The 57671-nt window shown below is 43.5% G+C and carries 52 protein-coding genes, 5 pseudogenes and 1 other annotated feature (1 of these 58 running past the window's edge); of the genes and pseudogenes, 30 read left to right on the forward strand and 27 right to left on the reverse strand.

The window, feature by feature from the left end; genetic code table 11:
* Positions 1-153: 153 nt before the first annotated feature.
* Positions 154-616: pseudogene (locus NXS07_RS06340) on the forward strand (transposase family protein); the annotation flags it as partial.
* A gap of 160 nt (positions 617-776) precedes the next feature.
* On the opposite strand, the gene NXS07_RS06345 reads toward NXS07_RS06340, so the two are convergent.
* From NXS07_RS06345 to NXS07_RS06355, 3 genes are all read right to left on the reverse strand, one after another.
* Positions 777-941 carry a GrpB family protein gene (locus tag NXS07_RS06345; protein WP_080717828.1) on the reverse strand — a complete coding sequence of 55 codons (165 nt, stop codon included), beginning with the start codon at positions 939-941 and terminating at the stop codon, positions 777-779.
* Positions 942-1200: 259 nt separating this feature from the next.
* Entirely contained in the window at positions 1201-2040 is an 840-nt protein-coding gene (locus tag NXS07_RS06350) for an SMP-30/gluconolactonase/LRE family protein (RefSeq protein ID WP_038224808.1), read from the reverse strand.
* A gap of 273 nt (positions 2041-2313) precedes the next feature.
* Complete coding sequence (locus NXS07_RS06355; RefSeq protein WP_051863127.1) at positions 2314-3090, reverse strand: APH(3') family aminoglycoside O-phosphotransferase; 777 nt, start codon at positions 3088-3090, stop codon at positions 2314-2316.
* A 197-nt stretch (positions 3091-3287) separates the two neighbouring features.
* Between NXS07_RS06355 and ydfG the strand changes: the two genes are divergently transcribed.
* The 3 genes from ydfG to NXS07_RS06370 all read left to right on the forward strand — a co-directional run bounded on the left by ydfG (position 3288) and on the right by NXS07_RS06370 (position 4857).
* On the forward strand, positions 3288-4037 hold the full coding sequence (gene ydfG / locus NXS07_RS06360; RefSeq protein WP_038202704.1) for a bifunctional NADP-dependent 3-hydroxy acid dehydrogenase/3-hydroxypropionate dehydrogenase YdfG: 750 nt from the start codon (positions 3288-3290) through the stop codon (positions 4035-4037).
* Positions 4038-4159: 122 nt separating this feature from the next.
* Positions 4160-4522 carry a DUF1283 family protein gene (locus NXS07_RS06365; protein ID WP_038202705.1) on the forward strand — a complete coding sequence of 121 codons (363 nt, stop codon included), beginning with the start codon at positions 4160-4162 and terminating at the stop codon, positions 4520-4522.
* 35 nt (positions 4523-4557) lie between these two features.
* Positions 4558-4857 (forward strand): DUF1161 domain-containing protein, encoded by a 300-nt coding sequence (locus tag NXS07_RS06370; RefSeq protein WP_196243613.1) that lies wholly within the window; start codon positions 4558-4560, stop codon positions 4855-4857.
* A gap of 52 nt (positions 4858-4909) precedes the next feature.
* Here NXS07_RS06370 and bioD read toward each other — a convergent pair whose 3' ends face one another.
* From bioD to NXS07_RS06385, 3 genes and pseudogenes are all read right to left on the reverse strand, one after another.
* Positions 4910-5578, reverse strand: a complete 669-nt coding sequence (gene bioD, locus NXS07_RS06375) for a dethiobiotin synthase (RefSeq protein WP_038196485.1) — start codon at positions 5576-5578, stop codon at positions 4910-4912.
* 119 nt (positions 5579-5697) lie between these two features.
* Positions 5698-6897 (reverse strand): sugar metabolism global transcriptional regulator Mlc, encoded by a 1200-nt coding sequence (gene mlc / locus NXS07_RS06380; RefSeq protein ID WP_258086390.1) that lies wholly within the window; start codon positions 6895-6897, stop codon positions 5698-5700.
* Between the two features lie 131 nt (positions 6898-7028).
* Positions 7029-7694 (reverse strand): annotated as a pseudogene (locus NXS07_RS06385) (LysR family substrate-binding domain-containing protein); the annotation flags it as partial.
* A gap of 82 nt (positions 7695-7776) precedes the next feature.
* Between NXS07_RS06385 and NXS07_RS06390 the strand changes: the two are divergent.
* A complete protein-coding gene (locus NXS07_RS06390) occupies positions 7777-9045 on the forward strand; it encodes an MFS transporter (protein WP_438818378.1) in 1269 nt (422 codons plus the stop codon).
* Between the two features lie 95 nt (positions 9046-9140).
* Here the strand turns inward: NXS07_RS06390 and NXS07_RS06395 are convergent, their stop codons facing one another.
* A complete protein-coding gene (locus NXS07_RS06395; protein WP_258086391.1) occupies positions 9141-9773 on the reverse strand; it encodes a helix-turn-helix domain-containing protein in 633 nt (210 codons plus the stop codon).
* A gap of 294 nt (positions 9774-10067) precedes the next feature.
* Here NXS07_RS06395 and tus point away from each other — a divergent pair, with 294 nt between their 5' ends.
* Positions 10068-10994 carry a DNA replication terminus site-binding protein gene (tus, locus tag NXS07_RS06400; protein ID WP_046336680.1) on the forward strand — a complete coding sequence of 309 codons (927 nt, stop codon included), beginning with the start codon at positions 10068-10070 and terminating at the stop codon, positions 10992-10994.
* A 72-nt stretch (positions 10995-11066) separates the two neighbouring features.
* On the opposite strand, the gene fumC is transcribed toward tus, so the two are convergent.
* Entirely contained in the window at positions 11067-12461 is a 1395-nt protein-coding gene (fumC, locus tag NXS07_RS06405) for a class II fumarate hydratase (RefSeq protein WP_038202717.1), read from the reverse strand.
* Positions 12462-12635: 174 nt separating this feature from the next.
* On the opposite strand from fumC, the gene manA reads away from it, so the two are divergent.
* The 3 genes from manA to add all read left to right on the forward strand — a co-directional run bounded on the left by manA (position 12636) and on the right by add (position 16653).
* A complete protein-coding gene (gene manA, locus NXS07_RS06410; protein WP_046336679.1) occupies positions 12636-13814 on the forward strand; it encodes a mannose-6-phosphate isomerase in 1179 nt (392 codons plus the stop codon).
* Positions 13815-13986: 172 nt separating this feature from the next.
* Positions 13987-15438 carry a YdgA family protein gene (locus NXS07_RS06415; protein WP_038202721.1) on the forward strand — a complete coding sequence of 484 codons (1452 nt, stop codon included), beginning with the start codon at positions 13987-13989 and terminating at the stop codon, positions 15436-15438.
* Positions 15439-15651: 213 nt separating this feature from the next.
* Positions 15652-16653 (forward strand): adenosine deaminase, encoded by a 1002-nt coding sequence (gene add / locus NXS07_RS06420; protein WP_258086392.1) that lies wholly within the window; start codon positions 15652-15654, stop codon positions 16651-16653.
* Between the two features lie 40 nt (positions 16654-16693).
* Here the strand turns inward: add and NXS07_RS06425 are convergent, their stop codons facing one another.
* Both NXS07_RS06425 and NXS07_RS06430 read right to left on the reverse strand, forming a co-directional pair.
* Positions 16694-17677 (reverse strand): bile acid:sodium symporter family protein, encoded by a 984-nt coding sequence (locus NXS07_RS06425; RefSeq protein WP_038224819.1) that lies wholly within the window; start codon positions 17675-17677, stop codon positions 16694-16696.
* A 22-nt stretch (positions 17678-17699) separates the two neighbouring features.
* On the reverse strand, positions 17700-18746 hold the full coding sequence (locus NXS07_RS06430; protein ID WP_038224822.1) for an oxidoreductase: 1047 nt from the start codon (positions 18744-18746) through the stop codon (positions 17700-17702).
* A gap of 150 nt (positions 18747-18896) precedes the next feature.
* Between NXS07_RS06430 and NXS07_RS06435 the strand changes: the two genes are divergently transcribed.
* The 10 genes and pseudogenes from NXS07_RS06435 (at position 18897) to NXS07_RS06480 (ending at position 27674) form a co-directional block, all read left to right on the forward strand.
* Positions 18897-19337, forward strand: a complete 441-nt coding sequence (locus NXS07_RS06435; RefSeq protein WP_038218407.1) for a DUF2569 domain-containing protein — start codon at positions 18897-18899, stop codon at positions 19335-19337.
* 124 nt (positions 19338-19461) lie between these two features.
* Positions 19462-20043, forward strand: coding sequence for an electron transport complex subunit RsxA (rsxA, locus tag NXS07_RS06440; protein WP_038202736.1), 582 nt, complete (start codon positions 19462-19464; stop codon positions 20041-20043).
* A complete protein-coding gene (gene rsxB, locus NXS07_RS06445) occupies positions 20043-20660 on the forward strand; it encodes an electron transport complex subunit RsxB (RefSeq protein ID WP_038202739.1) in 618 nt (205 codons plus the stop codon). The genes rsxA and rsxB overlap by 1 nt, the downstream gene beginning before the upstream one ends.
* Positions 20653-22659 carry an electron transport complex subunit RsxC gene (rsxC, locus tag NXS07_RS06450; RefSeq protein WP_258086393.1) on the forward strand — a complete coding sequence of 669 codons (2007 nt, stop codon included), beginning with the start codon at positions 20653-20655 and terminating at the stop codon, positions 22657-22659. The genes rsxB and rsxC overlap by 8 nt, the downstream gene beginning before the upstream one ends.
* A gap of 12 nt (positions 22660-22671) precedes the next feature.
* Positions 22672-23751 (forward strand): electron transport complex subunit RsxD, encoded by a 1080-nt coding sequence (gene rsxD / locus NXS07_RS06455; RefSeq protein ID WP_258086394.1) that lies wholly within the window; start codon positions 22672-22674, stop codon positions 23749-23751.
* Between the two features lie 9 nt (positions 23752-23760).
* Positions 23761-24387 (forward strand): electron transport complex subunit RsxG, encoded by a 627-nt coding sequence (rsxG, locus tag NXS07_RS06460; RefSeq protein ID WP_258086395.1) that lies wholly within the window; start codon positions 23761-23763, stop codon positions 24385-24387.
* On the forward strand, positions 24387-25094 hold the full coding sequence (locus NXS07_RS06465) for an electron transport complex subunit E (protein WP_238126447.1): 708 nt from the start codon (positions 24387-24389) through the stop codon (positions 25092-25094). The genes rsxG and NXS07_RS06465 overlap by 1 nt, the downstream gene beginning before the upstream one ends.
* A 14-nt stretch (positions 25095-25108) precedes the next feature.
* Entirely contained in the window at positions 25109-25741 is a 633-nt protein-coding gene (gene nth, locus NXS07_RS06470; protein WP_258086396.1) for an endonuclease III, read from the forward strand.
* A gap of 348 nt (positions 25742-26089) precedes the next feature.
* Positions 26090-27090: pseudogene (locus tag NXS07_RS06475) on the forward strand (RNB domain-containing ribonuclease).
* Between the two features lie 137 nt (positions 27091-27227).
* Positions 27228-27674, forward strand: a complete 447-nt coding sequence (locus NXS07_RS06480; RefSeq protein WP_498063294.1) for a serine hydrolase — start codon at positions 27228-27230, stop codon at positions 27672-27674.
* Here NXS07_RS06480 and NXS07_RS06485 read toward each other — a convergent pair.
* Positions 27604-30588, reverse strand: a pseudogene (locus NXS07_RS06485) (Tn3 family transposase). The gene NXS07_RS06480 and the pseudogene NXS07_RS06485 sit on opposite strands and share 71 nt — an antisense overlap.
* Before the next feature lie 159 nt (positions 30589-30747).
* On the opposite strand from NXS07_RS06485, the gene NXS07_RS06490 reads away from it, so the two are divergent.
* A complete protein-coding gene (locus NXS07_RS06490; RefSeq protein WP_258086397.1) occupies positions 30748-31329 on the forward strand; it encodes a recombinase family protein in 582 nt (193 codons plus the stop codon).
* Positions 31330-31346: 17 nt separating this feature from the next.
* Here NXS07_RS06490 and arsC read toward each other — a convergent pair whose 3' ends face one another.
* The 3 genes from arsC to NXS07_RS06505 are packed head-to-tail and all read right to left on the reverse strand — an operon-like array spanning position 31347 to position 33441.
* Positions 31347-31772 carry a glutaredoxin-dependent arsenate reductase gene (gene arsC, locus NXS07_RS06495; protein ID WP_258086398.1) on the reverse strand — a complete coding sequence of 142 codons (426 nt, stop codon included), beginning with the start codon at positions 31770-31772 and terminating at the stop codon, positions 31347-31349.
* 12 nt (positions 31773-31784) lie between these two features.
* On the reverse strand, positions 31785-33074 hold the full coding sequence (locus NXS07_RS06500) for an arsenic transporter (RefSeq protein ID WP_258086399.1): 1290 nt from the start codon (positions 33072-33074) through the stop codon (positions 31785-31787).
* 46 nt (positions 33075-33120) lie between these two features.
* Positions 33121-33441, reverse strand: coding sequence for a metalloregulator ArsR/SmtB family transcription factor (locus NXS07_RS06505; RefSeq protein WP_258086400.1), 321 nt, complete (start codon positions 33439-33441; stop codon positions 33121-33123).
* Positions 33442-33514: 73 nt separating this feature from the next.
* Between NXS07_RS06505 and arsH the strand changes: the two genes are divergently transcribed.
* Both arsH and bla read left to right on the forward strand, forming a co-directional pair.
* Positions 33515-34216, forward strand: a complete 702-nt coding sequence (gene arsH / locus NXS07_RS06510) for an arsenical resistance protein ArsH (protein WP_258086401.1) — start codon at positions 33515-33517, stop codon at positions 34214-34216.
* Positions 34217-34332: 116 nt separating this feature from the next.
* Positions 34333-34887: pseudogene (bla, locus tag NXS07_RS06515) on the forward strand (class A beta-lactamase); the annotation flags it as partial.
* Between the two features lie 85 nt (positions 34888-34972).
* On the opposite strand, the gene yciH reads toward bla, so the two are convergent.
* From yciH to NXS07_RS06535, 4 genes are all read right to left on the reverse strand, one after another.
* Positions 34973-35296, reverse strand: a complete 324-nt coding sequence (gene yciH / locus NXS07_RS06520; protein WP_038208572.1) for a stress response translation initiation inhibitor YciH — start codon at positions 35294-35296, stop codon at positions 34973-34975.
* Complete coding sequence (gene pyrF / locus NXS07_RS06525; RefSeq protein WP_258086402.1) at positions 35289-36029, reverse strand: orotidine-5'-phosphate decarboxylase; 741 nt, start codon at positions 36027-36029, stop codon at positions 35289-35291. The genes yciH and pyrF overlap by 8 nt, the downstream gene beginning before the upstream one ends.
* A 99-nt stretch (positions 36030-36128) precedes the next feature.
* Positions 36129-37298, reverse strand: coding sequence for a lipopolysaccharide assembly protein LapB (lapB, locus tag NXS07_RS06530; protein ID WP_258086403.1), 1170 nt, complete (start codon positions 37296-37298; stop codon positions 36129-36131).
* A 6-nt stretch (positions 37299-37304) separates the two neighbouring features.
* Entirely contained in the window at positions 37305-37619 is a 315-nt protein-coding gene (locus NXS07_RS06535) for a LapA family protein (RefSeq protein WP_038183236.1), read from the reverse strand.
* Between the two features lie 417 nt (positions 37620-38036).
* Here NXS07_RS06535 and ribA point away from each other — a divergent pair, with 417 nt between their 5' ends.
* Positions 38037-38645 (forward strand): GTP cyclohydrolase II, encoded by a 609-nt coding sequence (gene ribA, locus NXS07_RS06540; protein WP_038192090.1) that lies wholly within the window; start codon positions 38037-38039, stop codon positions 38643-38645.
* A gap of 102 nt (positions 38646-38747) precedes the next feature.
* Here ribA and acnA read toward each other — a convergent pair whose 3' ends face one another.
* Entirely contained in the window at positions 38748-41423 is a 2676-nt protein-coding gene (gene acnA / locus NXS07_RS06545) for an aconitate hydratase AcnA (RefSeq protein WP_258086404.1), read from the reverse strand.
* A 215-nt stretch (positions 41424-41638) separates the two neighbouring features.
* Between acnA and NXS07_RS06550 the strand changes: the two genes are divergently transcribed.
* Positions 41639-42460: an Evf family palmitoylated virulence factor gene (locus tag NXS07_RS06550; RefSeq protein WP_258086405.1), complete on the forward strand. Its 822-nt coding sequence runs from the start codon at positions 41639-41641 to the stop codon at positions 42458-42460.
* Between the two features lie 349 nt (positions 42461-42809).
* Here the strand turns inward: NXS07_RS06550 and cysB are convergent, their stop codons facing one another.
* Entirely contained in the window at positions 42810-43784 is a 975-nt protein-coding gene (gene cysB / locus NXS07_RS06555) for an HTH-type transcriptional regulator CysB (RefSeq protein ID WP_038197566.1), read from the reverse strand.
* A 340-nt stretch (positions 43785-44124) separates the two neighbouring features.
* Positions 44125-46716, reverse strand: coding sequence for a type I DNA topoisomerase (gene topA / locus NXS07_RS06560; protein ID WP_258086406.1), 2592 nt, complete (start codon positions 46714-46716; stop codon positions 44125-44127).
* Between the two features lie 306 nt (positions 46717-47022).
* Here topA and NXS07_RS06565 point away from each other — a divergent pair, with 306 nt between their 5' ends.
* Positions 47023-47274, forward strand: coding sequence for a YciN family protein (locus NXS07_RS06565; protein ID WP_038197568.1), 252 nt, complete (start codon positions 47023-47025; stop codon positions 47272-47274).
* 127 nt (positions 47275-47401) lie between these two features.
* Here NXS07_RS06565 and sohB read toward each other — a convergent pair whose 3' ends face one another.
* A complete protein-coding gene (gene sohB, locus NXS07_RS06570) occupies positions 47402-48448 on the reverse strand; it encodes a protease SohB (protein ID WP_038224848.1) in 1047 nt (348 codons plus the stop codon).
* A gap of 258 nt (positions 48449-48706) precedes the next feature.
* Between sohB and NXS07_RS06575 the strand changes: the two genes are divergently transcribed.
* Together NXS07_RS06575 and cobO are read left to right on the forward strand one after the other, a co-directional pair.
* Positions 48707-49471, forward strand: coding sequence for a YciK family oxidoreductase (locus NXS07_RS06575; protein ID WP_038224850.1), 765 nt, complete (start codon positions 48707-48709; stop codon positions 49469-49471).
* Positions 49471-50067 carry a cob(I)yrinic acid a,c-diamide adenosyltransferase gene (gene cobO, locus NXS07_RS06580; protein ID WP_038197571.1) on the forward strand — a complete coding sequence of 199 codons (597 nt, stop codon included), beginning with the start codon at positions 49471-49473 and terminating at the stop codon, positions 50065-50067. Before NXS07_RS06575 ends, cobO begins: the two co-directional genes overlap by 1 nt.
* A 73-nt stretch (positions 50068-50140) precedes the next feature.
* Here the strand turns inward: cobO and rluB are convergent, their stop codons facing one another.
* From rluB to NXS07_RS06605, 5 genes are all read right to left on the reverse strand, one after another.
* Positions 50141-51085, reverse strand: coding sequence for a 23S rRNA pseudouridine(2605) synthase RluB (rluB, locus tag NXS07_RS06585; protein WP_046336663.1), 945 nt, complete (start codon positions 51083-51085; stop codon positions 50141-50143).
* A 65-nt stretch (positions 51086-51150) separates the two neighbouring features.
* The gene (locus NXS07_RS06590) at positions 51151-51771 is read right to left on the reverse strand and encodes an L-threonylcarbamoyladenylate synthase (protein WP_038197573.1); all 621 of its coding nucleotides are present in this window, start codon (positions 51769-51771) and stop codon (positions 51151-51153) included.
* A gap of 28 nt (positions 51772-51799) precedes the next feature.
* A complete protein-coding gene (gene rnm / locus NXS07_RS06595; RefSeq protein ID WP_258086407.1) occupies positions 51800-52660 on the reverse strand; it encodes an RNase RNM in 861 nt (286 codons plus the stop codon).
* A gap of 167 nt (positions 52661-52827) precedes the next feature.
* The gene (locus NXS07_RS06600; protein WP_258086408.1) at positions 52828-53634 is read right to left on the reverse strand and encodes a hypothetical protein; all 807 of its coding nucleotides are present in this window, start codon (positions 53632-53634) and stop codon (positions 52828-52830) included.
* 722 nt (positions 53635-54356) lie between these two features.
* Positions 54357-54551, reverse strand: a complete 195-nt coding sequence (locus NXS07_RS06605) for a hypothetical protein (protein ID WP_038224857.1) — start codon at positions 54549-54551, stop codon at positions 54357-54359.
* A 605-nt stretch (positions 54552-55156) separates the two neighbouring features.
* Positions 55157-55256: a sequence feature (Trp leader region), on the forward strand.
* Positions 55257-55294: 38 nt separating this feature from the next.
* On the opposite strand from NXS07_RS06605, the gene NXS07_RS06610 reads away from it, so the two are divergent.
* The 3 genes in view from NXS07_RS06610 to trpD are tightly spaced (at most 14 nt apart) and all read left to right on the forward strand, a layout consistent with a single transcriptional unit that may run on beyond the window.
* Positions 55295-56854, forward strand: a complete 1560-nt coding sequence (locus tag NXS07_RS06610) for an anthranilate synthase component 1 (RefSeq protein WP_038225124.1) — start codon at positions 55295-55297, stop codon at positions 56852-56854.
* The gene (locus tag NXS07_RS06615; RefSeq protein WP_258086409.1) at positions 56854-57432 is read left to right on the forward strand and encodes a glutamine amidotransferase-related protein; all 579 of its coding nucleotides are present in this window, start codon (positions 56854-56856) and stop codon (positions 57430-57432) included. Before NXS07_RS06610 ends, NXS07_RS06615 begins: the two co-directional genes overlap by 1 nt.
* Positions 57433-57446: 14 nt before the next feature.
* Positions 57447-57671, forward strand: partial view of an anthranilate phosphoribosyltransferase gene (trpD, locus tag NXS07_RS06620; RefSeq protein ID WP_258086410.1) — the 5' end (the start) only. It continues 774 nt past the right edge of the window; the window shows 225 of its 999 coding nt (coding positions 1-225); the start codon lies at positions 57447-57449; the stop codon falls past the right edge of the window.

Below are 57671 nucleotides of genomic sequence, written 5' to 3' on the forward strand. Positions count from 1 at the left end.
GATTTTCGCCATTGATCAGATCGTAAAAATCGGACTGAGTTCCCTCAAGTGATCTACTATTTTGAATTCTTATTTAGCAGCCTAGCAATTAAACATAACGCGGTTCGAGATTGTGCGAACTAAGGTTGTAATGTCCGCTCTGGGCTAAGTTAAGATGACGCAACTAGTCGCTTAATGCAATTACGGTTTGTCAAATCGGAATAGACGTTTACCTACTTTGAAGCGACACGAGGATATTTGGAAAAATACGGTATCATGTTGAGGAACTTTGGCAAAACGGCGGTTGTAATCATCCATAAAATCTTCAGCAAAAGCATTGGCATCAAACCACTTTCTTTGTATAGTGATAAAGCCAGTGTTTTTCAGGTCAACAATAAAAATGCGACTAAAGGTGATGGTTACACTCAATTTGGGCGAGCCATGTATGAATTAAACATTCAAACAATATGCGCAGAGACCAGTTCAGCTAAAGGTCGTGTAGAACGCGCTCACTTAACACTTCTTAATTGAAGATAGTGAAATCAGTCGTAAAGCAATCGGAAAATACATTGATGTTTGGCACTATCCTGATGGTCGAAAAGAACTCCGATTAAACGGTGTTATTCTTCCCTACTCTAATTAACCACACTTCAAGCTCGCTCAGAAGAAATATTTGGCTGTGGATCTTAAGGATAATGTGGCACTTTCATTGATTCTCATTGGGGGATAGTTCCTTTAAAGCCAGCTTTTCATGTAAGAGAATGAATTCGCTTTTTAGCTGACAATAGATTTCTGAGCTATTCCCAAATTGGCTTGGCTGCTAGCCCAGGTACTGAGGTACTTCCAATATGATGCACAAATAATATCTCCTCCGGAAAAGCATCTTTAAGATTAACCATTTCATCATTATATGCATTCACCCAATGTGAATTATATGGCTCAATAGTAATTACTCTTGACATTATTACTCCTTATCAACCTGCATTAAGAGAAAGCGTTAAATAATCCACGACATCCTAAATATATAAAGGATGTTTGTGGACATTTCAACTTTGCTGAGAGGCGGACATCTCTACTTAGCCTTGACAGTGTAGTTAGGGGATCCTAATTCACTTAACGAAGAAAAACATGATGAGCGACAGCAGAAAATTTACGGCGAAGCTGATCTGGTAAAAATCGGTTAGTCGTACAAGTATTAAGTTTACTTGGTTATCTTGGTTATTACCAACGAAACGAGGCTCGATATAATGATGTTGTTGCCGTAATATACAACTGGTCACCATTAATGCCGCCAAAAGTACAATTGGATGTTCGTTCAGGCACTGCAATTTTATGTATTTTCTTGCCAAATTTATTAAAAATTAAAATTCCATCTAAACAACTGCAATAGATATTGCCGAATTTATCAACACAAAAGCCATCTGGAAATCTAGGAGATACAGTAACAAAATGTTTGCCTGCTCCTAAGGTTTTACCTTGTACTGGATAGATACGAAGCTCATGTCTTCCATGCAAAGGGAAATCAGCAATAGACATGTCTGCAACGTATAACCATTTTTCATCTGGAGAAAATGCCAGCCCATTTGGGCGTTGAACATCACTGGTTGCAATGGAGATTTTGTTATCATTTGGAGCGTAACAATATACATAGCATCCAATAATCTGGCTTTCTGATTTATACCCCTCCTCATCACTAATAATTCCATAAGGGGGATCGGTAAACCAAATCGTTCCGTCAGAACGCACAACGACATCATTGGGGGAATTGAATCTTTTGCCATCTATTTTGTCAACCAGCATGATGACGCTGCCATCTTTTTCTGTCCGAGAAATTCCCCGCCTACCATGCTCGCAACTAACCACCCTTTCTTCATTGTCCAGCGCATTCCCATTGACATAGTTAGAATTTTGCCGCCATAAACTGACATTATCTCCTTCTGACCAGCGGAACATCTGATTTCCTTTCACGTCACTGAAAATAATGGCATTTTCACTTGGGAGCCAAACAGGGTCTTCTGCCCAGATGGCTGGAGAACAAAGTTTTTCTAAATTTATTTTCATCGTCAGTGATACCTTCCACTATTTTCTGGAATCATAGTAATCAATTATGAACTTATATTCATTTTCATTTTTTATTCGTTGCTACTAAATATTCCATCAGTTTTGTATAATTCGCCCTTCTCTTTTTTAGCCCATACGAAGTTTCTTTTATCGTAAGAGATACTTACGATGACAGTTTACTAGCTAGCTTCTACCCGTTTTATTAACGAAGCTAATTGACTAAAAATCATTCAGGGTATATTAAATAGATTATCTGAAGGTCTGACGGTTTAATTAGAACAGTTCATCTAACAGTTCGTAATACTCCCGTTTAGTGGGATTATCAGGTTGTTTTAGTGAAGTAATAAAATCAGTTGCCACTGTGTCCGAAACTTCTTCACGTAAGTTACGGTGGATGAAAGCAATATCCATCCAGCGATCAGCGAATCCTCCACGACCAAAATCAATGAAATATAGCTCATCGTGACTATCGACAAATATATTACTATCACCAAGATCACCGTGAGTGAATACGAGTTCTTCAGTAGGTTTGGTCGTATGTAAGTGCTCTAACACATCTTCCGGCAAGATTAATTTTGGCCATCGTTTTAGATCATAATCATCTGCAGTCAAATTGTTTACTAACAGATACTCTAGCTCCTGTAAACGAAAGGAAATACTTGCATCAAAAGGACACTCGCTGATGGGAACCGTCTGCACTTGCCGTAACGCCTCACTGAATAACTCGGTCACCGACCGTTGTGCATCAATTAAAGCGTATAATGGTTTTCCTGGAATACAACGCGTTATCATGCATTCACAATCTTCGTTTTGCGCAACCACCACTACTTCAGGAACATTTAATCGTTCATCCAGCCATTTCAGAATTCGAGCCTCTCGTAACACACTGAAAGTTGTGGGAGCATAGATTGCAGGAGAAACTTTGACAAAAAAACGATCGTTTCCCCGATTAAAAGAATAGACCTCACAGGGGGATTCACCGATATCGTCACGGATCAGTAGAGAGCCATCAATAAAACGGGTAACAACTGGCGGTAGTTTCAATGGCATGATAGGGATTCCTCTATAGTTGCAGAGTTTCAGGATTTTTGTCATTGTTAATCTGACACTTATATTAATGAGTAAAAAATAACACTTAAAAAACACAATGTTAATAGTGGATAAAGAATTCATTCTTGACTAATGATAAAGAACTTTTTCTACTGATATGAAATTAATGATAACAATTGGTAACGAAGAGGATGACTATGATTGTTTTTGTGACAGGGGCAACTTCCGGTTTTGGTGAAGCTATTGTGCGGAAATTCATTAAACATGGTTCCGTAGTCATTGCTACGGGGCGCAGGAAGGAACGATTGGACAGGTTAAAAGCCGAATTAGGCGAAAGCTTTCACCCCATTCAACTTGATGTGAGAGATCGTAACGCAATAGAGAAAGTTGTACAGGAACTGCCTGATGCACTTCTAAATGTTGATGTGTTAGTTAATAATGCTGGGTTAGCATTAGGGCTAGAACCTGCCCATCAAGCAAACCCAGATGATTGGGAAACAATGATTGATACCAATACGAAAGGGTTGGTGAACATGACACGCGCCCTGCTGCCTAATATGGTACAAATCAATCATGGGCACGTTATCAATATTGGTTCCACGGCAGCAAACTGGCCATATGCCGGCGGTAATGTATACGGTGCGACTAAAGCATTTGTTAAGCAGTTCAGCTTAGGATTACGGGCTGATTTACAAGGCAAGAATATTAGAGTGACAGATATTGAACCTGGGCTTGTTGGCGGAACAGAGTTTTCTCAAGTACGCTTTAAAGGTAATGATGAAAAAGTCAACAAAACTTACGACGGTGCTGAGGCTCTCACTCCTGATGATATCGCAGAGGCCGTGTTTTGGGTTGCGACCCTGCCTTCTCGCGTCAATATCAATACATTGGAAATGATGCCAGTTTGCCAGTCATTTGCAGGCTTAAGTGTGCATAGAAATCCGTAATTGTCTTTTGATGAACTGTTAACTTTATAAGTGTTATTTTTACCCCAAATACAAATTGTGTTCAAAATACACTATTATTCTGGGGTAACTTCAATTGATAGTTTTGTGAAAGAGGTTTAAATATGAATGTCCATAATTCTTTGATAGCTAAGACTGTTTCTACGATTGTTCTGTTGTTGCCATTATTGTGGCAAACTCCAGCATTTTCTGCGCCTTGTACATCGAGTAGTACTTGCGTAACCATCAATGGGGGTGGTGAGAATTCGATGAGCAAAGAAATGGCTCGTCAACAAAAAGAAGAATGGAATGAACAGGGAAGCCTTCGCAAAAAAATTAACAAACGTGAAGAAAAACAGTTTGATAAGTATGAGGTGGACGTTGATAATCGAGATGCCTGTTTGAAAAGCACCAACGTGAATGCTTATTGGGAACCCAATACAAAACGTTGTCTGGATCTCAATACAGGTCTTCCGATCAAACCCTGATAGACCAAACACCGACATCAATAAATAAGGAGATGATGGTGAAAAAGATCCTACTGACTGGTGCCTTGTTTTTTGCGCTTGCTCCCTTTGCAGTACAAGCCTCACAAAAGACAACATGTGAAAGCCTGAAAGAAATAATTTCTCAAAAGATCATTGATAATCATGTCTCTAAAGAAGATTTCAGGCTTGAAGTTGTCCCTAATGATCAAGTTGTAGAAGGCACTGGGAAAGTTGTCGGTAGCTGTGATTATGGAAAACAGAAAATTGTCTATATCCGTCTTTCCCACACTACAGGTTCTCACGCTACTAGCGATGCAAAAGAAGCTCAAAAATGAGAACTTATTAAAATTAAACTGGGGAGCACGTTTAGCTCCCCTTTTCTAATGATTAGTTATCAAACTTGGATATTGCTGAAATATCCAAATAGCAAGATAAATCTCTTTCTTCTGGCCTTAAAAGATAAGGAATTTCGCCAAGTTGTGGTGCCGGTATATGATACCGTAACCTATCCAGCGTTTTGGCATAGTGCGCCAGCCCAGGGTTAATGCGGTTAGCTATCCAGCCAATCAGTGGTACACCATCATTGATAATGGATTGAGCGGTCAGGATGGCATGACTGACGCATCCCGCCTGAATCCCTACCACTAAAATAACAGGCAGCTTTTCTTGCACCACCCAGTCTGAGTAGAATGAGTCATCTTGTAGCAAGATACGCCAGCCACCATTACCTTCGATAATCACACGATCGGCTTTTTGGCTTAAATTTTTCAGGCTTTTTGTCATTTGAACAAAGTTAATCTGGTTCCCTTCTTCATAATTGCTTTCCCAAATAATAGGATTAATCTCTTCATAAGTGACTTGAACCGGTGAAGATTTATGTATGACTAAGGCATCATGATTACGTATTCCCTCCGGTGTTTCTCGTTTCTCTGTCGCGATGGGTTTATATCCCACTGCGGTTGTTCCTTCACGATTAAAGATTTGCAGTAATGCACGGGTAACAACTGTTTTACCGATGTTGGTATCCGTGCCTGTAACAAATAAGCGCGTTAACATAAATTCATTTTTCCATAATGACAGATAGACTGGTTACTCTTTATAGCGAGCAGGCTTAAAGTTTAGGGGATGTGTTTGAGATAGGGATTGCGTTAGCGCAATGTTTTGCCTGATGTGCTCTATCCTTGCATGAGTTCGATCAGCAACTCACCACTATATAGAGATTGTTTAATCAATGATGCCGCTGGCAGTGTCCCGGTATTGTCAAATCGGGTGGCAACAATATTAACCTGTTGGCTATAGCCAGGGAGAGAAAGTTGGGCTATCTGCTGTTGAATGGCAGGATAGAGAATGTTCTGTGCGCCGTTCAGTGGGGAACCGATCAAGATTTTCTCTGGGTTAAATATATTAACCATAATTGCCATGATGCGCCCGATTCGTTCTCCGACATCATGGATGATGTTTGTTGCCAGAAGATCGCCTTGATTCGCAGCCTGACAAAGTGAATCAATTGTCAGTGGTGATATTGAATAAAGTAGCGAGTCAGGATGGCTTTCTGCCAGGCGATGAGCTTTCACCAAGATGTTTTTTATTCCGACAACGGTTTCCAGACAACCTGTATTACCACAATAACAATGTTCACCATCAGGATCGACTTGAGTATGTCCTATTTCCACAACGCTATGGTTTCCAGCATGAAGCATCTGTCCCGCTGTCATAACCCCTGCTCCTACATTATCGTCAATGACGATCTGGATAAGGTTCTGACAGTTTTCCCCCGCGCCATATAAAGATTCCGCGATTGTCCATGCTGTGATGCCGTGTTGCAGAAACGTCGGTAACCCAGTACGCTGATGCAAGAATGTGCCAAGTGGGATATCTTGAATATCATAATACGGCGAACTGTGAATAATCGCATTGGTGGTAATACTAATGGCCGTCAGGCGTTCAAGACAAGATTGATGCCGAAAGAAGAAATCATCAATTTCATCAACGATACAATCCAGAAAAGATTGATTAAGGGAAAATGAGAACGGTAGCTCTTCTTCAACCCTCAAGTTATTGCTTAAATCACGAAGACCAAAGACAACACTTTCTTTGTTAATGCGTATGCATAGGAATTGCCACCCTTTACTATCGATTTTCAACCCTACAGCGGGACGCCCTCGAAAACTCAGATCGGGAAATTCGGCTTCTTTCACCAGATGAGCATCAATCAGTTCCCGTGTAATCTTTGTAATACTTGCGGGAGCCAGTTGAGATTTTTTGGAAAGTGCGATACGTGAGATTGGACCATATTGATCAATTAACCGATAAACCAGACCGATATTGGTCTGTTTAATCTGGTCAACGTGACTTGGCTGAATATCAACACTCACTTCGCCTCCCGTTATTTAATTTGTGCCTCTAAATAATGAGTAACGATTATGTCCTTGTTTAAATTAGAAGATATCCGTTTACAGTAGAAATGTGATCGTTCACACGAACTTCTCGTGATTATTACGTGTAATTAACAACTTTCATCAACAATATTTGAAATTAAGAGATTGGTTAATCGGTCTACTGCCGCGATATTCTGTCGATTCTTGTGATTGACTAACCAGACTTCGGAGCAGGCAGGAGCATTTGCTAAATGGAGATATTGAACACCATCGATTTTCATCCGAGTAAATGATTCCGTTATTATACTGATCCCTAACCCCGCAGCGACTAATCCAAGTATTGTCATCGCTTCCCCCGCTTCCTGTGAAATCATAGGGGTGACTCCTGCATTAGCCAGCAGAGAGATAATTTCATCATACAAGGCTGTTCCTACATCACGCTCAAAAAATACGAGTGGATAGCCAGATAACATTTCCAAGCTGATACCTTCGTTAGCATAATTCAGCAGGGGATGCCCATCATATACCGCTAGCATAAAGCGTTCGCGGAAAAGTAATCGATGCTCTAAGTTATCAGGCAATAACGTATTACGCATGACCCCGATATCAATTCTACCTGTCTGCAAAGGTGCTATTTGCTGCTTGGTGTTCATTTGATGCATATGAATGGCCACGTCAGGATAACGTTCACGGAATTGACGTAAACTGAGAGTGACCTTACGCATGAAAGGTGTGGTGGATGTAAAACCGATGGATATCTCTCCCAGTTCACCCTGCTGCATTCTGGCGGCTTTAATTAGACAAAATATTCATGAGTTCCTATTCTTGATCAAAATCAAGTCGCTAGCATTTTTTTACATAAATTAAGGAAGTAACGTGAATACAGCCCCAAGCGTCGGTGAAGAATCAGCAGTTCCTGACGTTGAAAGTGATGTTGAAATCAATCGACGACATGAAAATGAACAGCGCTATATTCAACGAGATGATGCCGTATATCTTCGAGTTACCCTATCTTTCTTTGCTGTAGGATTAGCAACTTTTGCGTTACTTTACTTTGTTCAGCCTATATTACCCATCTTATCAGAGGAATTTAATGTCTCCCCAGCAAGCAGCAGCTTGGCACTATCTCTATCCACCGGTATGTTATCTCTTGGTTTATTGATAACAGGTCCTTTATCAGATGCTCTTGGTCGTAAAAATGTCATGGTAATATCACTGGCTGCTGCTGCCATTTTTACACTCTTAAGTACAATAGTAACGAGCTGGAACGGGCTTTTGGTTGTCCGCGCACTGATTGGGTTGTCATTAAGTGGTGTTGCCGCTGTTGCAATGACCTATTTAAGCGAAGAAATCCATCCCAGTTATGTTGCGTTGTCTATCGGGCTTTACGTCAGTGGAAATTCATTGGGAGGAATGAGTGGGCGTTTGATTACAGGTATGATTGCGGATCATTTTCCTTGGCGGTTTGCTGTCATTTTACTGGGTTCATTTGCACTAATTGCAGCTATCGCATTTTGGAAAATGTTACCACCCTCTAAAAATTTTAGATCAAGTTCATTAAAACCCAATACCTTGTTTATCAACCTGAAACTGCATTTTCGTGACCAAGGCCTACCTTTATTGTTTGCTGAAGCCTTCTTATTAATGGGCTGTTTTGTCACTATGTTTAACTATATTGGTTATCGGCTATTGGGTGCACCTTACCATTTCAACCAAACTATTATTGGATTATTGTCGATAGTCTACTTAACTGGAACTTACAGTGCGACAAAAGCCGGTGCTTTGACAAATAAACATGGGCATGGAAAGGTGCTGCTGGTTGCGATCAGCATGATGTTGATTGGCGGTTTCATTACAATATGTTCTTCCATCTGGGCAATTATGCTTGGCATGATGGTACTAACTACGGGATTTTTCGCTGCTCATTCGGTTGCTAGTGGATGGGTCGGATGTCGAGCTAAACGAGCCAAAGCGCAAGCCTCATCCCTTTATTTATTCTGCTATTACGCAGGCTCTAGCGTTGCTGGAACATTAGGTGGCATATTTTGGCTGAATTTTCAATGGAATGGTGTAGCCATATTTATGTCATTATTAACAATAATCGCACTGTATTTAGGTTTAAAACTCAACAAATTTGAAAAATGATAAAATAAAACCGCCGGTATCCATAAATATATTCCGGCAATTTTTACCAGATAAAGTTTAATATCATTAAATTGTTTGTTTTTCACCCTTTCACTTTAATAATAAGAATGAATCGGCAATGAATTAATTTTTACTAAATGCCCATCAATCATTTCAATATAATTTTCTCTTTTCAACGACGATAATACACGTTGTATACAGCTGCGTGAAAGCGTACATCTTTGTTCTATATATTTGATAACAGATGTGTTTTCATGAAATTCAGCAGGTAGAGTTATAAGTCGGGATAATAGACTGCACACAACTTCTTTGGCTCCAGGACGAAAAATACTGACATCTCTTGCATATAAAAAAGCCATCTTGTATGAAATTATCCTCATCCATTCTCTATAAAGATCATGTTTTTTTATAGCATTCAAAGCATTAATACGAGGGAGTTGATATAGTCTGCAATGAGGGCCAAGTTCAATGGAATAATAGACATCAGAGCCAGAATAGAAAGATAATCCTATAATATAAGGTGAAAAAACCGTTGCAATGATTAAACCGTCATCTATTCTTCGTATATTTACATACCCTTGCTGCAATAAAAAAAATTTAGCGAATTCATTTTCAACTTTAAGCAATTTACCTTGTGTCGATAAATCAGAAGCAATTAATTCAGAATACGGTAATAATGTATCAACCACCTTTTCAAAGGAATTCACTGGCTTGACTAATTTTTTCATCTTAAACAACCTTGGTGCTGTGTTTGGCCCCACTCTATCAACGATATAAAGTGAACAATTTTTCTTATACTTATTACATAAATACTTATTGAAACTTGTTAGATAATCAGTAATTCCTTTTTTGATTTTTATCACAATAGTGAAATGTTTCGCAACAGACGTTTTTCTTTTTGTTGCTTATTGGGCTTTTTTTTGTATTTTGTTGAGGATTTACTCCATTTGTGGTTATACTAATTAGTATGTTGTAACTAAATATAAATGAAAAAGCCACATCATTTATCGCTGAGAGTCCTTATGAATAAATACTTTTCAATAGAATCACTTACGTCCAGCTTCAAAAAACAGGAAGAAAAATTGGCTGAACTAGTTGGATTATTGATGAACTACCCGCTCATTGATGCGCGGGTGTTTGAATTGCCTCAAATTGAAAAAGGCGAAGAACATGAGCAGATTACTGAAATTGCGGTCAACCCATTACAGGGAAATGACGCTCTCAACTTAGGGCTACATTTCTACCAAAAGCTATTCATACACCATAACCACCCCAATATCAGCAGCAAAGCTGCAAGTCGGTTACCTGGTGCGTTATGTTTTGCTGTTAGCCACCAGCAATATAAAACAGCGATGAACGTTATCAATGAAGTTAACCAGCTTAAGGCCGAACTGGAAAATATCGTAACCAAAGAGTCAGGCGTCAGCAAAGAACAAAGATTTGAATTTGTCCATGATCATCTACGCGGTTTAATTACCCTGAATGCTTACCGCACTATTACTCCCCTCGTGAATCCAGACTCTATCAATTTTGGTTGGGCGAATAAAAACATCATTAATAAAGTCACCAAACAACAAGTTCTTGAACAGTTGGAAAAAAGTTATAATTCTGGACGAGCGGTTCCTCCCTACTCTAGCGATCAATGGGCTGCATTGGTTGCATTAGAAATTACGGATATTAAGAAATTACCTGATGATACGATATTGAAAATAAAAAGGCCTGTCAAAGTTCAGCCCATTACCCGTGTTTGGTATTCAGAACTACAAAAACAGGTGCAATATGCCTGTCCATTGCCAATTATTTCTTTTTATACAGACGATTGCGAAATAAAACCGAAGATAGGTACATTATCAAATTATAATGCCAATGCCATCAAGCACCGATATAAACCCAAAGCCAAACCACTTGAATTAGTTATCCCACGCTTACATCTTTATCGGGAAATATAAAGCAAAAAACCGGGGGATTTCTCCTCCGGTTTATATCGTCAATGACTTAATTTTGTCACTGGATAGTCAGAATTACTTCATGCTACCAACCATATCTTCTGGACGAACCCATGCGTCAAATTCAGCATCGGTCAAATAACCCAGTTGCATCGCTGACTGCTTCAGCGTCAGACCATCTTTATGTGCTTTTTTAGCAATCTCTGCGGCCTTATCATAACCAATATGGGTATTCAAAGCCGTTACCAGCATCAGAGATTCGTTCAGCAATTGAGTAATACGATCACGGTTAGGTTCAATACCAACAGCACAATGCTCATTGAAACTACGCATACCATCCGCTAACAAGCGAATTGATTGCAGGAAGTTATCGATCACCATCGGACGGAATACGTTCAGCTCAAAGTTACCAGATGCTCCGCCAATGTTAATTGCCACATCGTTACCCATCACTTGTGCACACAGCATCGTCATGGCTTCGCACTGAGTCGGATTCACTTTACCCGGCATAATTGAGCTACCTGGCTCATTTTCAGGAATGGAAATTTCACCAATACCACAACGAGGACCAGAAGCTAACCAGCGAACATCATTAGCAATTTTCATCAGAGATGCAGCCAGACCTTTCAATGATCCATGTGAATGAACTAATGCATCACAAGTTGCCAGTGCTTCAAATTTATTTGGGGAAGTAACGAAAGGTTGGCCAGATAATTCAGCGATTTTCTTCGCAACGCGAACGGCATATTCAGGGTGCGTATTCAGGCCAGTTCCTACCGCTGTACCGCCCAATGCCAATTCACATACGTGAGGAATGCTATCTTCAATATGTTTCAGGTTATGAGTCAGCATTGCCGCCCAACCAGATATTTCCTGACCCAGAGTCAGAGGAGTCGCATCTTGCAGGTGAGTACGACCAATTTTTACGATATCTTTAAATGCTGCCGCTTTATCTGCCAGTGTTTTTTGTAATGCTTTCAACTCAGGCAATAGCTGCTCACTCAATCCAATAACTGCTGCAACATGCATGGCTGTTGGAAAAACGTCATTGGAACTTTGGCTTTTGTTAACATCATCATTGGGATGAATCAGACGTTCATTACCCCTCTGACCGCCAAGGATCTCACTACCACGGTTCGCCAACACTTCATTCATATTCATGTTGCTTTGAGTTCCCGAACCAGTCTGCCAGATAGCAAGAGGGAACTCTGTTGGGTGTTTGCCTTCCAATACCTCTTTCGCCGCAGCAATAATTGCATCACTACGTTCTTTAGGCAAAAGGCCCAGATCCATATTGACACTGGCCGCAGCCTGTTTAGTCAATGCAAGAGCATGAATCAGCGCAACAGGCATTTTTTCCTGAGAAATGCGGAAATGCTCCAGTGAGCGCTGAGTTTGCGCTCCCCATAATTGGTCAGCAGGTACTTCAATAGGTCCCATTGAGTCTTTTTCAATGCGAGTGGCTGCCATTACTATCTCCTTAGCACACAGAATAATTGAATACGCCGGATCAAAATTTGCAGATAAATTAGTCGGCATTTTATTATCATGCCATAAATTTATTATCCATAATGCGACCTGATCGTGTTTATTGTATTGTTGTCATATAAATAAGTTTATTTTTTTATTATAGGGAGTCTTGCCATGCTGAAAATGACCAACCAGATCCAACATTATGACTGGGGAAGTAAAACCGCCCTGACGGACATCTACGGTATTAAGAATCCAAATAATCAGCCAATGGCAGAACTATGGATGGGCGCACATCCGAAATGCAGTTCTCAGGTCACGGATCCCAAAACAGGTGAGACCATAACGTTGAATGCACTGATAGCCCAAGAGCCAGAAAAATATCTGGGGGAAAAAGTGGTTGAACAATTCCAGCGGTTACCGTTCTTGTTCAAGGTATTATGCGCAGCCCAGCCACTTTCCATTCAAGTACATCCGGACAAATCATCGGCAGAAACAGGATTTGACAGAGAAAATGCAGCTGGTATTCCTTTAAATTCACCCCAGCGCAACTACAAAGATGATAATCATAAGCCTGAATTGGTGTATGCTCTGACTCCGTTTAAGGCAATGAATGCCTTTCGGCCTTTATCAGACATTGCTCAATTACTTGGCCATGTTTCTGCCGCACATCCCGATATTCAGGTATTTATCCAGAACCCGACTGAATCGTATCTATCGTTTCTCTTTTCCCAGTTGCTGACTATGCAAGGCGAACAAAAACGTTTGGCGATCGCCGTTTTGAAATCAGTGCTGAACAATCGAGAGGGAGAACCTTGGGATACCATCAGAAAAGTGACTGCCTTCTATCCCGATGATAATGGTTTATTTACCCCCCTACTGCTTAATATAGTTGAACTGAAACCAGGCCAGGCTATGTTTCTCTATGCCCGTACACCTCACGCTTATCTCGAAGGTGTAGCCTTAGAAGTCATGGCCAATTCAGACAATGTTCTGCGCGCCGGCTTAACCAGCAAACATATTGATGTTGCCGAGTTAATGGCTAATCTGGATTTTGTTTCCAAACCCGCCGATACTCTACTGACTCTCCCAAAACAGGAAAAAGATGCTCTGAATTACCCTGTTCCTGTCAATGATTTTTACTTTTCTGTTTATGATGTTTCAGAACAGCCAATAACACTGAAAAATGATTCTGCTTCGGTTCTATTTTGCTTTGAAGGTCAAATAATTATCAGTTCGGATGAACAGCAACAGCAATTGAGATTATTCTCAGGTGAATCAGTTTTCTTATCTGCTATAGAAAAAAACTTGACTGTTCATGGTAATGGGAAAATTGCTAAAGTATCTAATTAGTGAGTTTAGACCCATAGGGCTACACCCTTTTCATTGGTTGTTAATGACTCTTTTATTGAAAATTGATTAAAAATTTTTTAGTTAAACTATACAATTAACAACCATTATCGACATTAAAGACAGAACGCATACTTCCATAATGTTGTATGCATAAAAAGGATGGAATTTCCACATGAAAAAATCGTTAGTAGCTGTAGGTGTTATTGTTGCGTTAGGTGCAGCATGGACTGGCGCATCATGGTATACAGGGAAACAAATTGAAGGCCGCCTGAATAACATCATTAAGACTGTAAACACTCAACTTGCAAAATCATTTCCTGAAAGTGCTATTGAATTGCAAACGAAAGACTTTCAACGTGGCGTTTTCAGTTCTGATGTCCGCTTGATCCTCAAAATCAAAGATGGCGTGAAAAATACGGACATCAAACCAAATGAAGAAATTATCTTCAAATCCAGTATAGGACATGGCCCGTTACCCATTTCTGACCTGAAAAAACTTCATCTGGTTCCGAAAATGGCATCTATCCATTCAGAGCTAGAACAGAGCGAAGCAACAAAAGCCTTATTTGAAGCTACCAAAGGTAAATCCCTGCTCACCATGGAAACCAAAATAGGTTATAGCAGTAGCCTTTCTACTGATATTGACTTTATTCCTGTTGATTACACAGCGAAAAATGGCAATAAACTGGTTTTTTCAGGTGCAAAAATCGATGCTGAAATTGCCCGTGATTTAAGTAATTTCAAATTTGATGTGAAAAGCGATAGGCTGATTTTCAGCTCTCCTTCCAAACACGAAGAGCTGACTCTTAAAGGCATTGGCTTTAAGGGCGACAACAAGAAAGGTAAATTCGACCTGTATCTTGGCGATCAAAATTATAATATTGATGAAATCACCTTGAGTTCAACGAGTGATGACAGCTTCTCTCTCAAGGGAATGAAAATAACTTCTAAGGTAGGAGAAACTGACAAGAACCTGAATCTGAATGTCTCTTATGGCATTGATGGCCTCAAACTCAAGAACATGGATCTTGGCTCAGGTCAATTGGTTATCGGTATGAGTAATCTGGATGGTCAATCAGTCCGTAAATTTAGTCAAGCTTATAACGATGCCACGGCAAAAGCACTGACTTCAGAGGCTCTATCTACCGATTCAGTGTCTAATAAAGTTATCGAAAACGCACATCTGCTGTTTAATAATAGTCCGCAATTCAGCCTTGAGCCGATGAAATGGAAAAACAGTAAAGGCGAAAGCTCGGTAAACTTCAAACTCGCATTGAAAAACATACCAGAAAATAAAGACTCGCTGATCCTCATGGGACCGGAAGAAATGATCCGTACCCTCCTTCAAGAACTATCTTTGGATGTTAAGATCCCCAAACCTATGTTGATAGAATCTATCACTCAAGCCAAAATACTTGATGGAAAAACAAAAGAGGCCGCAGAAGCCGAGGCTACTCAAGAAGTACAGATGATAGCCAGCCAAGGTGTTTCGTTTAAGATCCTCACCGATGAGAATAACGTGATCGGCCTTAAACTCCACTATGCCAATGATAAAGTTGAATTGAATAACAAAAAATCCGACTTGCATCAATTCTTGCTTGATAATCACTTAATCGGCTCCTAAGATGGCAGACAGACCCGTTTGATTATATATACGGGTCTGTCTATTACGGATACCCAAACCTGAAGAAAGTCACCATAAGAAAGTACATGCTTAGGGTTAAAAAACCTACAAAGCAAAAGCATCGCAAAAACTTCGATAGTACTTTCATTTTCTTGCCAGTCAATGTGTTGACTGGCTTTTTTGTATATATCTGTTTGATAATAAGGATAAAAAATGATTGATATACGGCTTCCCCTGACCGATTTACACCGTCACCTTGACGGCAACATTCGTCCTGAAACCATTCTGGAACTCGCCCGTCAGCATAATATCCCGTTACCAGCTTATGAGCTGGAAGCATTGCGTCCTCATGTCCAGATCACTGAAAACGAACCTAATCTTATCAGTTTCCTGCAAAAACTGGATTGGGGAGTAGCGGTACTGGCAGATTTAGATGCCTGCCGCCGTGTTGCCATTGAAAACGTTGAAGATGCGGTCAATGCTGGGCTTGATTATGCAGAACTGCGTTTCTCACCTTACTACATGGCGATGAAACATCAGCTCCCTGTTGAAGGTGTGGTTGAAGCGGTAATTGATGGTATTCATTCTGCCAGTCAGCAACTTGATGTTCAGATACGTTTGATTGGCATTCTAAGCAGAACGTTTGGCGAAAAGGCCTGTTCTCAGGAACTCGCTGGCCTTCTCGCTCATAAACAACACATTACAGCGCTGGATTTGGCAGGTGATGAGCTTGGCTTCCCTGGTCATCTGTTTGAGCAGCATTTTATCCAAGCACGTGATGCAGGTTGGAACATTAGTGTACATGCTGGAGAAGCCGCTGGTGCAGAAAGTATTTGGCACGCTATTCGTGATTTAGGAGCAACCCGGATCGGCCACGGTGTGAAGGCAATTACCGATCCCGCATTGATGGATTACCTGACAAAACACGGCATCGGTATTGAATCTTGTCTGACATCGAACCTGCAAACCAGTACAGTAAATTCCCTGTCAGCCCATCCGCTGAAACAATTCCTTGCGCATGGCATTCTGGCATCAATCAATACAGATGACCCAGCAGTTGAAGGGATCGAAATTCGCCACGAATACAACGTTGCTGCGCCTGCGGCTGGGTTATCATCCGAACAAATCCGACAAGCACAGATTAATGGATTGAAAACTGCATTCCTCAGCGAAGCAGAAAAACAAGCGCTGAAAGCCAAGGCTGCAAATCGCTAGAAGACTGCTAAAAAGCAGTCTTTATTGAGAAGGCAGAAAGTTAATCTGCCTTTTTTGGACGCCTTGCATAACGCTGGGCAAGTACTGCACAAACCATCAGTTGAATCTGATGAAAAATCATCAACGGTAGCAGCATCACACCTACCATTGAAGCCGGAAACAATACATTAGCCATCGGCACACCATTGGCGAGGCTTTTTTTGGAGCCACAGAAGACAATAGTAATTTCATCTTCTTTACTGAACCCAAACAAACGCGAGCTGTATACATTAATCATCAATACCATTGCCAATAAAACACAGCACACAACGCCAATCATCATAAGTGAGTAAGCATCAATTTTATGCCAGATACCCTCCACCACCGCCTCACTGAATGCAACATACACCACCAGCAAAATAGAAGATCGGTCAGTCGTGTTGACCAATTTTTTATGTTTTTCCACCCAACTGGCAATCAGTGGACGCGATAGGTGCCCGGCAATAAATGGCACCATCAGTTGCAGGATAATATCTTTTATCGCTTTCCACGTATCAGTATGACCACCACCATCATTAGTCTGAATCAACAAACCGACCAATAATGGAGAAATAAACACACCCAACAAACTGGAAGCCGAAGCACTGCATATGGCTGCTGCGACATTGCCCTTTGCTACGGAAGTAAAGGCGATAGCAGATTGCACGGTAGCAGGCAAAGCGCAAAGATAAAGAAATCCCATATAGACCGTTGGCAACAGCCATTCCGGTACAATAAAATACAGCCCCATTCCCAATATCGGGAACAAAACAAAGGTACTCAGGAAAATCACCAGATGCAGCCGCCAGTGCCCAATTCCGGCTAGAATCGCACTACGGGACAGCTTGGCTCCATGCATGAAAAACAGAAGTGCAATAGCCGCTGTCGTCAAATATTGAAACCACTTTTTCGATTCTCCTTCACAGGGGAAAAGCGTTGCTATGATCACCACTGTAATTAGTGTTACCAGAAAAGGGTCGATTCTTAATTTCTGCCACCAGCTCATCAATATTGCTCCCCTTGCTCTATCATTCCCAGTCGATAAGGATCGTGCGTTGCTCTTTTGCTGATTTTTCACCGGCTTCAATCAGTTTCATGATCAAAATAGCCTCGTTTGCAGTCACAGGGTTGGGTTTTCCAGCCACAATAGCATCACGGATAGCCGCATAATATGCGCCATAATTGCCCGGTAGGGTCGGAATAATTTGCGTTATCAAATCGTCTCCTTGTGACACCGTCACGCTTCCATCGCGTACATCGTATCCCCAATCAGTCCGTGGTGGTCTTTCCCTTGCTTTCAAACGCTCTTCTTGTGTATCCAAGCCATACTTCACATAACTACCTTCCATACCATGCAGTATATAAATCGGAGACTCTGCCGCTGCGACCGTTGTTGCATGCAATACAACTTTCAAATCTGGATAATTCAACTGAGCATGAAAATAGTCCACCGCCTCAGCATTTGGGCGAATCATACCTAAATCCACGGTGATAGCATGTGGCTTACCAAAGAGTTGAACCGCCTGATCCAATAAATGAGGCCCCAAATCGTACCAAATTCCTCCACCAGCTCCTGCAGCTTCCCGCCAGCGCTGACGAACCACCGGACGGTAACGGTCAAAGTGGGATTCATAATATTTCAATTTTCCCAATCGATTTTCTTGAATCAATGACTTAACTGTTAAAAACCCGGCATCCCAACGGCGATTATGGAAGACAGACAGCAACAAGTTAGCCTCTTCCGCCTGCTTTTTAAGTGCTTCAGCTTCTTCCACTGTAATGGTGAAAGGTTTATCAACTACGACATGTTTACCAGCCGCCAGAGCTTTCTGTGCCAATGGATAATGAGTATCATTGGGCGTTGGGATCACAATCAGGTCAATATCTGGATCACTGAATAATGCTTCCGGCGAGGAAACTACAGTAACAGTCGGCCAATCTTTTCTGACTTTTTCTGTATCACTGCTGGAAATCGCAACTAATTCAACATTAGATGTACCTGCAATTAATGGCGCATGGAACGTTTTACTTGCATAACCATACCCTACTAAGCCAACCTTTAAAAAATCACTCATAACCGCCCCTCAAAATTTTTGTAATACAGCTAACGGGTCTCAAGAGGTCAGAAAATATCACCACCTTTCACCAATTAGCAAATAATCAAAGTTCCTGTGTTACTATCTTTTTCCTATATCAAAACGCTCATCATGGAGTGAAGATTCTTTATGTATCAATCCAATGATTATTACCGTATTAACGGCTGGTTATTGGCTCCCGCCGCCTATCTGATTATGACACTTATTGCGGCCAGTTTAATGCTATTGCTATATTTAATAACGCTCATCTACAAAAACGAAGCTGTCCACCAAGTAGACGGAAACTTTACCACTATGTGGTATATATCATTATTAACCACGGCAATGATGTGGTGTTTTACTCTCTGGGTATTAAAGTTGCTTTTTATTCGTTCAAAACGATTCCCGCGTATCTTTATTATCTGGCTCATGGTCTCTGTCCTAATTGCCATAAAAACCTTCGCCTTTTCCCCCATTTCTGACGAGATGGCTATTCGTTCGCTGTTATGGCCGCTATTAGCTGCCGCTGTTTTCGTTCCTTATATCAAGCGTTCCCATCGGGTGAAAATGACTTTCACACAAGATCGATAACATCCCCCACAATCGATTGTTATCATTGCCCCGCTTGTTTCATCGCAAGATGGGGCAATCTCTGTCATTTTCATTGACTATAAACAGTACTTTACTTTCAAATATATTATTTTCAGGTATAGCAATGACTGAATACCTTCTTTTGTTTATTGGCACAGTGTTAGTTAATAATTTTGTTTTAGTAAAATTTTTGGGCTTATGTCCTTTTATGGGCGTTTCCAAAAAACTCGAAACAGCCATTGGCATGGGGCTGGCAACAACATTTGTTCTGACCCTCGCCTCCATCAGCTCCTGGCTGATAAACACCTTTATTCTTGTACCATTGGATTTAGTTTATTTACGCACACTGAGTTTTATCCTCGTTATCGCCGTTGTCGTCCAATTCACCGAGTTGGTCGTCCGAAAAACCAGCCCGACGCTCTATCGGTTACTGGGGATTTTTTTGCCATTGATCACAACTAACTGCGCAGTTCTCGGTGTCGCGTTGCTGAACGTCAATCAATCACATAACTTTCTGCAATCAGCCATATATGGTTTCAGCGCCGCAGTTGGTTTTTCCCTTGTGATGGTACTGTTCGCCGCCATTCGTGAACGTCTGGCAGTTGCCAACATTCCTGCCCCTTTTCGTGGTTCATCGATAGGGCTTATTACTGCAGGGCTGATGTCCCTTGCATTTATGGGCTTTAGTGGTTTGGTGAAATTCTAATGATGTCATTATGGATTGCTATCGGTGTGTTGAGCCTGCTGGGGTTAACCTTTGGCTTAATTCTAGGTTTTGCTGCCCGTCGTTTTAAAGTAGAAGAAGATCCTATTGTTGAGAAAATCGATAACCTGTTGCCTCAGAGTCAATGTGGGCAATGTAGCTACCCGGGCTGTCGCCCGTATGCAGAAGCAATTGCCAATAATGGAGAGATGATAAACAAATGCGCTCCAGGCGGAGAGCAGGTAATGCTCAAGATGTCAGAACTGCTGGGTGTTGACCCTCAGCCGCTGGATGGCGATGACAGTGTACAGAATCCAGCAAGAAAGGTGGCTTTCATTGATGAGGAGAACTGCATAGGCTGCACCAAATGCATTCAGGCATGTCCGGTCGATGCCATTATTGGCGCAAACCGTGCAATACACACTGTAGTTGAAGATCTCTGTACTGGCTGTGATCTGTGTGTCGCACCTTGTCCAACAGATTGCATCACAATGATCCCTGTCGCTACTACTACATCAAACTGGAAATGGGATTTGAATTCCATTCCGGTCAGAAATATTCCGATTAATCCAATCTTTGTTTCTCCTACTAAGCCTGTTGAGGTTAAAGCTAATGTTTAATCTGTTCAACTTGCTTAATAAAAATAAAATCTGGGACTTTGAGGGTGGTATCCATCCACCAGAAATGAAACTGCAATCCAGCCGTACCCCATTACGCCACGCGCCACTACCGGATGAATTAATTATTCCTCTGCAACAACATTTAGGCCCAGAAGGTGAATTACTGGTTAAAGTTGGTGACAAGGTACTGAAAGGCCAGCCTTTGACGGTTGGTACAGGCCGTACCGTACCAGTCCATGCATCTACGTCAGGGACTATCACGGCAATTGAACCCTGTGTCACTGCTCACCCTTCCGGACTGAAAGAATTATGTGTCCGCCTGTATCCAGATGGTGAAGATAAATGGTGTGAACGTATTCAAACCACGGATTACACTTCCCTCAATACCAGCACTTTATTGCAACGTATTCAACAGGCAGGTATTGCCGGTCTGGGTGGCGCGGGCTTCCCTACCGCGTCAAAACTACAAGGTAGTCGGCACGATCTAAAAACGTTGATCATCAATGCAGCAGAGTGTGAACCGTACATCACAGCAGATGATCGTCTGATGCAGGAACATGCCAACGAAGTTATTGAAGGTATACGCATCTTGATGCACTTACTCAATCCAGAGCGAGTGTTGATTGGTATTGAAGATAATAAGCCTGAAGCGATTGATGCGCTGAATACCGCTCTTAATGGTGACGACTCCATCGTTGTACGTGTTATTCCCACAAAATACCCGTCTGGTGGTGCAAAGCAACTTACCAAGATCCTGACAGGCAAAGAAGTACCATCTGGTAGGCGCTCCTCCGATATTGGTGTTCTCATGCAGAATGTCGGCACAGTCATGGCCATCAAACGAGCTATTATCGATGGAGAGCCGTTAATCGAACGTATCGTGACTCTGACTGGAGAAGCCGTTACTGCACCCGGAAATTTCTGGGCGCGTCTGGGTACCCCCGTTCAATTCCTGCTGCAACAAGCAGGATTCAAAGCCAAGTCAGAACAGATGGTTATTATGGGAGGGCCATTAATGGGCTTTACCCTGCCAGATTTAAACGTACCTGTCGTCAAAATCAGTAACTGCATTCTTGCCCCTTCCATTCAAGAAATGGAACCGAAAACGGTTGAAGAGGCCTGTATCCGCTGTGGCTTATGTGTTGAAGCTTGCCCAGTGGGTCTATTACCTCAGCAGCTTTACTGGTTCAGTCGCGGCCAGGAACATAAAAAAGCCAAAAATCATCATCTGTTCGACTGTATTGAATGTGGTGCCTGCGCTTACGTGTGTCCAAGCAATATTCCTTTGGTTCAATACTACCGTCAGGAAAAAGCAGAAATACGCGCCATAGATGCAGAAACACGCCGTTCGGCCGAAGCCAAAATCCGCTTTGAAGCCAAACAAACGCGTATGGAACAAGAAAAACTGGCTCGCGAGGAACGTCATAAAAAATCGACTGTTCAAGTGGATAACAAAGATCAAAGCGCTATACAGGCGGCCCTTAGCCGTGTGAAGGAAAAACAGAAAAATGCTGGTGAAGCTATCAATGTTCAAGCTGGGCAATTACCTGATAATGAAGCAGCCATTGCAGCACGTAAAGCTAGAAAAGAGCAATTGCGTATTCGTCAGGAAAAGAAACCAGCAGCAATAACCGTAAATACAGAACCCACCACACCAACTGAAAGCGATGATCCTCGCAAAGCTGCACTTGCAGCCGCAATAGCCAGAGCAAAAGCGAAAAAGGCGACTCAAAGTGAAAAGGTGACAACGTCACAAAAAGATTCACCAAATAACGCTGATGATAAACAAGATCCACGTAAGGCAGCCGTCTCTGCGGCCATCGCTAGGGTTAAAGCTAAAAAAACCGTACAAAATCAGTCCAAACCTACGCTACAGCAAGAAGATATTACCGCTGTACCGGAAGAAGCTGATCCACGCAAAGCTGCTGTCGCTGCGGCTATCGCCCGCGTGAAAGCCAAAAAAGCAGCGCTTGAAAAACAAAAAACTCCAACAGAATAGTGACATTTATCGATGAAATTCAGGCCAGTAAAAACTGACAATAACCAGCTAAAAGTCGCTAGTTCGCCTTTTACACACAATCAAAAAAGTACCAGCCAGCTCATGCTGTGGGTAGTTTTAGCCGCCGTACCCGGTATTGCGGTACAAACCTATCTATTTGGCTATGGAACCCTATTCCAGATCTTGCTGGCAGTTATTACCGCCTTACTCGCTGAGTCTGTAGCCATTGCCATGAAAAAACAGGTGATAGCTCCATTCCTCAAAGACAACTCAGCGCTAGTGACAGGATTGCTGTTAGGAATCAGCCTGCCCCCTTTAGCACCGTGGTGGCTGATCGTACTTGGCACATTCTTTGCGATTATCATCGCCAAACACCTGTATGGTGGGCTTGGACAAAACCCATTTAACCCTGCCATGGTGGGTTATGTCGTTTTGCTTATCTCATTTCCTGTACAGATGACAAGCTGGCTGCCACCAGTGTCCTTCCAGGCACTCACGTTGACCCCTTGGGATTGCCTGATGGTGATCTTTACAGGGCATACGCCTGATGGTTCTACTTTGCTTCATCTGCAACAAGGTATCGATGGGCTCAGTCAAGCCACACCTCTGGACAGCTTTAAAACCGGCAGATTGACCCATAATATTGATGAGGTATTACAGCAACCAATATTACAAGGTACTTTGGTCGGTATTGGCTGGCAGTGGGTCAATGTCGCTTACCTGATTGGGGGGCTGATCATGCTGAACAGAAAAGTTATTAGCTGGCAGATCCCAACCGCATTTATTTTAGCGCTGTGCACCTGTGCTTTACTCAGTTGGCTCATCGACCCAACCCGCTATTCACCCCCTTTACTCCAGATTTTTTCCGGTGCAACTATGTTGGGCGCATTTTTTATCGCAACCGATCCGGTTAGTGCATCAACCACATCAAAAGGCCGGCTAATTTACGGTGCTATTATCGGTATGTTGATTTGGATTATCCGTGTATATGGTGGTTATCCAGATGCCATAGCATTTGCCGTCTTATTGGCAAATATCTGCGTACCACTGATCGACTATTACACTCAACCTCGTGCTTATGGCCATAAATAAGGGGATTCCATGTTAGAAACCACGCGACGCCACGGGATTACCCTCGCAATTTTTGCGGCCTGCACTACAGGGCTGACTGCCATCGTCTATTCTTTGACAAAAGATCGGATTGCCGAGCAAGCTGCACTACAACACAAGATACTGCTGGATCAAGTTGTCCCTCCCACACTGTATAACAATAATATGCAAGATGAATGCTATGTGGTGACGGCTGATGCATTGGGCAACAAACAACCCCATCGACTTTATCTCGCCCGTAAAAATGGCTCTCCCGTTGCGGCGGCGATAGAAAGTACCGCACCAGATGGCTATTCAGGTGCAATCCAATTATTGGTAGGTGCTGATTTTTCAGGCAATGTATTCGGTGTTCGTGTAACTGAACATCATGAAACACCGGGTTTAGGCGATAAAATTGACACACGTATTTCCAATTGGATCTATTCTCTTTCTGACAAAAAAGTCGTTTCAGACAACGATCCTCATTGGGCTGTTAAAAAAGACGGCGGGGAATTTGACCAATTTACAGGAGCAACCATCACGCCTCGTGCCGTCGTAAATGCAGCTAAATGGACAACCCTCTATCTGAAAACCATTCCCGCACAACTTTCTTCACTACCAACTTGTGGAGTTGAATAATGAGTGAAACCAAGAAACTATTTTCTCAGGGGTTATGGAAAAACAACTCCGCATTAGTCCAGCTATTGGGGCTTTGTCCTTTGCTGGCTGTCTCTTCTACTGCCACCAATGCTCTGGGGCTAGGGTTAGCGACAACGTTGGTTTTATTAAGTACCAACATTGCTGTATCTGCCTTACGACGCTGGGTTCCCCATGAAATCCGCATTCCTATTTATGTGATGATCATTGCCTCTGTCGTTAGTGCCGTCCAGATGTTAATCAATGCATTCGCCTTCGGATTATATGAGTCATTGGGGATATTTATCCCTTTGATCGTGACTAACTGCATCGTCATTGGCCGTGCTGAAGCTTACGCATCAAAAAACTCGATCTACAATTCCACAATTGATGGCCTTGCAATGGGGCTCGGCGCAACCTTTTCCCTATTCGTACTGGGAACCATACGAGAAATCTTAGGAAATGGCACCATTTTCGATGGCGCAGATCTGTTATTGGGAAGTTGGGCAAAATCATTACGCATTGAAATTATGCATATGGATTCTCCATTCCTGTTAGCCATCCTGCCACCCGGTGCATTTATCGGATTAGGCTTGATGCTGGCAGGAAAATACATCATTGATGAACGCATCAAAAATCGGGCTGATAATCAAGCATGTCGCTATGACAACGTAGAAAAAGGCTGTGGCAGCCATATCACGAAAAGCTAAGGACGTAATCAGGTATGAATCAACAAAAACGGATCGCAATTTTAACCCGCTTACAGAATAACAACCCACAGCCAACCACCGAGTTGGTTTTCAATTCTTCTTTTGAGTTGCTGATATCTGTATTACTGTCAGCACAGGCGACTGACGTCAGCGTCAATAAAGCAACCACAAAGTTGTATCCGGTTGCCAATACTCCACAGACGATCCTCAATCTGGGTGTTGACAATCTGAAAGAGTATATAAAAACCATCGGGTTATATAACACCAAAGCCGAGAACGTGATTAAAACCTGCCGCATTTTGTTAGAAAAGCACCAGGGCGAAGTACCGGAAGATCGCGCGGCTCTGGAAGCACTGCCGGGAGTTGGCCGCAAGACCGCTAATGTCGTTTTAAATACTGCTTTTGGCTGGCCGACTATCGCCGTCGATACGCATATCTTTCGTGTCTGCAATCGTACCCAATTTGCCTCAGGAAAAAACGTTGATGAAGTCGAGAGAAAGTTACTGAAAGTTGTACCGGATGAATTCAAGCTTGATTGCCATCATTGGTTGATTCTACACGGCCGCTATACCTGTATTGCCCGTAAACCTCGCTGTGGATCTTGTATTATTGAGGATCTGTGTGAGTATGCTGATAAAACCGAGTGATAAAAATACCTAAGTAGAACAGCGATATAAATAAATTATCCATAAGTTCATATATTGTGTAGGAAAACCCTCGATCAGCAATCTGGCCGAACCATTCTCCATCCCCCAGCCAACCGTCTATCGCACACTTGGCCATGAATTGTAGGAAGGATCGGCCCACAACAAAATTTGATGACATTGACCAATCGCCTGAAGGAACCCGCTTTCAGCAGATATAAGCTGTGTAATTATTGGCCTTTTTAGTCAGTTTTGCGTGTTTTGATAAGATGTTACTTGCTCCATACCCCTGATTCGCGTAAAACTGTTATCCAAAATTATCGATAATAACTCCATATTCCCCAGATTATTATGTTTCAAGACAATCCGCTGCTTGCACAGCTAAAACAGCAACTCCACGCTCAGACCCTACGCGTAGAAGGTTTAGTTAAAGGAACTGAAAAAGGCTTTGGATTTTTGGAAGTCGATGGCCAGAAAAGTTATTTCATTCCACCACCACAGATGAAGAAAGTGATGCATGGCGATCGTATTACCGCCGCCATTCACACCGATAAAGAGAAAGAAATCGCTGAACCAGAAGCCTTGATTGAGCCATTTCTGACCCGTTTTGTAGGAAGAGTCCAAAAGAAAGAGAACGACAACCGACTGTGGATTATAACGTTCATACTGGTTTCGAACCAACACAAATTGATCAAGTTGTGGACGTTTTAAAGGAAAATGGTATTGAAACTGAAGCAAATGCACTGCTAGAACTGGATGGTTTCTGCCAGTTACGCCGTGAATTAGATCAACAACCGACTCAATTCCTCGATAGCCGTATCCGTCGCTTCCAAACGTTTGCAGAAATCAAACCCGAACCAGGCCCACACTTTGGACTGGGCTTTGATGCCTATGCGACTTGGACATCTCCTATCCGTAAATACAGCGATATTATTAACCACCGTTTGTTGAAAGCTATCATTCAGCAAACCGAAGAAGAAAAGCCATCCGAAGAGGTCTGCCTGCAACTGACAGATCGTCGTCGCGCAAACCGCATGGCAGAACGCGATGTAGGCGACTGGCTCTATGCCCGTTTCCTACATCCTCATGCTGGCACAGATAAAACTTTCTCTGCTGAGATTGTGGATATTACCCGTGGTGGCCTGCGCATTCGTCTGGTTGACAATGGTGCTATCGCTTTCGTTCCAGGGCCATTCCTACATGCCGTGCGTGATGAGCTTCAGTGCAGTCAAGAGACCGGTTCCGTTCTTATTAAGGGTGAAGCCGTTCATCGTTTGAATGACATTATTAATGTACGCATTGAAGAAGTCAGAATGGAAATCCGTAATATTGTGGCACGCCCTGTTGCCTGATATTACAAATAGGTTAAAGAAAATAGTAAATAAACTGCCGCCAATAACAAGCGGCAGTTTTATAATCAGCACGAGATAATTTGCTCAATCCAGCTTCCCGTTAACATTATTTCCATTACCTTAAGGAAATACCTGATATGCCATTTTCCTCATTAAGACTCACACGAATATCAGCAACGATTTTCCCTCTACTTGGTACCCTGATAACGTTTCCAACCCATGCTACTACTCAACAAAATCAAATTACCAATCAACTTTCGGCCATGGAAAAAAATGCCAATGGCCGTCTTGGCGTTGTATTAATCTACACCGCAGACCATTCAATAATCACCTATCGTGGACACGAGCGCTTTCCATTATGTAGCACCAGCAAAATGATGGCGGTATCCGCTCTTCTGAAAAAAAGCGAAACCGATAAAGATTTGTTAAATCAGCGCATTCACTACCAGCAATCTGACATCGTTGAATACAGCCCTATTAGGGGTCCGCTTGGAAAACGGAAATTATCCCACGCTAAGACTGCTTTTTGTACAATTCGGTATCGACTGTGCGTAATGGACGATATTTCCCGGACCCCAGCTTAAGATTATTACGCCAGACGTAATCTCCACTCAGATTGATATGTTCCCAGCCCAGGGGAGAAAGATGAGATACCAGTTGCTCATTAACCGGGATGCCTTTTCGTTTCAGTGACTCAATGGCTCTTTCTATATATACCGTGTTCCACAACGTGATCGCCGCTGTCAGTAACGTCAGCCCGCTGGCGCGGTAACTCTGATTCTCCAGCCCGCGATCCCTGATTTCACCCAAACGATGCATAAAGACCGCTCGCGCAAGGGCATTACGGGCCTCACCCTTATTCAGCCCCGCCTGTACGCGTTGGCGCAGACCGAGATCACGGAACCAGTCCAGCATAAACAGAGTACGCTCGATGCGGCCAATCTCTCTCAGCGCTTTGGCAAGCCCATTCTGTTTTGGGTAACTGGCTAACTTCTTCATCATCAGCGATGCGGTGACTGTCCCCTGTTTAATCGAGGTTGCCAGGCGTAATACCTCATCCCAGTGCGCCTCAATGTCTTTGAAATTCAGGCTGGTTGTTGATATGACGGACTGAAGCCCCGGATAGCGCTCGGCCTTTCCATGAATAAACAGCCGCTTGTCATGAAGATCTCGGATCCTTGGCGCAAAAGCGAATCCCAGCAGGTGCATCAGGGCGAAAACATGTTCAGTGAAGCCTGCGGTATCGGTGTAATGCTCGGTAATTTCCAGATCGCTTTCATGGTACAGCAGGCCATCAAGCACGTGGGTTGAGTCGCGCACCCGGCTGATCACTTTGGCGTAGAACGGGCTGTATTGGTCTGAGATATGCGTATATATCTGCACGCCTGGCTCCTGACCATATTTAAGATTGACCTGACCGGCATAACGTCCGTGACTGCCTACCCGAAAGTTCTGCCCATCTGACGACGATGTTGTCCCGTCGCCCCAGAATGCGGCCAGAGGTCGCGCTTTCTGAGCGTTGACCAGCTCGGCCAGTGCCGCTGAATAAGTTTCATCCCTGATGTACCATGCCTGAATACCTTCGAGTGACGATCTTGTGGCTCCAGGGCAGGATTCCGCCATTTTTGTCAGCCCAAGATTGATGCCGTCAGCCAGAATGGTGGTCAGCAACAGTCTTCCGTCCTTTGGTCTGACGTTATTATTTTTGAGGTGCGCGAAGTGACGCGTAAATCCCGTCCAGCTGTCAACTTCTTCCAGTATCTCCGTAATTTTCGGATGGGGGAGCATGCCATAGACCAAATCCGCAAAGGGCGAAACACCTGAAGGAACGCTGTTCTCCAGCGGAGTGATTTTTACGCCTTTATCTGAGATATCAACATCGGGCAAATCACTGGCAAACGCCATCGCGTTAACTTCTTCCAGCCGCGATGCAAGAAGAGTCATACGGCCCTGAAGGTATGCCTGGCAATCGGTCTGAACGGCCAACTGTAACTGGTCATTATGTCGGGATTTATCAAACTCAGCAGTTGGGATGAGATAATCATCAAAATTTTTGTAGCGGCGCGATCCTTTTACCCAGATATCACCGGAACGTAATGCCCCCTTGAGTTAATTCAGTACGCAAAGCTCGTAGTACTTGCGGTCGATGCCTGAAGGCGTGAGCACCAGTTTTCGCCAGCTTTCAGGGATAAACCCTGTTGGCGCTGATGGCGGCACTTTACGAAGTAGTTTACGGTACATTTCCGTTATAGTGTCCAGCGCATCGCTGAGCAACTGCGCCGCAGGTGTCGCCATGAACTGCAATGCTGACAGCATACGCGGGGCGTATTTACGCAGCGTACTGTATTTTTCGGTGATCAGGTGAAGCGGGTCGAAATTGCCCTTACGGGACAGAAACCGCGTTTCTTCCACGCTGTTGATGAATTCCTGCCAGGGAAGGACGTCTTCTATTGCAGTCCAGGGATCTTCGCCAGATTCTCTGGCGTTAAGTAACGCCTGCCCGACGGTAACGTACTGCTTCAGCTTGCTCTGAATAAGCTTTCCCGTTTGCTGGAGTCGTTCGGCCTGCGTGCGTTTTGCCCGGCTGAACAGAGTACCCAGAATACGCTCGTGCAGATCAATGACTTCGTCAGTCAGGGTGGCCCTGGCCTCTGTTATTATACAAACCAGCGTAGCGTAACGTCTGACATCGGTGAATTTTGCCAGGTCTCTGCTGCTCATTTTCCTGCCCTCACGCGCCAGTTTAAGCAATCTGTTCTGGTGAACGGAAAGCGCAATTCCATCAGGCAATCCCAGCGCGGCGATGGAATTAAGCCGATCGATATGTTGCAGCACGTTTTTACCGTTGATTTTACCCGGAGGCTGAAGTAGCCATGCCAGACGGGAAGGCTGTTCACCCTCTGATATGAGCAGGCTGTCGAGTGCTGATTTATGCTGCTTTTCCAGTTGCGCGGTAAGTGCCGAAAATACCGATCTGTCAGCGAGCGTGACGACTTCGGCAAGTGTCCGTTCGATCACTTCAACAGAAGGGAAAATGACATTATTGTTATGTAGCCAGCTGAACATTTCTTCCGCCAGCATAAATCCTTTGTCAGTTCGCATGGCATAGGGGTGCAGATGACGGATACAGTCTTTTTGCATTGACCGGCTGAACGGGGATAATTCCAGGTAGCGATAAAGTTCGGTCAGATGTTCCCAGCGGGTTTGCTCTCTGGATGCATATTCCTGCCATAAATCAGGCTGAAGCTTCAGTCGGGAAGCAACCCTGGATACAACGCCATTGTGAGGAGCACTGCTTTTGTCCGGAATAAATCCAGGTCCACGCAGATAACAGAGTAATACAGCAAAGCCCAGGCGATTCGCTGGCCGTCGGTGCTTATTAATGAGCGCAATATCCTGTTCGTTCAGAAAACACATTCGGGTCAGAATAATTTCATCATCTGGTATAACCAGTAAGCGTTCCTGCTCTTCACTGCTCAGTATCTGTCGCCGTGGCATAAATGCTTCCCTCGCGTATAGTTTCCATATGTTATGGACTGGCTATGACCGAAACCGGTCGGTTTCGTACACCATTCTGTAAATCTGTCCGAAAGTAGGTGAAATTCGTTTCGGACAGCCGCTATAATTCGGACATCCATTTCGTACGGAAAGTTTCCTATGTCACGCGTTTTTGCTTACTGCCGCGTATCCACACTTGAGCAAACCACTGAGAATCAGCGAAGGGAAATTGAAGCGGCGGGTTTTGCCATCAGACCCCAGCGACTGATTGAGGAGCATATCAGCGGTTCGGTTGCTGCCAGCGAACGCCCCGGATTTATCCGCCTACTTGATCGCATGGAAAATGGTGATGTGCTGATCGTCACCAAGCTGGACCGCCTTGGCCGTAATGCCATGGATATAAGAAAAACGGTGGAACAGCTGGCTGCTTCAGATATTCGTGTTCACTGCCTGGCGCTCGGAGGTGTTGATCCGACAAGCGCTGCCGGGAGAATGACCATGCAGGTTATTTCCGCCGTAGCGGAATTTGAACGGGATTTGCTTCTTGAGCGTACACACTCTGGTATTGCACGAGCTAAAGCATCAGGAAAACGTTTTGGCCGTCCATCAGCGTTGAGCGAAGATCAAAAGCGGGCTGCGATGGAACGCATCAATGCAGGAAGCAGTGTCAGCGCCGTTGCCCGTGAATTTAACACCACCCGGCAAACCATTCTCAGGGTGAAAGCGGCATTCAGCACCTGAGAATGGGGGTTCACCGATTACCTGAGTCGTTTACCTGACTCGTCGGTGACTCTTTCACCATCTTCTTTTGTAAATGCGCTTTTCTGTGGCTCCGGAAGAATATCCAGTACCACTTCAGAAGGTCGGCACAGTCGCGTCCCCAGGGGACTCACCACAACAGGACGGTTGATCAATATCGGATGCTGAAGCATAAAGCCGAGCAACTGCTCGTCAGTAAACTTATCGTCGGCAAGACCGAGTTGTTCGTATGGCTCTACGTTCTTACGCAGCAGCGCACGGACTGTTATCCCCATATCGGCAATGAGTTTTACCAGCTCGTCATGTGAGGGCGGGGTCTCAAGATAATGAATAATCGTCGGCTCTGTGCCGCTGTTACGGATCATCTCCAACGTGTTGCGCGACGTGCCACAGGCTGGATTGTGATAGATGATTATATTGCTCATATCAGTATCTCATTACAAAGTGACGGAAAGCCGCAACGCCAGTGCGGCCAGAGTGACAAACAGCACGGGCAGCGTCATGATAATGCCCGTGCGAAAGTAATAGCCCCATGTGATGGTCATGTTTTTCTGGGACAGTACGTGCAACCACAGCAAGGTTGCCAGACTCCCGATGGGGGTGATTTTTGGTCCCAAATCGCATCCAATAACGTTGGCGTAGATCATCGCTTCTTTGATGACACCGGATGCCGTACTTCCGTCAATCGATAATGCGCCAATCAGCACGGTGGGCATGTTGTTCATGACGGACGACAGGAACGCCGTCAGGAAGCCAGTGCCAAAGGTTGCTGCCCATAATCCCTTTTCTGCCAGCACATTCAGTACCCCGGAGAGATGCTCTGTCAGTCCGGCGTTGCGAAGACCGTAAACCACCAGGTACATTCCCAGAGAGAAAATAACGATTTGCCACGGTGCACCACGTAAGACTTTGCCTGTGTTGATCGTATGCCCCTTTTTTGCCACGGCAAACAGGATAGCCGCGCCCACGGCAGCAATCGCACTGACCGGGATCCCCAGCGGCTCCAGGACAAAAAATCCGGCAAGAAGAACAATAAGTACAATCCAGCCAGCCTTGAACGTGGCAGGGTCTTTAATCGCGTTGGCCGGAGTCTTAAGCAATGCAACGTCATAGGTAGCGGGAATATCCCTGCGGAAAAAGAAATGCAGCATAGCCAGCGTAGTGGCGATAGCGGCAATATCAACCGGGATCATGACCGAGGCGTATCGTGTAAAGCCGAGGCTAAAAAAGTCAGCGGAAACGATGTTAACCAGGTTTGAAACGATAAGTGGCAGGCTGGCCGTATCGGCAATAAACCCGGCGGCCATGACGAAGGCCAGTGTGGTGCTTTTGCTGAAGCCAAGCGCGAGCAACATGGCAATGACGATCGGCGTCAGAATGAGTGCAGCACCGTCATTGGCAAACAATGCGGCGACAATTGCGCCAAGCAATACTATCCAGGTAAACAGTAGACGCCCACGCCCATTACCCCACCGCGAAACATGCAATGCGGCCCATTCGAAAAAGCCTGACTCATCGAGCAGCAGGCTGATGATAATCACAGCAACAAATGTCGCGGTTGCGTTCCAGACGATGCTCCAGACAACTGGAATGTCATCAATGTGTATAACGCCACAGACAAGTGCCAGTGCTGCACCAATACTGGCACCCCAGCCAATGCTGAGGCCTCTCGGTTGCCAGATGACCAGAATGAGTGTCAGTAAAAAAATAATCCCTGCAAGTAACATCTCAGACTCCAATATATATGATTAAGGAAATGTATCTGAAGGTCATCTAGCAGGATGCCGATACGGAAGCAGACAACCACTGACGAACATCCTCGCGCATACACTGCCAGGTTATAGTGATATTCTCAGCCGCCCATGCAGGCATGTGCGGTGACAGTCTGTAGTGGATCCACTTTCCTTCCCGGCGGTCGAGAACAAGGCCTGACTCACGAAGAATAGCCATATGTCGCGATACTTTCGGTTGCGATTCAGATGTCACCCCACAGATATCACAGACACACAATTCCCCGGACTCCCTCAGCAGCATAATGATGGTCAGTCGCGTCTCATCCGAGAGGATTTTAAAAAGTTGAACAGGTTGTAGCATTCTGAACCTCAATGCGTTTAGATATACACATACGATAAATCATATGTGTTGTTTTTTGAAGCACAGATTTCAAATGGAGAGAAATAAATCCGCGCTGAATGCTGAGTGCTTCGATCAACAGGCAGGAACACGACTGGTGATGCAGGCTCCCCCACGTATTCTGATCCTCTATGGTTCGGTCCGTGAGCGTTCCTACAGTCGCTTAGCGGCGGAAGAAACCGGCAGGTTGCTGACGTCCATGGGGGCTGAGGTTAAAACCTTTAATCCTTCAGGACTCCCGCTGCCAGACGATGCCCCGGATACTCATTCCAAAGTTGTGAAGCTGCGTGGACTGGTCAGATGGTGCGACGGGATGATCTGGAGTTCGCCGGAACGACATGGTGCGATGAGTTCAGTGATGAAAGCGCAGATTGACTGGATCCCGCTGAGTGAGGGCGCTGTTCGTCCATCTCAGGGAAAAACACTTGCTGTGATGCAGGTCTGTGGCGGGTCGCAGTCATTTAATGCAGTCAATCAGATGCGGATCCTCGGGCGGTGGATGCGAATGTTCACCATTCCCAACCAGTCATCAGTGGCAAAAGCCTGGCAGGAATTCGACGAGAACGGGCGCATGAAACCGTCTTCCTGGTATGATCGCATCGTCGATGTCACCGAAGAATTGTTCAAAATAACGCTGTTACTGAAAGGGGATAAGGATTATCTGGCCGACAGATACAGTGAGCGAAAAGAGAGTCACGAGGAATTGTCTACGCGGGTTAATCAGGCAAAAATTTGAATATTTTGTGATGTCTGCTTTGCGGTTGTAGGAACGCCATCGAAATCAGGCATCACCACACTCGTTGTATGAAAAACATCCTTAGCGTGGGATATTTTCCGTTTTCCAAGCGGACCCCTATTACAGAAAAACACCTCAAAGATGGCATGACACTGGCAGAGCTAAGTGCCGCAACCATTCAATACAGTGACAATACAGCGATGAATCTGCTACTGGGTCAATTAGGCGGGGCGCATAGTGTGACACGATTCGCTCGATCTATCGGTGACAACACATTCCGCCTTGATCGTAAAGAACCTGAATTAAACATGGTTACGCCAGGTGATGAGCGCGACACGACAACCCCACAGGCTATGGCTGACAGCCTGTATAAATTGGCATTGGGTAACACACTTGCTGCAACACAACGCGCATACTTGGTTGAGTGGTTGAAAGGAAACACAACAGGCGGTACCAGCATTCGTGCCGGGGTGCCAGATAATTGGATTGTGGGAGATAAAACGGGTCGCTGCGACTATGGTTCTACAAATGATATTGCGGTGATTTGGCCTGATAAAGACAAAGCTCCCTTGATTCTGGTGACCTATTTTACCCAACCAAGTGATAAAGACGCCAAAGCGCATAATGATGTTCTTGCTGCGGCTGCACGTATTATGACGCAAGAAAGATAAAAAACACAAAACGCTCATTTACTACATATTACTTAACAGGCTATACAATCCAGCTATGCATAGCCTGTTAAAAGACAGAAACTAATCAACCACCAGCCAGTTTGACTGTCATGCCCTTCGCTTCCAGCAGCTGCTTCAACAAATCACGCTTATCGCCCTGAATTTCGATTTCACCTTCTTTAACTGAGCCACCACAGCCACATTTTTTCTTCAATTCTGCGGCCAGCTTGGCAAGCGTTTGGTCATCAGCATCAATGCCAGTGATTATACAAACACCCTTACCTTTACGCCCACTGGTCTGGCGTTGGATACGCACGATACCATCGCCTTTAGGGCGAGAAAGCTCAACTTTTTCCTCTTGGACCCGACCGATATCCGTCGAATAAACCAAGCGAGAATTATTATCCATGAACGATCCCAATAGAGTGATTAATCTGCTGTAATGCCAATGCTGGATTTTCTGCCCGGGTAATCGGACGCCCGATCACCATATAATCCACACCAACCTGAACTGCCTGAGGAGGTGTCATGATGCGGCGCTGATCTCCAGCCTCTACGCCTTCAGGGCGAATGCCTGGCGTAACCAGTTGGAATTCCTGTCCGCAGACTGCTTTCAATTGCTGTGCTTCATGAGCAGAACATACCACACCATCCAAACCACATTGTTTTGTCAATGTCGCCAAACGCTCTGCGTGCTGTGCTGGTGTCACATCAATACCAACGCCCAGCAGATCGGATTGTTCCATACTGGTTAAAACTGTCACTGCGATCAACAAAGGTGCATCTTTACCATATGGCAACAAAGCCTCTTTGGCGGCGGTCATCATTCTCGCACCACCACTGGCATGAACATTCACCATCCAAACACCCAATTCAGCCGCTGCTGCTACCGCTCTTGCCGTTGTATTAGGAATATCGTGAAATTTGAGATCCAAAAACACCTCGAAGCCACGCTGATGCAATACCTGAATAAATTGCGGGCCATTCAGCGTAAACATCTCTTTACCCACTTTAAGACGGCAGGACTGCGGATCAATCTTGTCAACAAATGCTAACGCCGCGTCCTGATTGTCATAATCCAATGCGACAATAACAGGTGAATTAATCTGCTTACCTAAAGTTTGAGCTGTGTGGGATGTCATTTTTCAGCCTTTAATTTACTAATGAAAAGTAAACATGTCCGTAATGAAACATGTATTAATGAAAACACGCAGATATAGCCGCTCATAATAGTGACACTGTCACTGTCCATCCAGACCCCGGATTGGTTTGATAGTGTCCCATGAACGGCATGATGGACAATGCCAATAAAGTGAGCGGGAAGTGAAACCACATTTATGGCATCGATAGTCGGGTTTAGTGCGGATCTGCTCACCCACCATATTGCGCAGAAGGAGCAAGCTCTCTTTGGCACGCCCTTCTTCTGCGTCTGCCAAATGGTAGTCCATCAAGCGATAAAACAGCCGCATAGTTGGATGGCGTTCTAACTGGCGGTTAATATAATTTTGGGCGATATCACGGCCTTCTTTTTTCTCGATAATATCAGCCAGGTAAAGTTCTGCAATGGCACCACATTTTTCTTCCACGCAACACTGAACAAAAGCCTCCCATTCTTCCGGTTGAGACAAGTTCTGGTAACATTCTTCCAGCATGGGCAAAGATTCACTGACCAGTTGTTTGTCTTGTTCGAGAATACGTTTCAGCAGCTCCGCCGCTTTGGTATATTCCTTTTGCGCTATATAAATACGGCCGAACATAATTGACACACGGGCACAGTTTTTGTCCGCCTGAGCCGCCTTGTTGAGATGCCCTACTGCTTCAGTAGAATCATCACTGCCCATGCATTGTAGTGCCAACTCACAGTAAAAATGGGCTATTTCTTCCCGAAAATGGTGTTTACCTAGTTTGACCAGCTTCTCAGAAACATCGATAGCTTTGTTCCAGTCACTGGTTGACTGATAGATGGTTAATAAGGAGTTAAAAGCATTCTCACGGAAATCAGCTTCATCAACCAATTGAATGAACATGTTTTCTGCCCGGTCATACACACCAGCAGCCATATAGTCACGCCCAAGCTGTTGGATGGCAAGCAAACGCTGTTCAAATGTCAGAGATGCACTTTCCATAAGTGACTGGTGAATGCGGATAGCTCTTTCAACTTCACCACGGGAACGGAATAGATTTCCCAGCGTTAAATGTGCCTCAAACGCTGAACTATCTTCTTTTAGCATATTAAGGAATAAATCGACCGCTTTATCTTGCTGATTGGAAAGTAAAAAATTAACACCATCAACATATCCACGTGAGAGTCGGTCAGCAGATTGCTGTTTATCTTGTTGAGCACTTCTGCGCCCCATATACCAGCCATAAGCAGCGGCAATAGGAAGCAACAGAAACAACAGCTCTAACATGGGGAATTATTCCTTGGTTAATACTACAGGCGATGCAGTTTTTACGGATGACTCAGCAGGCTGTTCCAATTGGGCTTCCAGACGCTTAATTTTACGTTTCGCACGTCGCAATGATACACATACGCGCAGGTAAAAACCCCCACAGATACCCCAGCCAAGCATAAAACCGATAGCAAACAATACAGACAGCAGTGTGGATATCGAGTAATCACCTTTGGCAATCAGATAATTAAATGTCACTACCTGATCATTATTTGCTCCCAGAGTCACTGAGATGACAAAAACAACCAGTGCCAGTAATAAAATTAGAAAATATTTCACATTCTTTCCTGTTATCGATTGTTGCTAATTGATTATGCCAAATAACAGACATAGTGGCTCGTTAAATTAACATTTCTCGTCCTCGCAAAGGAAGCAATTTATTTCAACAAATGTTGATTTGCTCTTTTTTGTGACATTATTCTATTTATTTGCTGATAAATGCACCCATTTTGACTCAAATAGCGACATCCTATGTGCCTGTGTATATCTGCAAAAATCTGTTTATAGTTTAGCGTGTTAACATTCTCTTCATCCGTTCATCTGATGATTTTATATACGGACAGGTGTATTATTTCTGTTATAATCCGTTAGCGTATATACGCTGTAATCAGAAAAAATTTTTTACGTAGTTTTAGCTGATTTCTAAACTGGTATTGTTCTAAGTATCGCAATATTTATAACGGGCTAAATCAACATATGAATACTAAAATACAGCTAAAACGAGTAGCTGAAGCGAAACTGCCTACGCCATGGGGCGAATTTCTGATGATTGGGTTTGAAGAAATTAAAACAGGTCGTGACCATGTTGCGCTTGTTTTCGGTGATATTTCCGGTGATGAGCCTGTTTTATCACGGATCCATTCAGAATGTCTCACGGGGGATGCTTTATTCAGCCTGAGATGTGACTGCGGTTTTCAGTTGGAAGCTGCTTTTTCACAAATCAGCAAGGAAGGTAAAGGTGTTCTACTGTATCATCGACAGGAAGGCCGAAATATTGGTCTGCTGAATAAAATTCGCGCCTACGCATTACAGGATAAAGGCGTTGATACCGTAGAAGCCAACCATCAACTAGGCTTTGCTGCTGATGAACGAGATTTCACTCTATGCTCAGATATGTATAAATTGCTGGGTATTAATGCAATCCGTCTTCTAACAAATAATCCTAAAAAAGTTGAAATCATGGTAGAAGCAGGCATTAATATCGTCGAGCGTGTACCACTGGTCGTGGGGCGTAATCCTAAAAACGCTTATTATCTGGATACCAAAGCCAGCCGGATGGGACATCTACTATCCAAATCAAACTGAAATTTCTCTGTTTATCCCTACAAAAAAATAAAAACTGCGTCGGTGTAGGCGCAGTTTTTTTCTAAATGTTCATATTCCTGAAGATGAATTATACGGCTACTATTATTTCAGCATATTACGGATCACATAGTGCAAAATGCCGTCATTATAAAAATACGCCAGTTCCGTATTGGTATCGATGCGACAACGGGCATCAATGACAGTTTCTTTTCCATTGACATAATTGATTTTTACCGCAATGGTCTGCCCTGGCTCGATATGCCCCAATCCTACAATATCGATTCGTTCATCACCAGTCAGGTTTAGCGTCTTACGGCTGACACCTTGTGGGAATTCCAGTGGTAATACACCCATTCCAATCAGATTAGAACGGTGGATACGTTCGAAAGATTCCGCAATCACGACCCTCGCTCCCAGCAGCCTAGTTCCTTTCGCTGCCCAATCACGGCTTGAACCGGAACCATATTCTTTACCTGCAATAATGGCCAGCGGTGTCTTGTCTTCCTGATAAAGCATGGCCGCGTCATAAATCGCCAACTGAGCTTGAGATGGAATATGGCGAGTGTATCCTCCTTCCACACCAGGCATCATTTCGTTGCGGATACGGATATTGGCAAACGTCCCACGCATCATAACTTCATGATTGCCACGCCTTGAACCGTAAGAGTTAAAATCTTTCGGCGAAACGCCATGTTCCTGCAAGTATCGTCCTGCTGGGCTGTCAGCTTTTATGTTTCCCGCCGGAGAAATATGATCCGTTGTGACTGAATCCCCCAAGATCGCAAGTATATTGGCTTGATGGATATCAGTTATCGGCTTGGGCTCAATCGTCATATCGCTGAAAAAAGGGGGAAGGCGAATATAGGTTGAATCCTGCTGCCAAGAATAAGTTTCTGACCTTTCCACTTCCAACGATTGCCAATTTTCATCACCATCAAAAACGGCATTGTATTCTTTGTGGAACATCTCTGTCCTGACTTTACCAACAGCTTCAGCGACTTCTTGACTATCCGGCCAGATATCTTGCAGATAGATATCATGACCTTGTTGATCTTGCCCTAATGGCTCCCTAGTGAGATCTTTTTTCATATTACCAGAAAGTGCATAGGCAACCACCAGTGGCGGAGATGCCAGCCAGTTAGTTTTCACCAGAGGATGAATGCGTCCTTCAAAATTCCGGTTACCGGAAAGCACCGCGCCAACCATCAGATCAGATTGCTTAATCACTACTTCAATCGGCTCTGGCAATGGGCCTGAGTTACCGATACAAGTGGTACAACCATATCCCACTAGATTGAAACCCAGTTTTTCCAGATATGGCATGAGCCCTGCCAGTTCAAGGTAATCCGTTACTACCTTGGAGCCGGGTGCCAGCGAGGTTTTAACCCACGGTTGACGTTGCAAACCTTTTTCAATCGCTTTTTTGGCAAGTAAACCTGCTGTCATCAAGACACTAGGATTAGATGTATTTGTACAGGAAGTGATGGCAGCAATAACTACAGCGCCATCTTGCAGTGCAAAAGTCTGATTATCAAGAGTGACTATCGTGTCCGCCCGATGCTCCTGTATTTTATGGATGTCCAGTTCCATGGCAGCTTGGAATGCATGTGGTACATCGCCAAGTGCTACTCTATCCTGAGGGCGTTTCGGTCCTGCCAAGCTCACTTCAACCGTGGACATATCCAGCTCAAGGTTGTTGGTGAAAATGGGTTCATCCCCTGCGTTACGCCATAATCCCTGCTTCTTACAGTAGGCTTCAACTAAGGCAATTTCATCTTCATTGCGTCCAGTTAAGCGCAAATAGCCCAGTGTAATATCATCAACAGGGAAGAAACCGCAGGTTGCGCCATATTCAGGCGACATATTGGCAATAGTTGCTCTATCTGCCAATGGCAAATCAGACAGCCCATCACCATAGAATTCGACAAACTTGCCAACCACGCCATGCTTGCGCAGCATCTGCGTCACCGTCAGGACAAGGTCGGTTGCCGTGATCCCTTCCCGCAATTTCCCGGCCAGTTTAAAACCAACGACATCCGGGATCAGCATGGAGACAGGCTGCCCCAACATCGCAGCTTCGGCTTCAATTCCCCCAACGCCCCAACCTAATACACCGAGTCCGTTAATCATGGTTGTATGAGAATCCGTCCCCACCAACGTATCAGGATAGGCAAAATCCTTGCCATTCTGGTTTTCATACCAAACCGATTTACCAAGATATTCAAGGTTAACCTGATGGCAAATTCCTGTTCCGGGAGGCACAACGCGGAAGCGATTAAAGGCTTTTTGCCCCCAACGTAAAAATAGATAACGTTCATAGTTACGTTCCATCTCAATCTGAACGTTTTCTTCAAACGCCTGCTCTGTACCGAATTTGTCTACCATGACTGAGTGGTCAATCACAAGATCAACGGGAGACAAAGGATTAACTTGTTCAACATTACCGCCAAGCCGCAGAACCGCTTCCCGCATGGCTGCAAGATCCACGACAGCCGGAACGCCGGTAAAATCCTGCATTAACACACGGGCGGGACGATAAGCGATTTCCCTGTCTGCATGACCGTTTTTCTGCCATTCCACCAATGCCTTCAAATCCTCTTCCACAACAGAATCGCCATCAATATTGCGCAGGAGATTTTCAAGCAGGACTTTCATGGACTTAGGCAAACGGGCTATCTCACCCAATTGTTCAGATAACAGAGATAAACTGTAATAATGATATGTTTTACTGCCAATGGAGAGTGTTGATGCACAGTCCGTTTTCAATTTAAACGACATAACTCCTCCTTTCTTATTATGGTCAGCTACACCATTAAACATAACATACTAGCGAACATTTGTTATTCAGTTACCACACATTTTGCTAACCGGCTGTAAACCCTTATTTATTGACAAATTTTAGTGATGACATCCCGAAAGCACATGTGTTTTATTCATAGCTAAAGCACACATGCGGTACTGAATATCATTACTTAAATACTGGAGGGTGAATTATGGATATAAAAGTCGACAAAAACCGTCAACACTATTTAAACCATATAGCGCAGGCTGAACAATTTTTTTCCAATGGAATTGAGGATAACTTTTCCCTGTCAAACCACCAATTCAGTGATATGGATGGACTTGTCCAATTTGTCATTACTTCACAAATCAATGACAAATCCAGCGTGATACAACGGTTAAATGAAATAAAGAAAACACAGATTTCTCTTTCCTCAATTGCGACTGATTATATCATCAAATATGCTAATACCCATGGCCAACAATATAGAACTGACGTGCAATTTTGGGGCGATATCATAGAGAAACTGCCGTTAATGAGCGTCAGGAATATAGAAAGCCAAACCTACAGCCATGTAATGAAAGGATTTTCAATCGCAACGAACTTGCTGCAACTTATCATGGATATTGTTTTGAATACAAACTCTTCCAGCATGAAAAGCTTTTCTCAGTTCCTGCAAAAACAAGGAGATGCCATTAGGCTTGGGTTGAAGAAGAATAACGATCATTACTCTACTCTGACTTTGACCAGTGTCATTGAAGCTGTTGGAGCTGAAGATCAAGTGATTTATATTCCCAAAATGAAACTGTACAAAGTGAATTTTGACAGAAGCAATTCAGAAATTGCTTCAAATTGTGCTTCCAATGAAAATATCAATGTCGAATTCACTTACTCTTCCTGTGTTTCATTATTTGATTATCAGGCATTGGAAGATCCCGAAATTAAGGCATCCTTTGATCTATTTATTCGTAATAACAAAAAATCATCAATAGAGAATTCTAATAATTTTTTCAACGGTGAATTTAAAGTGTAATTTAAGGCACAGCTAAAATTACTTATCTGATTGTTACAAAAGTGATTATTATCATAAAAAAGATTCGTGTATCTGACAATACCCTGTGCAACCTGCTCTTTTATTCATGTCTCAACACTGTATTATTAATTTTTAAATAAAGAAGCCATCAGTATTAACTGATGGCTACCACATTATCAAACTAAACTTATATCCTTTAATTGCGACAGAAACAGCTAAACCCAATCCCGTATTCCTGATTTTTTTGCATCAGTTATTATTTTTAAACCAACTCTAGATGACAAAATCAACAAAAAATAGAGGAAGATAACATCAGCTGCCTTCCTCTGATTTTTTCATTATAGATTCTTTATGCTATCGGTAATTCGATGTCCTTGAACATCTCTTCAATTTCTTCATTAGATCGCAACGCGATAGCTTTATCAACCACATCTCGTGTTAAATGCGGAGCAAAACGCCAGATAAAATCATACATATAACTACGCAGGAAACTACTGCGACGGAAACCAATCTTTGTCGTGCTATAACTGAATTTATCACGCATATCAATGCGCACTAAATCACTGTCCTGAACAGGTTCTATCGCCATGCTGGCAATCACGCCGACTCCTAACCCTAACCGAACATAAGTCTTAATTACATCAGCATCTGTCGCTGTGAATACTATCTTAGGTTTAAGACCAGCCTGGTCAAAAGCAACATCCAACTCAGAACGCCCCGTAAAGCCAAAGGTGTATGTCACAATCGGGTATTCCGCCAATTCCTCAATCGTTACGTTTTGCCTGGCTGCCAGAGGATGATCTTTCGTAACCACTACAGAGCGGTTCCAATGATAACAAGGCAACATAATAAGATCGCTATAGAGATGAAGTGCTTCGGTTGCTATCGCAAAATCGCTGTTTCCCTTACATACTTCTTCCGCAATTTGAGTGGGTGAACCTTGATGCATATGAAGGGAAACATTGGGATAGCGCTCAATAAAACCTTTGATAACAGGAGGCAAGGCATATCTTGCTTGGGTGTGTGTAGTTGCAATATACAGAGACCCACGATCCGGATAAGTATGTTCACTGGCTACGGAACGGATTGAATCAATTTTTGACAGTACTTCACGTGAAATACGGATAACTTCTTCACCGGCCGGTGTGACATGTGTCAGATGTTTGCCACTGCGAGCAAATATTTGGATACCCAATTCATCTTCAAGCATTCTGACTTGTTTGCTGATCCCGGGTTGAGAGGTGTACAATCCTTCTGCCGTAGAAGATACATTCAGGTTATGGTTAACCACCTCTACAATATAACGTAATTGCTGTAGTTTCATATCAGCACTGTCCCTAATAATAAAATGTACGAATGTTTTGTAGTCTACACATGTTCTATATTGCTAATGGTTATTTTCTTATAACTATACAGAATATATATTTATAGGTATATAACTACTATATCACCTGCTGTATATTTATATAACAAATAATTGGGGATGATAACGATTATCGTACATTTATTGCAGAAATATTATGTTTTAATTCTATATAAAAACAAAAAAAGCCAGTCCTAATTGACTGGCTTTTTAGAAAGAAAAATTATGTTTTTAGTAAAAAAAGAAATATCTATCTGAATATATTTCAATGAACTGACATACTAACCCATCACTAAAATCATTACTTTTCTTTTGTTACCCAAGCACCATCAACAAAAAATGCGGCCCACCCGGTCGCCTTACCATTTTTCTCCGAAGAGACATATTGCTGCTTCGTCTTGCGACTAAAACGCACTACTGTTTTATGACCTTCAGGGTCAGCAACAGGAGCCTTAGCCAAATAGCATAACTTCTCTGGCAAGCGATCCTTGAACTTGACAAGTTCCTCAACCAGCGGTGCTCGTGTTTCACGCGATTTAGGGAACGTGTTGGCTGCAAGAAATACACCAGCAGCACCATCGCGCAGAACAAAATAGGCATCCGATTTTTCACATGGCAATTCAGGCAATGGAACTGGATCTTCTTTCGGTGGGGCAACTTCCCCGCTCCGGAGGATCTTACGGGTGTTTTTGCACTCTTCGCTTGTGCATCCCATGTATTTACCGAAACGACCCATTTTTAAGTGCATTTCTGAACCACATTTATCACACTCAACGATTGGGCCATCATAACCTTTGATTCGGAATTCGCCCTCTTCCACTTCATAACCATCACATGCAGGATTATTACCACAAACATGTAATTTACGTTGGTTATCAATCAGGTAGCTATCCATTGCTGTACCGCATTCTTTACAGCGATGGCGGGCACGCAGTGCATTAGTTTCCGCATCATCCCCTTCCAGAATGTTCAGGATTTCGTTTTCCGGGATCAAATTGATGGTTTGCTTGCAACGCTCTTTCGGTGATAGCACATAGCCAGAGCAGCCAAGAAATACCCCCGTTGTCGCCGTGCGAATACCCATTGGGCGACTACACGTCGGACAATCAATAGAAGTGATCACCATTGGATTCGGACGCATACCGCCTTCATCAGGATCTTTGCTAGCAACATCAAGCTGTTCACTGAAATTGGTAAAAAACTCGTCCAGTACCCCTTTCCAGTTAGCTTCGTTATTAGCGACGTGATCGAGCTGGTCTTCCATTCTTGCGGTAAAGTCATAGCTCATTAATTCGTTGAAGTTCTCTTCTAAACGATCATTAACGATTTCACCCATTTTTTCCGCATAGAATCGACGGTTTTCACCCCGCACATAACCACGATCCTGAATAGTTGAAATAATTGACGCATAGGTTGATGGGCGACCAATGCCACGCTTTTCCAACTCCCTGACCAGAGATGCTTCACTGAAACGTGCCGGTGGTTTCGTGAAATGCTGGCTTGGGCTCAACTGTTGCAAGTCAAGTTCAGTGCCAACTTCAACCACTGGTAAAGTATGGTCTTCATCCCCCTTGCGCAATGCTGGCATCACTTTCGTCCAACCATCGAAACGCAATGTACGACCTTTGGCACGGAGTTCAAAATTCCCCGCCTGAACTGTCAGCGTAGTGGAATCGTATTTCGCTGGCATCATCTGACAGGCAACGAACTGGCGCCAGATAAGCTGATACAGTTTTTGTGCATCGGCTTCCATATCTTTCAGTTCTTCCGCCATGACATCTACATTAGAAGGCCGGATAGCTTCATGAGCCTCCTGCGAATTCTCCTTACTGCTGTAGATATTGGCTGTTTTTGGCAAATATTTGTCACCAAAGTGATCATTGATATAACCGCGAACCATGTCCAGTGCATCCTGACTCAAATTGATAGAGTCGGTACGCATGTACGTGATATGTCCTGCTTCATATAACCGCTGTGCCATCATCATCGTTTTCTTGACACCGAACCCAAGCCGCGTACTGGCAGCCTGTTGCAGTGTTGAAGTAATGAATGGCGCGCCCGGTTTACTGGACGTCGGGCGGTCTTCACGATCAAGAACTTTGTATCTGGCTTTTTCAAGCAAGGATACCGCAGCCTGTGTTTGCTGTGCGTTAACGGGCTTGAATGGTTTTCCCCCTTCATGGGTGACTTCCATTTGGAGCGCAATGTCTCCTTTAGCCATTAAGTCCGCGTGCAATTGCCAGTATTCTTCTGGCACAAAGACCTTGATTTCACGCTCCCGCTCAACGATAAGGCGAACCGCTACGGATTGAACGCGCCCGGCAGACAGCCCTCTGGCGACTTTCTTCCACAATAGCGGTGAAACCATATAACCCACGACGCGATCCATAAAACGGCGCGCCTGCTGTGCATTTACACGGTCGATATTCAGTTCACCAGGATTGTCAAAAGCCTGAGTGATGGCATTTTTGGTGATCTCATTGAATACAACCCGACTGAAACGAGCCTCTTCTCCACCAATAACCTCTCGTAGGTGCCATGCAATGGCTTCCCCTTCGCGGTCAAGGTCCGTTGCGAGATAGATATGATCGGCTTTCTCAGCAAGCGTTTTCAGTTCTGCGACAACTTTTTCCTTACCAGGCAAAATTTGGTAATCCGCTTCCCAACCGTGATAGGGATCAACTCCCATTCGGTTAACCAGCGCTGTCTTCTCATCCTTTTTCTTTTTATTCTTATCGGTTGATGAGTTCGAACTCTTTTGACTCGCTGCTCCACTGGTCGGCAAATCACGGATATGACCTACACTGGATTTTACAACGTAGTCATTCCCCAGATATTTATTGATTGTTTTGGCTTTTGCCGGGGACTCCACTATAACAAGAGCTTTACCCATAGTTACCTTTACCTAATTATCTTCTTTTCAGATGGCGGAAATCACGGCGTTATGTTGCGATATATAAAATAAATTCTCTTTTTATATTGCGATAGATTTGCAAGATATCAACTAATTTTTATCTTGTACTTTGCTCAAGCGCAAAAACCTTTGAAATATTTAAGGTATTTTATATACCAGCACATGCCATGCAATTGTATGATTTAACAGTTGTAAACAAAATCTTCCATCTGCATGACGAAAAGCCCACACTCTACCTGATAAAAAACGATGCGCAACAACTTATTTTTTGGAGGAGCATAATCGATGCAAACTGAAACATTACCCATTAAGCGTAAACAGTTACTGGAAAAAGCAAATAAAATCATTAGGAAACACGACGATTTTATTCAGGGAATGTATGCAGATGATGTAGAACAGAAAGGCGAAGTGCTCGTTTTTAAGGGAGAATATTTTTTGGATAGCTATAATCTGCCTACCACGAAAAGTACCGCTGTGTTTAATATGTTTAAACATTTAGCACATATATTATCCGAAAAGTATCATTTAGCAGACTAAAAATTTGATGGTGTAATCCCTGATAGATCATCAATTATTGTGTGGGTAATAAGGGATATCCAAACCGTCACCTTCCACCTTATTACCCTTTATTGTTTTATATCTGTTATAGCTGATACCTAAATTATCAGAACAGTGGCTTTTCGCCCCTTTGCCACCAGCGCATGAACAATTTATCAACATTCTCCATTGCGCTACCCATGAAACGCTCTATCACACGTTTACGACGAGAATAACTGACCCCGATGACTTCACAGTGTTCGATCTGTTCAATCAAGAAATCATCACTGACACCCACATCATCAATTAGCCCATTTTCTTTTGCCTGCGTACCATACCAATATTCGCCAGTGGCTACTTTTTCCACATCCAGAGATGGACGATGCTGATAAATAAATGATTTAAATAATTTATGAGTTTCGTTCAAATCTTCCTGAAATTTCTGCCGTCCCTGCTCAGTATTTTCTCCCAGAACAGTCAGAGTACGCTTGTATTCCCCGGCAGTATGTAATTCTACATCAATATCATTTTTCTTGAGCAATCGGTGGATATTCGGGAGTTGGGCCACAACACCGATAGAACCAATAATCGCAAAAGGGGCAGCAATAATGCGATCTGCCACACAAGCCATCATGTAACCACCACTTGCGGCAACTTTATCTACGGCAATCGTCAGACGTATTCCTTTCTGCCGTAAACGAGCCAACTGAGATGCAGCAAGCCCATAACCATGTACCATACCACCGGGACTTTCTAAACGCAGTAACACTTCATCTTTGCTATTTGCCACAGCGAGTATGGCGCTGATCTCTTCACGGAGAGAATCAACTTCATGGGCATCCATACTGCCTTTAAAATCCAGAACATAAAGGTTCGATTTCTGTAAACCTTTCTGACTCGCTTTAGCCTCTGCCTTTTTCTGCTTGGCATCATTTTTCTGCTGTTTTTTTAACGCCTTCTGCCAAATTTTCTGCTCTGCGTCACTCATCCGAGCCTGCTGCATCTGGCGCTGTTTTTCCCTGTATGATTCACCCAGATTGGTCAGACGCAACTCCCCTTTATGCATGGTTTTACGTACACCCAATCCGATACAAAATACTGCCAGAACGACGACTGCTAATACCACAGTAACCACTTTGGCCAAGAACAGCCCGTATAGAGACAAATACTCCACAGATCCACCTTATCTTCAATTATGATGAACAATATTCTTCATTCTAACTAAAAACCGGAGGCTGTGCTCTAACAGTTTACTTGCATCCTATCTCATCAGAGCTCTGTTTTTTTCTGTCTATATTGAGCAAATTTGACGGGGGCATTAAGTTTTGTTCTGATGACAGACTTCATGTGTCAGCCTAAAATGGCAGATGCCATACGCCTTAAGTAATCGCTTTAAAAAACAGGTTCCTAAAAACCACAGGAAGATAGTCAGATGTTAGATTACCAACCCAATCATGATCTGCTGCAACAGAAAATCATTTTAGTCACCGGTGCCGGAGACGGCATTGGTCGTGAAGCAGCACTAACTTATGCTCGCCACGGTGCGCAGGTTATTCTGCTGGGGCGCACAACAGCAAAACTGGAAGCGGTCAAACAACAAATCGAAAACAATGGCGGTTTACCGATTACCATTTACACAATGGATCTTTTGACCGTGACAGCCGAAGAATGTCAGGCCTTTGCAGATGAACTCACCCAGCATTATCCCCGTCTGGATGGGGTATTGCACAATGCAGGTCTACTGGGTGTTGTCGCACCTGTCATAGAACAGCCTGTTCAGCTTTGGCATGAAGTCATACAAGTGAATGTCAACGCGACTTTCATGCTGACTCAGGTGTTAATTCCCCTGTTATTGAAATCCCCCAATGGCTCTCTGGTATTTACCAGTTCCAGTGTGGGCCGTGAAGGAAGAAGTGGTTGGGGTGCATATGCTGTTTCCAAATTTGCAACAGAAGGTCTAATGCAGGTTCTAGCGCAGGAGTATCAGGAAACTGCCTTGCGTATTAACTGCATTAATCCTGGAGGTACACGCACCGGTATGCGTGCGAGTGCATTTCCTGATGAAAATGCGACCAAATTAAAAATCCCTGCCGAGATCATGCCGGTCTATCTCTATCTGATGGGTGATGACAGCCTGAGTGATTCAGGTATCAGCTTTGATGCTCAGCCGGGTCGTAAAGCGGGGCCTGCCAAATAATGCCAACGGATAACGGACAGTACAAGAAAAGGCAACAGCGCCTGAAAGAGAAAGTCGATGCCCGCATTGAAGCTGCTCAACAGGAACGGGGTATCGTCATAGTATTCACCGGAAATGGTAAAGGGAAAACAACCGCTGCGTTTGGCACAGTCACTCGTGCAATCGGCCATGGTCAGCGTGCCGGCGTTATTCAATTTATCAAGGGAACATGGGAAAGCGGCGAAAGGAACCTGCTGGCACAACAGGGTGTTGAGTTTCATATCATGGCGACAGGGTTCACGTGGGAGACGCAAAACCGTGAAACTGACATCGCAGCCTGCCAAGCTGTATGGCAACATGCCCTGACGATGTTATCCGACCCCTCATTGCAGCTTGTCGTTTTGGATGAGCTGACCTATATGGTCAGTTACAAATATCTTGACCTAACCGATGTACTTACCGCACTCAAACAACGTCCTATCCATCAGTCTGTCATTATTACCGGACGGGGCTGCCATCGTGAATTACTTGAACTTGCAGATACCATTACGGAAATGCGCCCAGTAAAACATGCGTTTGATGCGGGAATCAAAGCTCAGAAAGGGGTTGATTGGTAAGATTGATTAGTAAGATAGATAAAAAGCCGCTGTTTCAGCCTTGATATAACACTGAAACAGCGACCCTAAAACATTAACGGCCTTTAGGTGCCGCTTTTCTTCCCGTATTCTGACGAGAGCTACTTGCAGGGCGTTTCCCCGCTGGACGGGAGGAGCCGACCTGAGAATGCCGTTTTACTGCCCGGCGGATCTGATTGGCCTTAATACGGCGTTGGTCACGCTCAACCGCAACTTTGGACATGGTTTCTTCATTTAAATCAACCAACTGACGTAAATAGTTAGTCTGCTCCAGCCCCAGTTCTGTCCATCCACCACGTGGTAAACCTTTCGGTAGATCGATATCACCATAACGGACACGGATCAAGCGGCTAACTTGTACGCCAACAGCTTCCCACAAACGCCTGACTTCACGGTTACGACCTTCCGTCAGTGTCACGTTATACCACTGGTTGATACCTTCACCACCCTTGAATGAGATAGTTTTGAAGGAGGCAGGCCCGTCTTCCAACTGAACGCCTTGTGTCAATTGACGAAGTTTCGCATTGTCTACTTCACCGAAAACACGAACAGCATATTCACGCTCAACTTCACAGCTTGGATGCATCAGGCGGTTTGCCAGTTCTCCATCCGTCGTAAACAGCAGCAGTCCGCAAGTATTGATGTCCAGACGCCCTACGGCAATCCAGCGAGCATCCTGCATTTTGGGCAGGCGATCAAACACTGTTGGACGCCCTTCAGGATCATGTCGAGTACACAGCTCACCTTCAGGCTTATAATAGGCCAGAACGCGACAAATCGTTTTTTGTGGCTCTTTTATATTTAAGATACGCCCATCAAGGCGAATTTTTATGGAAGGTTTGACTTCGATTCGATCACCCAACGTTGCGGTCTTGCCATCGATGCTAATCCGCCCCTCTTGGATATAGCCCTCAATTTCGCGGCGAGAACCATGACCAGCACGTGCGAGAATTTTTTGTAACTTTTCCGTTCTTTCTGTTTTTTGCGTTTTATCGCTCATTGAGCAACCTCTGTTGTCGCCTTCACAGGCGTCGTGTCATAAAATAAAAATGTGAATCATTCACCCTATAGAAAAGGTGTTACATCCCCTTCACCTTCGCGCAGAACCTCCGGAAAATCTCCGGTCAAATCAATTACCGTCGTCGGTTGCTGCCCAAGATAACCACCGTGAATAATTAAATCAACCTGTTTACCCAGCACATCCTTAATCTCTTCTGGATCAGATTCCGCAAAATCATTTCCGGGTAAAATCAAGCTACATGACATCAGTGGCTCTCTCATTCCTTCCAGTAATGCCAAAGCAATAGGATTGGAAGGGACACGCAGGCCGATGGTTTTACGCTTTTCGTTCATCAAACGACGGGGAACGTCTTTCGTCGCCTGTAAAATAAAGGTGTAATTACCGGGCGTATTATTTTTTATCAATCTGAATGCCTGATTATCCACATGCGCATAAGTCGCAATTTCAGAAAGATCACGGCACATCAGGGTAAAATTGTGGCGTCCATCCAATTGGCGAATACGGCATATGCGTGTCATGGCATCCTTGTTTTCAAGGCAGCACCCAATAGCGTAGCCTGAATCAGTAGGATAAATGACAACTCCACCCTTTTTTAACACATCTACACTCTGCCCAATTAAGCGGGATTGTGGATTGTCAGGATGGATATAAAAAAACTGGCTCACAAGTATAACCCCTTACTCTATGCAGCCCCTAGCGTGACCAATCATGCCATATCGGTATTACATCACTGGGTAACCACAAATTGCGCCCTAGCTCTATCCATGAACAGGGTTGGTGAAAATCCGAGCCTAATGATACTTTAAGTCCATATTCCTTTGCCAATTGACCAAGTTGTTGCCTTTCATTAGGTGCCTGCTGGCACTGCGCAACTTCCATTGCATCACCGCCATGCTGTTGAAACCAGGCTATCAAACGCTTCAGCCATTTCATCGATAAATCATACCTGCCTGGATGGGCAATCACAGCCTGCCCCCCAGCTTGATGAATAGTTTCAATAGCCTGCTCAATTGTACACCATTGAGCAGGGACATAACCGATTTTTCCCTTCGCCAGATATTTTTTGAATACTTTTGGGATTGTCGGTTCAACTCCCGCTTCAATCAAATAACGGGCAAAATGCCCGCGAGTGACCTGCCCGCCATTTGCCAAGCGAGAGGCGCCTTCCCAGGCATTAGGGATACCCGCCTTAGCAAGGCGCTGTCCAATTTCAATACCACGCTGTTTCCTCAACGTTACCTGATTGGAGAGAAAGTTTGTCAAAAAAACGCAATCAGTATCGATATTCAGGGCGACAATATGGATTTCAAAATTCTCCCATAATGTCGAAATTTCAACGCCGGATACCAACGTCAAAGGCAAATTATTTTGCTGAATATGGTTTAAGGCAGGAGGAATACCATCTGTAGTATCATGATCGGTGATTGCCAGTACGTTGATACCCATAGAAACCGCCCTATCCACAAGCTGTTCCGGTGATAAAACTCCATCTGAAGCGGTCGTATGGCTATGCAGGTCATAGAGTCTTATCAGTTCACTGGCGGCTTCAGTCATTGTACTGTACCTGTTTTTGTCGTGTGAGAAACAAGGGTGCTATCTATCAAGTGATATCAAGTATGAAGCGGGGATGATAACACAGAGGGAGTAGTTGAAGGTGCGAATTTACTGGTTCTACACAATTTGATGCTGTCAAAGTGCCGATATATCCCGTCGTTATGCGGTTACGTGATAACTACTGGCCTGACGGTTTTCGTCTGGACTTCAAAAGACGCTTGCGCAGTTGAATCTAACTGATTATCGATAAATTGATCTGCGGAGAGGGTATATTTGCCATCTTCCGGCCGATAAGGTCCACATGACCATTGGCCTAATGAGGTATCAACAGTAGTATTACAATCATCGGCGCCACCAAAACCTTCGATATATACCTGAGATCCCTTTTCTCCCGTACCTGAAATAGTAAAAGGTAGTTTTATTATTTTTGCTCCATGATTGGGGGCAATGATGTTTATTTTTGTTTCGGTAACTTCATACTTACGCGTGACCTGTGAGATTCTTTCATACGTATCACCCAATTCACCCAATTGAGCCGAGCCTGTTTTTTGATATTGAGCCGCATAAAGGAAAAACGTCCCTTTATTAGCTACGGTCAAGGCAGGGTTATCGGGGCACGTCCACTTTCCTTCTTTTATCAATTCAGCGGTCAGTTCATAAGTACCCACAGGAAAAATTATTGGTCTGTCACACTGCCAGTTACCATTGTCACTGACCACAGCTCCCGAGCAAATAACTGTTTCTTGTGCAAGGTTTTGAATATTTTCCTTCAATTCTGATGAGCGCTCGATCCTGCGTCTTTTAATATTGACCTCATCTCCCGGCACATTAGATCGCCCTGACAAAAAACTTGGGGTACCGACAATTTCTGTCCCTCCTTCAGAAAGATTTTTAATCTCGACATTAGGAGTTTTTATACTAAAGTAGCTTTTATCAGGAGACGATCCCTGCCAATTTTTTTTGATATCAGCCAATCCCAATGAATGATATTTGTCTACTACTTCAATGCGATAGAGGCTGTATTTCAATGTAGAAGGAAGGGTGATATCCCAAATAGGAAATTTCTTTTTATTTTTATAATCACCATATTTTATTGGAATAACCCCAGAATTTTGTTCTTTGTCTAATCTGGCTTCGGAATAATAATTTTCATTCTCTCCCTCTATGTTTATAGAATATTATGAAGATAAAAATATATCACCATTCTACAAAGTAGAACGGCTATCATCACCTCCAATACCAGATAATTTTTGACCTTTAAGTTCAGTGGGTATAATCTCTTTTGGATTGCTAATTCTATGCCTATCAATAAATTCAGAGCTAAAATAGCCCGAGCCAAAATAATTAAATTCGTCAAGAAATAAGGATCAGCATCCTCAATATTTTGCATTGCACCTATTTTATAGGAACGTTCCCTACCTTCCTCAACATTGTTTAAATAAAATTTATATTTTTATTTAAACAATTTACTCCGTTACATGTAGCAATCATTTCAAGATGGCAATCATCAGTTTCAACTATGCTCTGCCACACAAGATACGCCCCTGGAAACGATGGTAAATACGTTTCCATTCTAAAAACACATGATTTATATTTTTTACCCTTCTTATAAGTACTTACTTCCAATTTTACGAACTTATTTGCACCTGAGCATCCCTGAAAAAAATAATTACTATCCTCAAGACTCTCATTATGCTTATCCCCCAGGTTTAAAATTTATATATTCATCTCCAACTTTATACACACATTGATAACCTAACATTTTAATTTCAAAATTATCATGCTTACTGTCATTTTTAAAAATCATATTATAATCTGCTAATAGATTACTTCTGTTTTTATTTTTTCCTAATTCATCATAATTTCCGCTTAAAACAATATAATCACTCATTAATTCAATTGCACCAGTATTATTAAAAACAATCAAGGCAATGAAAAATAATATAAAATATAAAATATAAAATATAAAATATAAAATATAAAATATAAAATATAAAATATAAAATATAAAATAATTTTGCTTGCTTTCATAAACATAGACATCAATTAAAAATTGATATTATGATTAAGATCAAAATAACATTTTTAAATAACAGCAAGGCTATTAAAACATATTTGCAATTGAATTGTTATTATAAAAAAATAATACCAATTGATGTAATTTCTCAATGCATCTAATAAAACACAAAAAAACAGTCAATATATTTATAATATGAAAAAATCTTAGATATTTATAAAAACATTAATTTATTATCATATTTTAAATTAATTTTAACTATATTAATAACAATAGAAATATTACCCAATAAATTTCAAATCACCGTTTTTCCAATTTACACCCTCCCCTTATTATATTTCTAAAGACATCAAAAAATCATTGACAAGCAAGCTTTGATCCAGTTAACTAGTACAAAGGTCAACAGGATGCTTTACTATTTATCCTTATTCCACTTAACAAACTAAGGCACAGAGAAAATGATCGTATTTATGCAGGCAATTCGCTGGTGGCGCAACTTCCCGTTCAGGGCGGTTGAATCACGCACATAAGTACAAATACGAAAGTGCCGCAACCCGCCCCAAAAGCGGGTTTTTTTATAACCAAAATTTGTGGCTAAAGGTAGCAACGGGGCAAGTATGATGAATAAAAATTTTAAGATTTCAATCAATCAAGTAGACACTGTTTACCAAACAGACCCAACTCTACTTTTCAATCAGCTTTGTGGTAATCGCCCAGCCACGTTATTACTGGAATCGGCTGAAATAAACAGCAAAAGGAATTTGAAAAGCCTGTTAATCATCGACAGTGCCATGAGAATTACAGCCAACGAACGACAAGTCACTTTTGAGGCCCTCACCGAAAATGGCCGGCAGCTACTGCCTATACTCACCGATTTACTCTCAGCAAAAGCCCGATTGCATGTTGGATTACATATTCTCCAGGCACAGTTTCCCGCAACTGGGCACAATCTGGATGAAGACAGCCGTTTAAAGGCCGATTCTATTTTCGATGCATTGCGGACACTAATGACATTATCCCCCTTTTCTGGAACTCCAGACGCAATTTTCGTGGGCGGACTGTTTGCTTACGATTTAGTTGCAGGATTTGAACCGCTTCCCAAGGTCAAAACTCATCAACGTTGCCCCGATTTCTGTTTTTATCTCGCAGAAACGCTATTAGTGATCGACCATCGAAATAAACACGCATTCTTGCAAACATCACTGTTTGGTGAATCAGATTCAGAAAAACAGCGTCTTCATGACCGCCTGACCGCATTAACTGCTGCCATTTCGAAACCCGGCCAACCACTTGAATCTGTGAAATTACCAGACATGACCATTGCCTGTAATCAAAGTGATGACCAATATGCAGACATCGTGCAGCAATTACAGCAATCCATCCGTCAAGGCGACATTTTTCAGGCAGTTCCGTCACGGCGTTTCACCTTACCCTGTCCTTCTCCACTCAATGCTTACCAAACTCTGAAACATCAAAACCCCAGTCCTTATATGTTCTTCATGCAGGATCAGGGCTTTTGTCTGTTTGGTGCTTCTCCAGAAAGTGCCCTTAAATATGATGCCAGCAGTCGTCAGATCGAAATCTACCCAATAGCCGGAACACGTCCTCGTGGACGCAATGCCAACGGCACACTGAATGCCGATCTAGATGGCCGGATTGAACTGGAAATGCGTACCGATGCCAAAGAGCTTTCTGAACACCTGATGCTGGTTGATTTGGCGCGCAACGATTTAGCACGCATTTGTGAACCGGGTAGCCGCTATGTGGCAGATTTAACCAAAGTTGATCGCTATTCGTTTGTCATGCATCTCGTTTCTCGTGTCGTAGGCACACTCCGCCACGATCTGGATGTCTTTCATGCTTATCAAGCGTGCATGAATATGGGTACATTGACAGGAGCCCCAAAAGTTCGGGCGATGCAACTCATTGCACAACATGAAGGTGAACGACGTGGCAGTTATGGGGGTGCCGTCGGTTATTTCACTGCCAAGGGGGATTTTGATATGTGCATTGTGATTCGCTCTGCCTATGTGGAAGACGGCACGGCCGCCGTTCAAGTAGGTGCTGGCATTGTTTTAGATTCCATTCCCGAGTCAGAAGTCGATGAAACGCACAGTAAAGCCAGAGCCGTTATTCGGGCGATTGCTCAGGCACACAAGGCGGAGGTGACATTCTGATGGCAAATATTCTTCTGCTCGATAACGTTGATTCGTTTACCTACAACCTTGTGGATCAACTGCGTGCCAGTGATCATCAGGTCGTTATCTACCGTAATACGGTATCAACAGAAACAATCATGACACAACTTAGTCAGATGGAATCACCGCTTCTGATATTATCACCCGGCCCGGGAAAGCCGGCAGATGCTGGCTGTATGCCCCAGTTGCTCAAACGTATCATTAGCCAAATTCCTGTGATTGGGATATGTCTTGGACACCAAGCGATTATTGAAGCTTATGGTGGAACAATCTCTGCCGCCAGAGAAATTCTGCACGGAAAGGCCACTCTGGCCACTCATGATGGGCAGGCCATGTTTTCCGGCTTAATCAACCCTCTGCCCGTTGCCCGTTATCATTCCCTTACGGGGATGAATATTCCCGACACGCTGGTGGTCTCGGCTTCTTGTGGTGATGCAGTGATGGCGGTACGTCATGACAGACACAAAGTCTGTGGGTTCCAGTTCCATCCTGAATCCATCCTGACCACACAGGGAGCTAAATTACTCGAACAAACTCTGGCATGGGTACAGGAATAATAAGGAATAGGAAAATGCAGTTAATTTTCGAAAAATTGTTCAGTGCCCAAACACTGACACAACAAGAAAGTCAGCAATTATTTACCGCGATTGTTTGTGGTGAACTGAGTGACGCTCAATTGGCGGCTGTACTGGTCAGCATGAAACTGCACGGCGAGCAGCCACAGGAAATTGCGGGTGCGGCGCAGGCATTAATGGCGAATGCCTCACCCTTTCCACGTCCTGATTACACCTTCTGC

Source organism: Xenorhabdus bovienii (genome assembly GCF_024721015.1).
Lineage (GTDB): Bacteria > Pseudomonadota > Gammaproteobacteria > Enterobacterales > Enterobacteriaceae > Xenorhabdus > Xenorhabdus bovienii.

What these genes read in the sequence shown, in the direction of transcription:
- NXS07_RS06345 (WP_080717828.1), bottom strand. Translation starts at nt 941, where the DNA reads ATGTCAAGAGTAATTACTATTGAGCCATATAATTCACATTGGGTGAAT.
- NXS07_RS06350 (WP_038224808.1), bottom strand. Translation starts at nt 2,040, where the DNA reads ATGAAAATAAATTTAGAAAAACTTTGTTCTCCAGCCATCTGGGCAGAA.
- NXS07_RS06355 (WP_051863127.1), bottom strand. Translation starts at nt 3,090, where the DNA reads ATGCCATTGAAACTACCGCCAGTTGTTACCCGTTTTATTGATGGCTCT.
- ydfG (WP_038202704.1), top strand. Translation starts at nt 3,288, where the DNA reads ATGATTGTTTTTGTGACAGGGGCAACTTCCGGTTTTGGTGAAGCTATT.
- NXS07_RS06365 (WP_038202705.1), top strand. Translation starts at nt 4,160, where the DNA reads ATGAATGTCCATAATTCTTTGATAGCTAAGACTGTTTCTACGATTGTT.
- NXS07_RS06370 (WP_196243613.1), top strand. Translation starts at nt 4,558, where the DNA reads ATGGTGAAAAAGATCCTACTGACTGGTGCCTTGTTTTTTGCGCTTGCT.
- bioD (WP_038196485.1), bottom strand. Translation starts at nt 5,578, where the DNA reads ATGTTAACGCGCTTATTTGTTACAGGCACGGATACCAACATCGGTAAA.
- NXS07_RS06395 (WP_258086391.1), bottom strand. Translation starts at nt 9,773, where the DNA reads ATGAAAAAATTAGTCAAGCCAGTGAATTCCTTTGAAAAGGTGGTTGAT.
- tus (WP_046336680.1), top strand. Translation starts at nt 10,068, where the DNA reads ATGAATAAATACTTTTCAATAGAATCACTTACGTCCAGCTTCAAAAAA.
- fumC (WP_038202717.1), bottom strand. Translation starts at nt 12,461, where the DNA reads ATGGCAGCCACTCGCATTGAAAAAGACTCAATGGGACCTATTGAAGTA.
- manA (WP_046336679.1), top strand. Translation starts at nt 12,636, where the DNA reads ATGCTGAAAATGACCAACCAGATCCAACATTATGACTGGGGAAGTAAA.
- NXS07_RS06415 (WP_038202721.1), top strand. Translation starts at nt 13,987, where the DNA reads ATGAAAAAATCGTTAGTAGCTGTAGGTGTTATTGTTGCGTTAGGTGCA.
- add (WP_258086392.1), top strand. Translation starts at nt 15,652, where the DNA reads ATGATTGATATACGGCTTCCCCTGACCGATTTACACCGTCACCTTGAC.
- NXS07_RS06425 (WP_038224819.1), bottom strand. Translation starts at nt 17,677, where the DNA reads ATGAGCTGGTGGCAGAAATTAAGAATCGACCCTTTTCTGGTAACACTA.
- NXS07_RS06430 (WP_038224822.1), bottom strand. Translation starts at nt 18,746, where the DNA reads ATGAGTGATTTTTTAAAGGTTGGCTTAGTAGGGTATGGTTATGCAAGT.
- NXS07_RS06435 (WP_038218407.1), top strand. Translation starts at nt 18,897, where the DNA reads ATGTATCAATCCAATGATTATTACCGTATTAACGGCTGGTTATTGGCT.
- rsxA (WP_038202736.1), top strand. Translation starts at nt 19,462, where the DNA reads ATGACTGAATACCTTCTTTTGTTTATTGGCACAGTGTTAGTTAATAAT.
- rsxB (WP_038202739.1), top strand. Translation starts at nt 20,043, where the DNA reads ATGATGTCATTATGGATTGCTATCGGTGTGTTGAGCCTGCTGGGGTTA.
- rsxC (WP_258086393.1), top strand. Translation starts at nt 20,653, where the DNA reads ATGTTTAATCTGTTCAACTTGCTTAATAAAAATAAAATCTGGGACTTT.
- rsxD (WP_258086394.1), top strand. Translation starts at nt 22,672, where the DNA reads ATGAAATTCAGGCCAGTAAAAACTGACAATAACCAGCTAAAAGTCGCT.
- rsxG (WP_258086395.1), top strand. Translation starts at nt 23,761, where the DNA reads ATGTTAGAAACCACGCGACGCCACGGGATTACCCTCGCAATTTTTGCG.
- NXS07_RS06465 (WP_238126447.1), top strand. Translation starts at nt 24,387, where the DNA reads ATGAGTGAAACCAAGAAACTATTTTCTCAGGGGTTATGGAAAAACAAC.
- nth (WP_258086396.1), top strand. Translation starts at nt 25,109, where the DNA reads ATGAATCAACAAAAACGGATCGCAATTTTAACCCGCTTACAGAATAAC.
- NXS07_RS06480 (WP_498063294.1), top strand. Translation starts at nt 27,228, where the DNA reads ATGCCATTTTCCTCATTAAGACTCACACGAATATCAGCAACGATTTTC.
- NXS07_RS06490 (WP_258086397.1), top strand. Translation starts at nt 30,748, where the DNA reads ATGTCACGCGTTTTTGCTTACTGCCGCGTATCCACACTTGAGCAAACC.
- arsC (WP_258086398.1), bottom strand. Translation starts at nt 31,772, where the DNA reads ATGAGCAATATAATCATCTATCACAATCCAGCCTGTGGCACGTCGCGC.
- NXS07_RS06500 (WP_258086399.1), bottom strand. Translation starts at nt 33,074, where the DNA reads ATGTTACTTGCAGGGATTATTTTTTTACTGACACTCATTCTGGTCATC.
- NXS07_RS06505 (WP_258086400.1), bottom strand. Translation starts at nt 33,441, where the DNA reads ATGCTACAACCTGTTCAACTTTTTAAAATCCTCTCGGATGAGACGCGA.
- arsH (WP_258086401.1), top strand. Translation starts at nt 33,515, where the DNA reads ATGGAGAGAAATAAATCCGCGCTGAATGCTGAGTGCTTCGATCAACAG.
- yciH (WP_038208572.1), bottom strand. Translation starts at nt 35,296, where the DNA reads ATGGATAATAATTCTCGCTTGGTTTATTCGACGGATATCGGTCGGGTC.
- pyrF (WP_258086402.1), bottom strand. Translation starts at nt 36,029, where the DNA reads ATGACATCCCACACAGCTCAAACTTTAGGTAAGCAGATTAATTCACCT.
- lapB (WP_258086403.1), bottom strand. Translation starts at nt 37,298, where the DNA reads ATGTTAGAGCTGTTGTTTCTGTTGCTTCCTATTGCCGCTGCTTATGGC.
- ribA (WP_038192090.1), top strand. Translation starts at nt 38,037, where the DNA reads ATGAATACTAAAATACAGCTAAAACGAGTAGCTGAAGCGAAACTGCCT.
- acnA (WP_258086404.1), bottom strand. Translation starts at nt 41,423, where the DNA reads ATGTCGTTTAAATTGAAAACGGACTGTGCATCAACACTCTCCATTGGC.
- NXS07_RS06550 (WP_258086405.1), top strand. Translation starts at nt 41,639, where the DNA reads ATGGATATAAAAGTCGACAAAAACCGTCAACACTATTTAAACCATATA.
- cysB (WP_038197566.1), bottom strand. Translation starts at nt 43,784, where the DNA reads ATGAAACTACAGCAATTACGTTATATTGTAGAGGTGGTTAACCATAAC.
- topA (WP_258086406.1), bottom strand. Translation starts at nt 46,716, where the DNA reads ATGGGTAAAGCTCTTGTTATAGTGGAGTCCCCGGCAAAAGCCAAAACA.
- NXS07_RS06565 (WP_038197568.1), top strand. Translation starts at nt 47,023, where the DNA reads ATGCAAACTGAAACATTACCCATTAAGCGTAAACAGTTACTGGAAAAA.
- NXS07_RS06575 (WP_038224850.1), top strand. Translation starts at nt 48,707, where the DNA reads ATGTTAGATTACCAACCCAATCATGATCTGCTGCAACAGAAAATCATT.
- cobO (WP_038197571.1), top strand. Translation starts at nt 49,471, where the DNA reads ATGCCAACGGATAACGGACAGTACAAGAAAAGGCAACAGCGCCTGAAA.
- rluB (WP_046336663.1), bottom strand. Translation starts at nt 51,085, where the DNA reads ATGAGCGATAAAACGCAAAAAACAGAAAGAACGGAAAAGTTACAAAAA.
- rnm (WP_258086407.1), bottom strand. Translation starts at nt 52,660, where the DNA reads ATGACTGAAGCCGCCAGTGAACTGATAAGACTCTATGACCTGCATAGC.
- NXS07_RS06605 (WP_038224857.1), bottom strand. Translation starts at nt 54,551, where the DNA reads ATGAGTGATTATATTGTTTTAAGCGGAAATTATGATGAATTAGGAAAA.
- NXS07_RS06610 (WP_038225124.1), top strand. Translation starts at nt 55,295, where the DNA reads ATGATGAATAAAAATTTTAAGATTTCAATCAATCAAGTAGACACTGTT.
- NXS07_RS06615 (WP_258086409.1), top strand. Translation starts at nt 56,854, where the DNA reads ATGGCAAATATTCTTCTGCTCGATAACGTTGATTCGTTTACCTACAAC.